General features: G+C 67.3%; 58 protein-coding genes (1 of these 58 cut by a window edge). 31 read left to right on the forward strand and 27 right to left on the reverse strand.

Annotated features, from left to right (window positions below):
• Nucleotides 1-1,060: 1,060 nt before the first annotated feature.
• Nucleotides 1,061-1,462, forward strand: coding sequence for a hypothetical protein (locus tag BM349_RS00010; RefSeq protein ID WP_091700660.1), 402 nt, complete (start codon nt 1,061-1,063; stop codon nt 1,460-1,462).
• Nucleotides 1,463-1,658: 196 nt separating this feature from the next.
• On the opposite strand, the gene BM349_RS00015 is transcribed toward BM349_RS00010, so the two are convergent.
• The 3 genes from BM349_RS00015 to BM349_RS18485 form a co-directional block, all read right to left on the reverse strand.
• Nucleotides 1,659-2,504, reverse strand: a complete 846-nt coding sequence (locus BM349_RS00015) for a hypothetical protein (RefSeq protein ID WP_091700663.1) — start codon at nt 2,502-2,504, stop codon at nt 1,659-1,661.
• A 578-nt stretch (nt 2,505-3,082) separates the two neighbouring features.
• Entirely contained in the window at nt 3,083-3,544 is a 462-nt protein-coding gene (locus BM349_RS19070) for a lysozyme (protein WP_091700666.1), read from the reverse strand.
• A gap of 117 nt (nt 3,545-3,661) precedes the next feature.
• Nucleotides 3,662-3,997, reverse strand: a complete 336-nt coding sequence (locus BM349_RS18485; protein ID WP_139230851.1) for a hypothetical protein — start codon at nt 3,995-3,997, stop codon at nt 3,662-3,664.
• A gap of 467 nt (nt 3,998-4,464) precedes the next feature.
• Here BM349_RS18485 and BM349_RS00025 point away from each other — a divergent pair, with 467 nt between their 5' ends.
• From BM349_RS00025 to BM349_RS00060, 9 genes are all read left to right on the forward strand, one after another.
• Nucleotides 4,465-5,163 carry a hypothetical protein gene (locus BM349_RS00025; RefSeq protein WP_139230852.1) on the forward strand — a complete coding sequence of 233 codons (699 nt, stop codon included), beginning with the start codon at nt 4,465-4,467 and terminating at the stop codon, nt 5,161-5,163.
• 354 nt (nt 5,164-5,517) lie between these two features.
• Nucleotides 5,518-5,679 carry a hypothetical protein gene (locus BM349_RS18670; protein ID WP_175525137.1) on the forward strand — a complete coding sequence of 54 codons (162 nt, stop codon included), beginning with the start codon at nt 5,518-5,520 and terminating at the stop codon, nt 5,677-5,679.
• A gap of 19 nt (nt 5,680-5,698) precedes the next feature.
• Entirely contained in the window at nt 5,699-6,697 is a 999-nt protein-coding gene (locus tag BM349_RS00030; RefSeq protein ID WP_139230853.1) for a ThiF family adenylyltransferase, read from the forward strand.
• Nucleotides 6,698-6,963: 266 nt separating this feature from the next.
• Nucleotides 6,964-7,293 (forward strand): NUDIX hydrolase, encoded by a 330-nt coding sequence (locus BM349_RS00035; protein ID WP_091700675.1) that lies wholly within the window; start codon nt 6,964-6,966, stop codon nt 7,291-7,293.
• A gap of 5 nt (nt 7,294-7,298) precedes the next feature.
• A complete protein-coding gene (locus BM349_RS00040) occupies nt 7,299-8,105 on the forward strand; it encodes an alpha/beta fold hydrolase (RefSeq protein ID WP_175525198.1) in 807 nt (268 codons plus the stop codon).
• A gap of 235 nt (nt 8,106-8,340) precedes the next feature.
• Nucleotides 8,341-9,729 carry a DUF1254 domain-containing protein gene (locus BM349_RS00045; protein ID WP_091700683.1) on the forward strand — a complete coding sequence of 463 codons (1,389 nt, stop codon included), beginning with the start codon at nt 8,341-8,343 and terminating at the stop codon, nt 9,727-9,729.
• Between the two features lie 397 nt (nt 9,730-10,126).
• Entirely contained in the window at nt 10,127-10,852 is a 726-nt protein-coding gene (locus tag BM349_RS00050; protein WP_091700688.1) for a calcium-binding protein, read from the forward strand.
• A gap of 230 nt (nt 10,853-11,082) precedes the next feature.
• Complete coding sequence (locus BM349_RS00055; RefSeq protein WP_091700691.1) at nt 11,083-11,625, forward strand: RNA polymerase sigma factor; 543 nt, start codon at nt 11,083-11,085, stop codon at nt 11,623-11,625.
• A gap of 203 nt (nt 11,626-11,828) precedes the next feature.
• Entirely contained in the window at nt 11,829-12,485 is a 657-nt protein-coding gene (locus tag BM349_RS00060; RefSeq protein ID WP_139230854.1) for a hypothetical protein, read from the forward strand.
• A 34-nt stretch (nt 12,486-12,519) separates the two neighbouring features.
• Here BM349_RS00060 and BM349_RS00065 read toward each other — a convergent pair whose 3' ends face one another.
• Nucleotides 12,520-13,146, reverse strand: coding sequence for a hypothetical protein (locus BM349_RS00065; protein ID WP_091700697.1), 627 nt, complete (start codon nt 13,144-13,146; stop codon nt 12,520-12,522).
• A gap of 263 nt (nt 13,147-13,409) precedes the next feature.
• On the opposite strand from BM349_RS00065, the gene BM349_RS00070 reads away from it, so the two are divergent.
• On the forward strand, nt 13,410-14,714 hold the full coding sequence (locus BM349_RS00070; RefSeq protein WP_091700700.1) for a nucleotide disphospho-sugar-binding domain-containing protein: 1,305 nt from the start codon (nt 13,410-13,412) through the stop codon (nt 14,712-14,714).
• 22 nt (nt 14,715-14,736) lie between these two features.
• Here BM349_RS00070 and BM349_RS00075 read toward each other — a convergent pair whose 3' ends face one another.
• On the reverse strand, nt 14,737-15,780 hold the full coding sequence (locus BM349_RS00075; RefSeq protein ID WP_091700705.1) for an NAD-dependent epimerase/dehydratase family protein: 1,044 nt from the start codon (nt 15,778-15,780) through the stop codon (nt 14,737-14,739).
• A 101-nt stretch (nt 15,781-15,881) separates the two neighbouring features.
• On the opposite strand from BM349_RS00075, the gene BM349_RS00080 reads away from it, so the two are divergent.
• The 3 genes from BM349_RS00080 (at nt 15,882) to BM349_RS00090 (ending at nt 18,484) form a co-directional block, all read left to right on the forward strand.
• Nucleotides 15,882-16,709, forward strand: a complete 828-nt coding sequence (locus tag BM349_RS00080; protein ID WP_091700709.1) for a helix-turn-helix domain-containing protein — start codon at nt 15,882-15,884, stop codon at nt 16,707-16,709.
• Nucleotides 16,710-16,941: 232 nt separating this feature from the next.
• Nucleotides 16,942-17,442: a nuclear transport factor 2 family protein gene (locus tag BM349_RS00085; RefSeq protein WP_254773660.1), complete on the forward strand. Its 501-nt coding sequence runs from the start codon at nt 16,942-16,944 to the stop codon at nt 17,440-17,442.
• A 115-nt stretch (nt 17,443-17,557) separates the two neighbouring features.
• A complete protein-coding gene (locus tag BM349_RS00090; RefSeq protein WP_091700713.1) occupies nt 17,558-18,484 on the forward strand; it encodes a hypothetical protein in 927 nt (308 codons plus the stop codon).
• 172 nt (nt 18,485-18,656) lie between these two features.
• On the opposite strand, the gene BM349_RS00095 is transcribed toward BM349_RS00090, so the two are convergent.
• On the reverse strand, nt 18,657-19,439 hold the full coding sequence (locus tag BM349_RS00095; RefSeq protein ID WP_254773661.1) for a CPBP family intramembrane glutamic endopeptidase: 783 nt from the start codon (nt 19,437-19,439) through the stop codon (nt 18,657-18,659).
• A gap of 325 nt (nt 19,440-19,764) precedes the next feature.
• Between BM349_RS00095 and BM349_RS00100 the strand changes: the two genes are divergently transcribed.
• Nucleotides 19,765-20,154, forward strand: a complete 390-nt coding sequence (locus BM349_RS00100; protein WP_091700716.1) for a DUF1801 domain-containing protein — start codon at nt 19,765-19,767, stop codon at nt 20,152-20,154.
• A gap of 129 nt (nt 20,155-20,283) precedes the next feature.
• Here BM349_RS00100 and BM349_RS00105 read toward each other — a convergent pair whose 3' ends face one another.
• Nucleotides 20,284-20,718 carry a hypothetical protein gene (locus BM349_RS00105; protein ID WP_091700720.1) on the reverse strand — a complete coding sequence of 145 codons (435 nt, stop codon included), beginning with the start codon at nt 20,716-20,718 and terminating at the stop codon, nt 20,284-20,286.
• A 152-nt stretch (nt 20,719-20,870) separates the two neighbouring features.
• Here BM349_RS00105 and BM349_RS00110 point away from each other — a divergent pair, with 152 nt between their 5' ends.
• Nucleotides 20,871-21,311: an SRPBCC domain-containing protein gene (locus tag BM349_RS00110; protein ID WP_091700723.1), complete on the forward strand. Its 441-nt coding sequence runs from the start codon at nt 20,871-20,873 to the stop codon at nt 21,309-21,311.
• A gap of 14 nt (nt 21,312-21,325) precedes the next feature.
• On the opposite strand, the gene BM349_RS00115 is transcribed toward BM349_RS00110, so the two are convergent.
• The 10 genes from BM349_RS00115 to BM349_RS00160 all read right to left on the reverse strand — a co-directional run bounded on the left by BM349_RS00115 (nt 21,326) and on the right by BM349_RS00160 (nt 31,671).
• Nucleotides 21,326-21,715 carry an MmcQ/YjbR family DNA-binding protein gene (locus tag BM349_RS00115; RefSeq protein ID WP_091700727.1) on the reverse strand — a complete coding sequence of 130 codons (390 nt, stop codon included), beginning with the start codon at nt 21,713-21,715 and terminating at the stop codon, nt 21,326-21,328.
• A 34-nt stretch (nt 21,716-21,749) separates the two neighbouring features.
• Nucleotides 21,750-23,237 (reverse strand): benzaldehyde dehydrogenase, encoded by a 1,488-nt coding sequence (locus tag BM349_RS00120; RefSeq protein ID WP_091700730.1) that lies wholly within the window; start codon nt 23,235-23,237, stop codon nt 21,750-21,752.
• A 47-nt stretch (nt 23,238-23,284) separates the two neighbouring features.
• Nucleotides 23,285-24,214 carry a sugar phosphate isomerase/epimerase family protein gene (locus BM349_RS00125; protein WP_091700734.1) on the reverse strand — a complete coding sequence of 310 codons (930 nt, stop codon included), beginning with the start codon at nt 24,212-24,214 and terminating at the stop codon, nt 23,285-23,287.
• A 19-nt stretch (nt 24,215-24,233) separates the two neighbouring features.
• Nucleotides 24,234-25,016, reverse strand: coding sequence for an SDR family NAD(P)-dependent oxidoreductase (locus BM349_RS00130; protein ID WP_091700737.1), 783 nt, complete (start codon nt 25,014-25,016; stop codon nt 24,234-24,236).
• Between the two features lie 90 nt (nt 25,017-25,106).
• Nucleotides 25,107-26,102: a sugar ABC transporter substrate-binding protein gene (locus tag BM349_RS00135; protein ID WP_139230855.1), complete on the reverse strand. Its 996-nt coding sequence runs from the start codon at nt 26,100-26,102 to the stop codon at nt 25,107-25,109.
• Nucleotides 26,103-26,189: 87 nt separating this feature from the next.
• Nucleotides 26,190-27,185: an ABC transporter permease gene (locus tag BM349_RS00140; protein WP_091700746.1), complete on the reverse strand. Its 996-nt coding sequence runs from the start codon at nt 27,183-27,185 to the stop codon at nt 26,190-26,192.
• Nucleotides 27,182-28,720 carry a sugar ABC transporter ATP-binding protein gene (locus tag BM349_RS00145; RefSeq protein ID WP_254773662.1) on the reverse strand — a complete coding sequence of 513 codons (1,539 nt, stop codon included), beginning with the start codon at nt 28,718-28,720 and terminating at the stop codon, nt 27,182-27,184. The genes BM349_RS00140 and BM349_RS00145 overlap by 4 nt, the downstream gene beginning before the upstream one ends.
• Nucleotides 28,717-29,787 carry a zinc-dependent alcohol dehydrogenase gene (locus BM349_RS00150; RefSeq protein ID WP_091700750.1) on the reverse strand — a complete coding sequence of 357 codons (1,071 nt, stop codon included), beginning with the start codon at nt 29,785-29,787 and terminating at the stop codon, nt 28,717-28,719. The genes BM349_RS00145 and BM349_RS00150 overlap by 4 nt, the downstream gene beginning before the upstream one ends.
• A gap of 40 nt (nt 29,788-29,827) precedes the next feature.
• A complete protein-coding gene (locus BM349_RS00155) occupies nt 29,828-30,793 on the reverse strand; it encodes a transketolase family protein (protein ID WP_091700754.1) in 966 nt (321 codons plus the stop codon).
• Complete coding sequence (locus BM349_RS00160) at nt 30,793-31,671, reverse strand: transketolase (RefSeq protein WP_091700757.1); 879 nt, start codon at nt 31,669-31,671, stop codon at nt 30,793-30,795. Before BM349_RS00160 ends, BM349_RS00155 begins: the two co-directional genes overlap by 1 nt.
• Before the next feature lie 210 nt (nt 31,672-31,881).
• On the opposite strand from BM349_RS00160, the gene BM349_RS00165 reads away from it, so the two are divergent.
• From BM349_RS00165 to BM349_RS00190, 6 genes are all read left to right on the forward strand, one after another.
• Complete coding sequence (locus BM349_RS00165; RefSeq protein WP_091700760.1) at nt 31,882-33,369, forward strand: aldehyde dehydrogenase family protein; 1,488 nt, start codon at nt 31,882-31,884, stop codon at nt 33,367-33,369.
• Between the two features lie 175 nt (nt 33,370-33,544).
• Complete coding sequence (locus BM349_RS00170; protein ID WP_139230856.1) at nt 33,545-34,063, forward strand: MarR family winged helix-turn-helix transcriptional regulator; 519 nt, start codon at nt 33,545-33,547, stop codon at nt 34,061-34,063.
• A 220-nt stretch (nt 34,064-34,283) separates the two neighbouring features.
• Nucleotides 34,284-35,117 carry a methylenetetrahydrofolate reductase gene (locus BM349_RS00175; RefSeq protein WP_139230893.1) on the forward strand — a complete coding sequence of 278 codons (834 nt, stop codon included), beginning with the start codon at nt 34,284-34,286 and terminating at the stop codon, nt 35,115-35,117.
• A gap of 12 nt (nt 35,118-35,129) precedes the next feature.
• Nucleotides 35,130-36,014, forward strand: a complete 885-nt coding sequence (gene purU / locus BM349_RS00180) for a formyltetrahydrofolate deformylase (RefSeq protein WP_091700772.1) — start codon at nt 35,130-35,132, stop codon at nt 36,012-36,014.
• Between the two features lie 50 nt (nt 36,015-36,064).
• Nucleotides 36,065-37,477, forward strand: a complete 1,413-nt coding sequence (locus BM349_RS00185) for a vanillate/3-O-methylgallate O-demethylase (RefSeq protein WP_091700775.1) — start codon at nt 36,065-36,067, stop codon at nt 37,475-37,477.
• A gap of 94 nt (nt 37,478-37,571) precedes the next feature.
• Nucleotides 37,572-38,162 (forward strand): PadR family transcriptional regulator, encoded by a 591-nt coding sequence (locus BM349_RS00190; RefSeq protein WP_091700778.1) that lies wholly within the window; start codon nt 37,572-37,574, stop codon nt 38,160-38,162.
• Nucleotides 38,163-38,246: 84 nt separating this feature from the next.
• Here the strand turns inward: BM349_RS00190 and BM349_RS00195 are convergent, their stop codons facing one another.
• Together BM349_RS00195 and BM349_RS00200 are read right to left on the reverse strand one after the other, a co-directional pair.
• Nucleotides 38,247-39,167, reverse strand: a complete 921-nt coding sequence (locus tag BM349_RS00195) for a serine hydrolase (RefSeq protein ID WP_254773663.1) — start codon at nt 39,165-39,167, stop codon at nt 38,247-38,249.
• A 133-nt stretch (nt 39,168-39,300) separates the two neighbouring features.
• Nucleotides 39,301-41,265, reverse strand: coding sequence for a M13 family metallopeptidase (locus tag BM349_RS00200; RefSeq protein WP_091700786.1), 1,965 nt, complete (start codon nt 41,263-41,265; stop codon nt 39,301-39,303).
• Between the two features lie 82 nt (nt 41,266-41,347).
• On the opposite strand from BM349_RS00200, the gene BM349_RS00205 reads away from it, so the two are divergent.
• Nucleotides 41,348-42,673, forward strand: coding sequence for an MATE family efflux transporter (locus BM349_RS00205; RefSeq protein ID WP_254773664.1), 1,326 nt, complete (start codon nt 41,348-41,350; stop codon nt 42,671-42,673).
• Nucleotides 42,674-42,801: 128 nt separating this feature from the next.
• On the opposite strand, the gene BM349_RS00210 is transcribed toward BM349_RS00205, so the two are convergent.
• On the reverse strand, nt 42,802-43,452 hold the full coding sequence (locus BM349_RS00210; RefSeq protein WP_091700793.1) for a TrmH family RNA methyltransferase: 651 nt from the start codon (nt 43,450-43,452) through the stop codon (nt 42,802-42,804).
• 175 nt (nt 43,453-43,627) lie between these two features.
• On the opposite strand from BM349_RS00210, the gene BM349_RS00215 reads away from it, so the two are divergent.
• Both BM349_RS00215 and BM349_RS00220 read left to right on the forward strand, forming a co-directional pair.
• Nucleotides 43,628-44,950 (forward strand): Nramp family divalent metal transporter, encoded by a 1,323-nt coding sequence (locus BM349_RS00215; RefSeq protein WP_175525200.1) that lies wholly within the window; start codon nt 43,628-43,630, stop codon nt 44,948-44,950.
• 31 nt (nt 44,951-44,981) lie between these two features.
• Nucleotides 44,982-45,617: a metal-dependent transcriptional regulator gene (locus BM349_RS00220; RefSeq protein ID WP_091700796.1), complete on the forward strand. Its 636-nt coding sequence runs from the start codon at nt 44,982-44,984 to the stop codon at nt 45,615-45,617.
• A gap of 51 nt (nt 45,618-45,668) precedes the next feature.
• Here the strand turns inward: BM349_RS00220 and BM349_RS00225 are convergent, their stop codons facing one another.
• Nucleotides 45,669-46,631 (reverse strand): SDR family NAD(P)-dependent oxidoreductase, encoded by a 963-nt coding sequence (locus BM349_RS00225; protein WP_091700800.1) that lies wholly within the window; start codon nt 46,629-46,631, stop codon nt 45,669-45,671.
• A 112-nt stretch (nt 46,632-46,743) separates the two neighbouring features.
• Between BM349_RS00225 and BM349_RS00230 the strand changes: the two genes are divergently transcribed.
• Together BM349_RS00230 and BM349_RS00235 are read left to right on the forward strand one after the other, a co-directional pair.
• Nucleotides 46,744-47,553 (forward strand): HAD-IIA family hydrolase, encoded by an 810-nt coding sequence (locus BM349_RS00230; protein WP_091700803.1) that lies wholly within the window; start codon nt 46,744-46,746, stop codon nt 47,551-47,553.
• Nucleotides 47,553-48,128 (forward strand): YdeI/OmpD-associated family protein, encoded by a 576-nt coding sequence (locus BM349_RS00235; RefSeq protein ID WP_091700807.1) that lies wholly within the window; start codon nt 47,553-47,555, stop codon nt 48,126-48,128. The genes BM349_RS00230 and BM349_RS00235 overlap by 1 nt, the downstream gene beginning before the upstream one ends.
• A gap of 112 nt (nt 48,129-48,240) precedes the next feature.
• On the opposite strand, the gene pyrE is transcribed toward BM349_RS00235, so the two are convergent.
• A complete protein-coding gene (pyrE, locus tag BM349_RS00240) occupies nt 48,241-48,819 on the reverse strand; it encodes an orotate phosphoribosyltransferase (protein ID WP_091700812.1) in 579 nt (192 codons plus the stop codon).
• Between the two features lie 49 nt (nt 48,820-48,868).
• Here pyrE and BM349_RS00245 point away from each other — a divergent pair, with 49 nt between their 5' ends.
• Nucleotides 48,869-49,621: a phosphotransferase gene (locus BM349_RS00245; protein WP_091700814.1), complete on the forward strand. Its 753-nt coding sequence runs from the start codon at nt 48,869-48,871 to the stop codon at nt 49,619-49,621.
• 85 nt (nt 49,622-49,706) lie between these two features.
• On the opposite strand, the gene BM349_RS00250 is transcribed toward BM349_RS00245, so the two are convergent.
• Nucleotides 49,707-50,516: a S1 family peptidase gene (locus BM349_RS00250; RefSeq protein ID WP_091700817.1), complete on the reverse strand. Its 810-nt coding sequence runs from the start codon at nt 50,514-50,516 to the stop codon at nt 49,707-49,709.
• Between the two features lie 125 nt (nt 50,517-50,641).
• Between BM349_RS00250 and BM349_RS00255 the strand changes: the two genes are divergently transcribed.
• Entirely contained in the window at nt 50,642-51,481 is an 840-nt protein-coding gene (locus BM349_RS00255; protein WP_091700819.1) for an exodeoxyribonuclease III, read from the forward strand.
• A 7-nt stretch (nt 51,482-51,488) separates the two neighbouring features.
• On the opposite strand, the gene BM349_RS00260 is transcribed toward BM349_RS00255, so the two are convergent.
• The 4 genes from BM349_RS00260 to BM349_RS00275 all read right to left on the reverse strand — a co-directional run bounded on the left by BM349_RS00260 (nt 51,489) and on the right by BM349_RS00275 (nt 54,614).
• Nucleotides 51,489-52,103, reverse strand: coding sequence for a dihydrofolate reductase family protein (locus BM349_RS00260; protein ID WP_091704558.1), 615 nt, complete (start codon nt 52,101-52,103; stop codon nt 51,489-51,491).
• 47 nt (nt 52,104-52,150) lie between these two features.
• The gene (locus BM349_RS00265; protein ID WP_091700823.1) at nt 52,151-52,855 is read right to left on the reverse strand and encodes a winged helix-turn-helix transcriptional regulator; all 705 of its coding nucleotides are present in this window, start codon (nt 52,853-52,855) and stop codon (nt 52,151-52,153) included.
• Between the two features lie 3 nt (nt 52,856-52,858).
• Nucleotides 52,859-53,296 carry a VOC family protein gene (locus tag BM349_RS00270; protein WP_091700827.1) on the reverse strand — a complete coding sequence of 146 codons (438 nt, stop codon included), beginning with the start codon at nt 53,294-53,296 and terminating at the stop codon, nt 52,859-52,861.
• Between the two features lie 109 nt (nt 53,297-53,405).
• A complete protein-coding gene (locus BM349_RS00275) occupies nt 53,406-54,614 on the reverse strand; it encodes a PIG-L family deacetylase (protein ID WP_091700832.1) in 1,209 nt (402 codons plus the stop codon).
• A gap of 140 nt (nt 54,615-54,754) precedes the next feature.
• Between BM349_RS00275 and BM349_RS00280 the strand changes: the two genes are divergently transcribed.
• Together BM349_RS00280 and BM349_RS00285 are read left to right on the forward strand one after the other, a co-directional pair.
• Nucleotides 54,755-56,029 (forward strand): sensor histidine kinase, encoded by a 1,275-nt coding sequence (locus BM349_RS00280; RefSeq protein WP_091700837.1) that lies wholly within the window; start codon nt 54,755-54,757, stop codon nt 56,027-56,029.
• Nucleotides 56,026-56,383, forward strand: partial view of a response regulator gene (locus tag BM349_RS00285; protein WP_091700841.1) — the 5' portion only. Its footprint extends 305 nt past the window's final position; only the first 358 of its 663 coding nucleotides appear in the window; the start codon lies at nt 56,026-56,028; the stop codon falls past the right edge of the window. The genes BM349_RS00280 and BM349_RS00285 overlap by 4 nt, the downstream gene beginning before the upstream one ends.

Here is a 56,383-nt window from a genome sequence, read left to right on the forward strand (position 1 = left end):
TGCATTCATCACCTGCCACCCGGTCGCGAGCAGCAGGATCAGCCAGACGATCCAGCCGACCCTCCCGGTACGTATCTGGGCGGTGGATCGGCGAGAAACGGCGGCACCGCCCAGGTGAGCACCAGCATCATCCGTCATGCGGACATCTCGGCGTTGGCGCGATCGTTCGCAGGCATCGCAGGCGCTGAGCCCTTTCGCTAGCGGACAGATAGTCTCAGCCAGACTTAGCAGATGACGTTCTCGAAATCCAGCAGCACACTCCCCCACGTCTGCTCACACAACGACCGGCTTTTGGGCCGCCGCGAACCGCCCAGCCACCCGCCCATCTAACGCAGCAAGGCACGAGCCCGTCGCTCCGTGCCGCACGCGATAAACAGCGCCACTGACGGACCAGCTTGCGGGCGGCGCCAAGACGCCGGTTCCCGATCGGTCGCCAATGTTCTGCCATGATGTCGGCCATGCCCTCCGCAAGAAGTTCAGCCGGAGGAAATTCGTCTCAATCCTCCTGGGGCTTCTCTTCACGCTCGGTCTGATCTCAGACTTCGGAGGCGCCTGGCAGACGGTTACTCACGTCGTCCAGTGGGCGACGGCGATCTATGAGACCGGAGAGGTACCGCGGGTGTCGGACATCCCATCCGACCTCTTACCTCCTCATGACCGTCGGCCTAGCTTCGGCGTACAGCGCTAGCGAGGGCCAGACGTGATTAGCCGCACGCTTCTCCAACCGGGCATCAATCGCGCCCTGAACGTGGCGCGATGACGAAGAGTCCGATGGGCGAGGGAAATGTCGCACGGCCTGGTGATCTTGTGAAGTTCACCACGGATCAATCCGGCAGTCTCATGCAGCCGCCAAAGGGGTACCGCGTAGTGGAAGTTGACAACCCCGTGTGCCGCCAATCTCCGGGACCTCGCCAGTTATCGACGGGACTTTCAGACTGCACAGCGATTCGCGGATTCCTATATTGGAGTCGCGGATCAGCGTGGCGATTATGCGAACCCCCCGGAGGATGCTCTCTGGATCGCAGCCGCTATCACGTATGCCCGAGCCTTCAGCACCGGAGTGCGTCGCGCGGAGCGGCCCTCGGTCGCCATCTACACGCCCGAGCAACGGGGTCAGCACCAGCGCATAGTAGATCTGCGCAATGCCCATCTTTCGCACGCTGTGAACGACTTCGAGCAGGTAACCGTGGTTGCCTACCTGACCGTATCCGGCTTTTCCGTTCCAAAGATCGCTAGCGTCACGCAGATGAGCACGGAGGTGCATGCCATGGACGCGCGCGATTGCGCAGCGATCAGCGCTCTTTGCACCGCGCAGATACGGGACCTTGAGGTTCGCATGAAGGCCACGCAGGCGAAGATTGGTCAAGAGTTGGTCGCCCTTGGTCGGGAAGAGATCGATGCCTTGCCTGACCTGGACGTAAGGACTGTCCATCTGGACACGCCCAAAAAACCGCGCCGATGATTGCGACTCTGCGGCAACCCCGCTCGGCCTCCGGCATTTCGCTCCTGAACGCGCGTTGAGGCACCGGCTTGGGGGCGCTTTGACGCTCGGTTGCGAGCCAGCAATTGCTGACGCGAAGTTGCCGAGGAATCCCACGGAGTTGAGTTACACACACCGCGCATCATCCGCCGGATCGTGGTGGCGGTCTATTTGTCGCTCACTCGCAGTACCCAAGGATCTCGGGCGACTGGCTCACTGTGATGCCGCGAACGAAATCTCCTCCATCGGTCAGCTCAACAATCAGAAACGAGTCACCGAAGGGCGCCACGAGACTTGTGCTTTCGCCATCACTCCGTGCCAGTTCCGGGTAGGTATGCATCAATTCTTCGGTGGTGCTACCTAGCGTGATGCCCTCGGCGGTGCGGGGCGTCGTTGCGGCAGTGGACGAGAGCGGATCGGACGTCCTGACAGTCACGTCGTGCACCACTTCGAATCCCGACGTGAACAGGACATTGGACGGGTCCGAAGCGATGGAACCGAAACTGGTGAGCTGCTGACAGGCAAATCCCGGGTCGTAGGCCGCTTGGATCGTTCCATCGATCGCTGCCACTGACGAGTCGAGAGTGACCGGTCCGATGCCATCTTCGGAGATGATCCACGTGCTGGGGTCTGCGATTTCCATCGGACATGGCTGGTCCGACTCGCCAGTCATCAGGTCGCTGGTCGCGACATTGCCGTTTTCGATCGTGAACCGTCCACTACGAGGAACACTGCTGTCGGCACCGAAATGACAGGGCTCACCGTTGGTTGTCCACGTCACCTCGAAGCTGTCCTCGAAGAGCGCGAGTGTCAGCACGTTGGAATGGTCCTGCTGATCCAGGTCCCACAGGTCGACGGAATCTATCCGCTGCAGGTTGGAATCGTAGAAGCCGATCACCTCGGGGAGCGCGACCCCGCCCGCGCTGCAACGGAACACCACAGCGACGATGCCCGACGAGTAGGCGGCTGTTGTTCCGGCGGCATACAGCACCTTGTCGTTTTGGTTCTCATCCTTCGCGAGCATCGTGAACCCGTCGGCGGACGGATTCCCGATCGGAAGTTCTCCACCAACCAGCGTTCCAGCATCTCGGCCGCACATCGCGGGAGCCTCAAGGGACTGCAATTCGTCCGCGGACACCTCGAACGGAGCCGAGGAGGTCGCCTCGGGACTCGGGGTGCTAGTAGGAGGCGCGGCGGGGGTCGAGCAACCAACGAGCAGAGTTACAGAAGCCGCCAACGCTACAAGCCCAGCGACACGCCTTCGCACGGAATCTCACTCTCCCCGAAACCCATTTGCAAAAGACGATCAAAAAAGGGTGAGCCCATCCTGGGGGTCCGGCCCGATTCGCACAACCGCTGCTCAAGAAGTCGCTCACATTCCCAACGCTCCGGTCGTGCGATCATGGACGCTGAGGGACCGGTTTGCGGGCGAATCTCGCACCCGTAGAGACGAGTCGGTGCCCTTTCCGCACTGGCGCGGCTCGGACGACCGAAGCCGCGTGTGATCCCGCCGCGAATTTGTCACATAGTTCGCGAACTTCATTCCTGAGCAACCGCTCGTCCCTCGGACGACGGAGGCCGATCGGGCGATCGGGTTGGCTCTCAATACTGTCCCGAGACATACAGAATGCCTTCGGCAGTCCGTCGCCTTACTAGACCCTCCAGTCCGCCGTCGGTCCACTGATTGAGCTCTGCGGGAACCTCACCATGACGTCCCTGATTCACGATTCGCAGGAGGGTCGAACTCTGAAAGGCGCTGGCGCCGATATTGAAAGTAAAGCTGACCAGCGCGTCGAACTTATGCTGTGTCATTGGCACCCTGACGCCAGCGTTAACCGCGCGAACCGCCGTTCCACTGTCGCCACGGAGGAGGGCGAGCCCGCGCGCAGGGCTGATACCAGTCCGAAATTCAGCCGGCTCGGACCCGGTGCACCGTCCTCTGTGCACTAGGTGGCCGTAGCCGATCGTGCAATGCCCGAGCGGATCGTTGTAGAGGGTGGGACTGAATCCCTCCCACCTGCCGATGAACGCGAGCCCGCGGACGCTCACGGTACCGTTCGCCACAGTCCCCCGTCCCGGAGCGTTCGGTCCGCGCGCAGTTCGGCCAGCGGTTGGGGCGCGCTCACACTCATGCTGGCCGAAACCTGGGGGGCCGCGGCTGAGCGCGAAGCGTGTTGGCCATCAAGAGGACGTCGGGGGCGGGTCGAACGCTATATGGACATGATCGGAATGGCCTCCGACGGGCGGGATCCGTTGGAAGTTGTCCCAGGCGCCAACCGGGTCGTAAAAGAGTTCTCGCACACCCTTCTTCTCGCGTGCGAGCGGCTCAAAGGCGCGAAAGAATCTGGCCATGGCTGCCGGCGCACCTGCGACATCGATAGCGCGATTCTTGCCATGGAACGAGTTTGGGTCATTCCTGTACTCGCTCGTGACGGTGAGGCCCATCTCGCCAGCCTTGCGGCGAATGAATTTGCGCTTCACTTCAAGCGTCGCGTTCAAAAACTGATCCCCAGCCACATCCCACCTCCGCGCGGCACTGATTGTCCGCACAGTAGCGCGTTCTCCTCCCAGCATCTAGTGCCTCTTAACTCCCCAATCAACTTCCGCCTGCATCGAGTGGTGAGGCTATACCTCGAGCGCTATGCCGGCGAGTACAGTTCTCACCCGATCGGTCTGTGATAAACCGGGAGGGCACAGCGGGTTCAGCGTTGGAGTCCCTACATTTGTCCGAGACTGTAGATTCCGCCGTTTGGAGATATGTTGGCGCCAGCGGCGCTGCGATTACAAGGAGTTCACGTGACAACCCATGACCTGTCGCTAGTCGAGCTGAATCCGGGCTCGCGGGTCTCGCGAGTCTTTCAAAGGACAACGAACCGCCTGGATGCCGCTTCGAAACGCCCGTTCCAATCCCGGCGGTCTGCTATCCGCATCTCCCGAACCGCGTCACATAGAACCACCACGAGGCGATCGTGTATCTAATAAAGTTGGCGAATGCGCTCGCGGTCACCGGTTTCGCCACCGTCGATCTGCGCACTGTGAAGACGACGCCATTCGTTCCACTCGACATCGCTTTGAACGCGGCCCGAACAACTTACAACGCGCTCTCTGTTCCCGCATGGGATCTCATCGCGACACACCTGATGTCCCTGAAGACGCTTGGGGTTAGTACGGTTGCCGTCCGTAGCGACAACACCACCCTGCGCATTGTTCTTTGCAGGCCATCCCCCGATGGGAATCTAGACATCTCTGAAGCAGTGAGCTTCCTTCACACGATCGATCAGTGGTCGGGTCGGTTTTCGCAGTTGCTGCCGCAGTTTCAGCTGTCTGCCGAGCGCGAGAAGTTGTTCGAGGCTGCAAGTTCATGGGTTGGCCGATACACCGGGCAGGACAGCGTCAAATGGGCTGCCTCGAAGCTCATGTACATGTTCGCCCGAGCAGCGGGAGCCGGCTCATGCATCGTGATGAATCCAGTGGGTTCAGCGAGTCAAGATTATTTGAGTAGATGGCAGGAAGCGGATTTGCAAAAGGAACACGTCATTACGGGCAGTATGCACACCGCCAGCTATCTCTGGGTGGTGAACGGGGATCGTGTAGTCCCCGGCAACGGGCCGACTGTCTCCTGGAACTACGAACCCGACCCACAAAAGCTACAGCAGGTGCTCACAAACTCGATCGACACGTAATTGCGAGGTCGCCCCAACTTGTCCGCGGACGAGGAGCGCCTGCTGCGGACGTTGGGCATGGAGCCCTAACGCCCGGACGTTATCTGACGCCCAAATGGTTGAGAATCTGCCGATGTCGGACAGTCTTTCTAACGGAGCTGTTGCCCCGCTCTTTGCGCCGCCTGCAATGTCGCGGCAGAAGGCAGGCGTTAATATCCACCGCTCGCGAAGTACGCGGCGAAGCCCTCAGCGGCCGCGACTTCGCGGATTTGGCCCGGGATAGCGCACACGAAAGACCCCTGGCAAGGACCATCCCGATAGGGCACAATCCAAGTGGGACCGAGTGCTCGGCCCGTACATCGAAGGAGGATCAAGATGGCAGATGTCAACGATGACAAGGCTGTAACCCTCAAGTTGACGGATGAACAGAAGAGGTCGCTAGCGGATGCGTTTGGAGACGAGTTCGCCAGTCAGGCGAAGAACGTCAGCGTGCAGAGAGCGGACGGCGCAATTCGGGTGAGCGTCCACAACAACTGACACGCCTACTGTCGCGTTGATGAGCATGGTTCACCTGCCGCCGCTTGTCACGAGCCTTGGCACTTTCCACCACGATACCGCCAGTCATCTGTTGAGGTCACGCGACGCGGGCGTTCCCGTTGCGCTTGTCCACCCCGGTCTGATCTTCGGTGAGGATCAGACCGGGGTGGACACTGTCATAGGGCCAAAAGGCGTCACCAAACTGGACGCGAAAGCTCGCCAGACTGACGGTTTGTGGAGCGCGATCGCGGCAGTCGGAGCACTCACGACAGGGACACCCAACGACCTACTATCGCTCTCGCGCTCGTTGCGACAGGCATCCACAAGCCGAACGACTTCATATCTTCTTGGACTGTGCACAAAGGCTCACCAAGTTGTGACGGGGTTGCGCCTTATCAGTGAAGCTTCGGTCACCGTTCTTGGCTGCGGAGGCATTGGTTCATTGCTCGCAATGCAACTTGCGGGCGCAGGTGTCGGTCATTTGAGACTTGTTGACGGTGACCGAGTCGAAGAGAGCAATCTGAATAGACAACTCTTTTACACACTGCGGGACGTCGGACGGCTGAAGATCGAAGTGCTGCAAGAAGCGCTCGTGGCAAGATTTCCGGATCTGCGAATCTCGACCTCTCCCACCTACGTACACCAGGACGATTACACCGAAGCACTTGGCTACTCCAGCTTCGTTGCTGTGACAGCCGACGATCCTGTCGGTCTAAGCGTCGATGTCGCGGCTGCGTTGTCGAGGACCGAGACGAAAGTCGTTGCGGCGGGCTACCGTTTCTCGTTGGGCGTTGTATCACTTATCGACGGTGATCGAGCGCGTGAATCACGAGACGTGGGCCTGACCTGGGGATTACTATCCGGCTCCGTGGTACCGAGCTTCGGGCCGCAGAATGGTCAGATCGCGTCGGTGCTTGCGTCGGTCATACTGCTGAGCGCGGCCGGACTTCAGGAGATCGGGACCACTCGAGAGTGGATGACGAACGGCGATCCAAGCGATTTCATGGGCGGCTTCTAAGGCATTGAGCAGCTGGCGCCGGCTGAACGATTCCGCGCTTACCAAATGCATCACGCATGCTATCCGCGGTTGCCGACGCTTGGCATATGTCCACGAAGCCTGACGACATCGTCCGAGAACTAGACGGGTGTCGATGAACCGTAGAGCGCCTAACGTTCTTGCGGTGAACGCGCCGACAGGCCCCGCATTTCATCGCGCGGAGCGCTATGCCAACGCGTTGCGCGCTGATCGACCGGCTTTCGGACGCGCTCGGTAGGTTCGAGTGCATGCCCATCTCCCCTTACATCGCCGAGCTTCGCACGCGAGTCGGGCACGACCTGTTACTGCTTCCGGCAGTCACCGCGGTGATCAGGAACGGTGGGCGCTTTCTGCTCGCACGCGAACTCACCCAGCGCGGGCAGGAACTGGAGCCCGTGCTCCGCGCGCTCGCCCAGTCGGACAGCCGCGCACCGCTGCCCGAGGACGGCGCGGCGGAACTGAGCGTCGACGCGCTCCTGTTCGCCCTGCGCGCCACCCGCAACCCCGGGGTCGATCACCGCAATCCGACGGTGACGACCACGCATCGAGAAATGGCGAGAAATGGAGAGAAGCAGTGAACGAGATGACACTTCGTGTGACGTCCGCCGACGGTACGAGGATCGCTTACGACCGGAAAGGCACAGGCCCGGCGGTGATCCTCGTCGGCGGCACCCTGGACGACGGCGCTGAGAACGCGCCACTGGCCCGGCTCCTTGCCAACCATTTCACGGTCTACAACTACGCGCGACGCGGCCGGGGCGCCAGCGGCAATACACCGCCGTACGCCTTGGCGCGGGAGGTGGAAGACCTCGACGCGCTGATTGCGACAGCCGGCGGCTCAGCTCACGTGTACGGCGCCTCATCTGGCGGCGCCCTCGCGCTGGAGGCAGCAGCGGCAGGTTCGACGATCGACAAGATCGCGGTGTGGGATGTGCCGTACGTGATCGGGGACGACCAGTGGCCGAGGTTCAACCAGTACCTCGCTGACACTCACGAGGCAGACAAAGCCGGCCGGGACGAGGAGCTCTTGGAACTGTTCATGAGGCTTACGGGCGGATCCGACGCGGACATTGCAGCTGGGAAACAGCATCCGATGTGGGCCTCGTCCGTCGCGCTCGCCCACACGCTCGTCAAGGACGCCGAGATCCTCAATGGCTACAAGATCCCCACGAACAGACTTGCCCGCATCAATCAGTCGGTCCTGGTTATCACCGAGGGTCCGACCACCGAGCCCCAATTCGCAGGCCTCCCGATCGACTTCTTCGACCGCGCCGCGAAAGCGATAACCGCTGCCATCCCCCGGACCGAACGACACACGCTCGACGGGCAGGGACACGTCGTCGCCCCCGAACTCATCGCCCCTGTGCTGAAAACGTTCTTCAACCAGTAACTCGTCGACTGATCAGGTCGCGACTGTGGGTCGCTTCGGAACGCAGGCCCATCGGCCACGTCAGCATCGGTCGGTGAGCGGCGACTCCTGAGTTCCGGAGTCTCGCCGACGAGACGAATTCATACCAGTCGCATAGCCGGTGCCCGTTGAGCGATCGTTGTTCGCTCGTCGACTTGCGCCACCTCGGGGCCGTATCGTCGGCGGTGGTGCACTGATCCGTGGCAAGGGAGCAGCCATGTTCGACGAGAACGCGTACGAGATCAAGGGCGGGTTTCCCACCGCCGAGACCGCTGCATTCGCCTTCGATGAGGCAGACCTTGTGCGGGCATTGCATGCGTACCGCTTCTTCTACCCGACCGTGTCGTTCGAAGCGACCTGGCGCGGGAATCTCACCGGCGGTGTCATCCCCAACAAGGTGTTCCCTGCGTTGAAGGGTACGCCGAAGCAGCTCGTCTTCACCCCGAACTCCGACACCCCCTATGGCGCTGTCGCGCTCGATCTCTCCGACGGCCCGATCGTGTTGGAGGTCCCGCCCGGGCCGATCATGGGCACCTTCAACGACCTCAACCAGCTCTGGGTGATGGACTACGGGCTCCCCGGCCCGGCGAAAGCAGCGGGCGGCAAACACGTCGTCCTCCCCCCGGGGTGGGACGGTGCGGTCCCCGACGGCATGTTCGTGGGCAGGTCCACGACCAATCGGGTGCTGGGCTTGATCCGTGCCATGCCCATCGGCGGTGATATGGACGCGGCGGACCGGCTCATGCAGTCCGTGAAGGTATACCCATTGGAGCCACGACAGGACTGGCCCGAGACCACCTGGGTGGACCTGTCCGTCCTCGACGGAGCGGACTTCACCCCGGTGCGGTGGGAAACCGGACTGGACTATTGGCGAGTGCTCCACGAGACCCTCCAGGAAGAGCCACCGAACCCCGCCTACCGGTACGAGTACGGCGAGCTGGCGCAGCTCGGGATCGCTCGCGGCCGCACGTTCGCCCCCGACACACGTCAGTCCGGGATCCTCGCGAAGGCGGCGGTGATCGGGCACGCGCACTTGCTGGCACAGTCGTTCGCCGACCGCAGCCCCATCAAGGAGGTGTGGCCCGGCACGCAGTGGGAATGGGCTGTTCTGCAGTCCGAGAACGGCACGTTCGACACAGCCGACTACACCGACCTGTATGCCCGCGAGAAATGGTTCTACCAAGCGCAGGTCGAATCACCCGCGATGTTCGCCCGGTCCCCAGGAGCAGGCTCGTTGTACTGGCTCGGCCTCCGCGACGGCAACGGCGACTACCTCTACGGCGAGAACACCTACACCCTGGATGTCCCGCTCCCCGTCCCCGCCACCCTGTTCTGGTCGATCACCGTCTACGACGCGGAAACACGCAGCGAGATCCTCTCTGACCAGAACTCAGCGGCGCTCCGCTCCATGTACGAGCTCGCCGACCTGGAGGGGCAGACCGTCAGACTCCACTTCTCGCCGGAGTCGCCCGCAGACGCGAACGGTGCGACCCGGTGGATCAAGACCAAGCCCGGCACCGGATGGTTCGTCTACTTCCGAATCTACGGACCTCAGCCCGCCGCCTTCGACGGCGCCTGGCAGTTACCCGACTTCACACGGGCGTAGCAACGGGACTCTCTACGCGACCGCCGCATTGTGCAAACCGGATGCAGTCGCACTCACACTGGCGTGCCGTGCGTCCGACTGTCCTTGAAGGCGCCCTCATCGAGACGATTGGCGACGGTTGTGTGAACGGCGCCCGCTGAGGGGTCCCTCACGGACCGCTGCAACCGCGTCCGCGTGCGCTCTCACGGAGTCGGTCAGCACCACCGCCGTCAACCCCGAGCCTGCGCTCCAGGGGGTGTTCGCTGCGCCCCGCGTACGCATGGACACGTTCGACGAGCTGTTCGCCTGACCCTGACAAGTCCCCGGACGGCCTTCCGTCGATAAATCGGCCCGGGGCACTTCATCCACATGGTCTCCGCTGTTACCGTGAACGTCAGGACGATCGGCGGGGGGACTCGTGAGAGCAGTGGTCGTATGGGCGCTTGTCACCGTGGCGGCCTTCGCCGGAGGCAGTGCGACGGCGGCACCTGGGGATCCGCCGCTGATCCTGCAGGTCGTCCCGTCGGAGGTGGCCCCCGGATCGACGGTGACTCTGAGGGTGGCGACGAATTGCCGGGACGGCGACACCATCGACTTCACGATCGACGGCGCGGGGTTCGACAGCGGGACGATAGGGTTCTGCGTCACCGGCGCGTACACCGGCCGGATCACCGCTCCGACAACGCCAGGAAATTACACGGCGCGAGCGGATCTCGGGTCGCCCCTGACGGCGCTGTTGACCGTCACGCCCACCTCGGGCGGCAGCGTCTGCGACCAGGCGATTGCCGAAGCCGGCACAGGCAGCGGAGCATTCGGGCACTACGAACTCGTCTTCGCCCCCCAGCAGGGCGGCTCGGGCAGTCAGGTCGTCGTCGGCACCGCCGGAAATGATCGCCTGCGCGGCGGCTCGGGCTCCGACGTCCTCTGCGGTGGCGAGGGCGACGACGACCTGATGGGCGGCTCTGGCGATGACGCGGTCTACGGCGAGAACGGCGCCGACCGACTCACCGGAGGCGCGGGCGATGATTCCCTCGATGGTGGGGGCGGAGATGACGCACTGTGGGGCGGCTCGGGTGACGACATCCTGATCAACGGCGAGGCAGTCGACGAGGGGTCCGGCGACGACTTCACCGTCGGCCGGTAGCGCCCGGCAGCGCACCATGTGGCCGGCTCGGTAGAAGACCGGCGGCTCGAGGCTCCGCTTCCTCGGACAACGTCGAGACCAAAAACCGGTTGGGGACGGCATTCACCGTTCAGGCCGCAGGCAGCTGGTAGCCGAAGGTCGCGCTGCGAGATCTTTCGTTATGTCGGTACGTGTGACCGATCACGTCACTGCGGACACTATGAAGTGTGAGGGAAGAATCTGACCAGGCCGTGTGGCAGCAACTGCTGGCAGGCAACGAGCGGGCCTACGGCCTGATCTGGGATCGGCACCGTGACCGGGTATTCCGGCATCTGGTCATGGGCGGCAACTCCGCAACCGACGCCGAAGACCTCACCGCCGCCGTCTTTCTCGAGCTCTGGCGTCGACGGTCCAGCATTCGGTTCGTCGACGAATCGGCGCTTCCTTGGCTGATCGTGACAGCACAGAACGTGACCAGGAACGCGACCCGGGCCCGCATCCGCCATCGACGGTTCCTGTCCCGCCTGCCTCCATCGCGCGATCAACCGGACCACGCAGAGTTGCACGCCGACCAGAATGACGAGACGGTCGCCCGGCTGCGCCTGGTGATCTCCGTAGCGCGGCCCGCTGATGCGCGACTGCTCGCGACGACCGCACTGGAGGGCTTCACCGTCTCGGAGGCAGCCGGTGCCATGGGTATCTCCGAGCCCGCCGCCAAGATGCGTCTATCACGACTGCGGTCACGATTGCGCGCGGATCTTCAACCCGACCTCTCTGCAGAAGGAGGTGTCTGATGCCTGAGTTCACCCCGGACCGCTCGGACGCGATCCGCGAAGGACTGATCCGACTTGCAGCCGCATCGCTACACGGCCGCGCCGCTGTGGGATCAACATCCGCGTCGGCGCCGGCAACCGTCCACGCCGACACTTCCACGCCTGGACCTGGCCGTCGGCCACATGGGATGCAGTGGGCGGCTGCGACGCTCGCGCTCATCCTCGTGGGCGGCGTCGTCGGCCTGACCGCCACCGCGGCACTCAACGCCGGATCACCGACGGCGAGCACGCCCGCACCGAGCGATTCGCCGTCGACGCAACCGACGACCACCCCAACCCGCAGTCCGTCCGCATCTGCGTCGCCGACGCCCGCTCCGTCGGAGCAGTCGACGATTGATCCTCTGCTGATCAGCGCAAAGGGTATCGGGCCGTACCTGCTGGGCGGCTCATTCGCCGACGCTCGCGAAATGCTGGGCCTGCCTGCACCTCATGAACTCGATCCCTCATTCGAGGACAGGTGCCCGTGGTTCGCTTCGGCCGGCGATCTGAATCCCCTGATGACCTACGTCATCGCCCAGACCGGCATCCGGGACGGCGTGACCACCGGCACCGACGTGATCGGCAGCGTCCAGGTGCAGGACGGCGGCACGGGTGAGGGCCCCCTGCCACACACAGAAGCAGGCGTCGGTCTGCGCTCGACCGAAAAGGACGTGCGCGCCGCCTACCCGAATGCCACGGAGGAGAAGACCCTGTTCTCGGACTCGGCGCTCCGGGTCACTGAGGGGGACACCTCGATCATCTTCGAGTTCAGGGACGGCCTTGCGTATATGGTCACCGTGCTGCCCGCGACCGAAGAGATCCCCCCGGAGTACTGCGCCTGATAGTCACTGCTGAGCCGCCAACTCGGCGATCGGCTTATCGAGCTCCATCTCGCCGTTCGGATGCCGCCACCGGGACACCGTCGTCGGGCTGCGCCTCGATCACCGGCCGGAACGGGATCGACGAGGCAATCGCGAGCAGGACGAGGAGCGAGAAGGCGAGCAGTGCGACCCAGACGCCACGCGGCTCGGTCACCGCAAGGCGTGGTCCTGCAATGCCGAACGTCGCGAGCGTCACGCCGACGATCAACAGGGCGCTGATCACACCGCACAAAATGCGCGCCCAGAGCCGGCCTCGCCCCGAGGTGGCAAATCCTCCGCCGATGGCGAGCAGAGCGACGGCCACGGCTCCTCCACCCAGACCCTGCGTGACAAACGCCACGATGGCATCGGGAAGGAGCATCGGTGCGATGGCGAACACTGCTGGCGCGGCACCGAGCCAACGCCAGCCGGGGCGTCCCCCGCGCAACCGAATCGTGTGCGCCCACCCCAGCAGGCCGCCGACGATCACTCCCGGAAGCAGAATGGCAGCGAACGTGTCGAGCCAGCTGACGGTCGACCCGTAGCCGGCGAACTCGCTCATCACCGCACGGAAGGACGCCGCCCAGGCGAGCCCACACAGGGCGCCGAGGGCCACGGTCGCCGTGACGCGGCGGCTGCTCATCGTCCCGCGGCTCTCTCGGGCGATCCCGAAGGCTTTCGAGCCCGCATCCAGCCCACCCCTCGTCGGCGTCTCTCGAACAGTGGGTTTGACGACTCTCCGGCTGGTGGAGCTTCTCAACACCGTGCGAGTTCAGCTGTTGGTGATTATGCCGCAGCGAGTTCGGAGATCGCGACCTCCTCTTGAGTCGCGTCAAGGAGCTTCATGGCGAGCGCGGCGAATCCACTCGGTCGCGGGATCGTGGTCCGCAGGGCATTGTGGGTCACATGGCCCGCTTCCTGCTCTCGGCAATGCCGTTCACGGGGCACATCAACCCCGTCCGCGCGGTTGCGGCTGCGCTTGTCGCCCGTGGACATGACGTGCGGGTCTACTCGGGCGCGGCGTTCCGCGGGCCTGTGGAGTCGTCGGGTGCCCGGCTCGTGCCGTGGCATCACGCTCCCGACTTCGATGAGAACAACCTCGCCGCGACGTTCCCACGGCTCCGGGGCAAGAAGGGTCTGGGTCAGCTGCTCATCAACGTCGAAGATGTCTTCATCAACACCTCTCCCGCGCAGGTGGAAGATCTTCGGGACGAATGGGACAGGGAACCGTGGGATGCGATCGCCGGCGACGACGTCTCGATCGGCGTTGCGCTGTACGCCGCGCAGAACGGCGGCCCATGGGCGACGATCTCGATCACCCCGCTCAATCTCGCCGGAACACAGGGTCCTCCCTCCGGAATGGGCTTGTGGCCCGGCACGAACCCGTTCACCAAGGGGAGGGATGCCGTCCTCCGCGCGATTGCGCCGCTCCTCGCCCGATCGCTGGCGACGGCGATCGCGAGATCCGAGAATTCCATCGGCCTCCAGCCGCGCGGGCTGAACATGGAGCAGATCACCTTCTCACGACAGCTCATTGTTGCGAGCGGATCGCCGCTGCTGGACTTCGAGCGCACCGACAGGCCCGACTTCCTCCACTTCGTGGGCGAGCTCCGGACGCCGCGGACGGCGTCGCCGGCGATGCCGGCGTGGTGGAAGAGCGACGTGGACGGTCGACGGGTCGTGCATGTCACGCAGGGGACGCAGAACGTCGATCCGACCGATCTCATTCTTCCCACGCTCGCGGCGTTGGCCGACCGCGACGATCTTCTCGTGGTGGTCACGACAGGTGTCCCCGGAGAGGATGAGCTGCCGTTCCCCATCCCTGCCAACACGCGCGTCGCAGGGATCCTGCCGTACGGCGAGCTCCTTCCACGGGTGGATGTCGCCGTGACGAATGGAGGGTGGGGTGGGACGCTCGCGATGCTCGCCCGCGGCATCCCCCTCGTGATCGCGGGAGGCGACCTCGACAAACCTGAGGTCGCCTCCCGCGTCGCATGGACCGGAGCAGCAGTCAACCTCAAAACCGGCACGCCCACCAAGGCTCAGGTCGCCGCCGGACTCGACACCGTCACGACAGACCCGTCATACCGGGACGCCGCAGAACGCGTCGGTGTACAACTGCAGGCGCTCGGCGGAGCCGCCCGGGCAGCCGAGCTGCTCGAGCAACTCGCTCAACCCGCGTACGGGTCAACCCGTGGACCCGGCGACTGACGCGGCCCGCGACGGGTGGGCGTCAGTGTGCGGCCGGCGGGACGACGCCGAGATCGAGCATGCTTACGGCGGCGTCGACCACGGTCTCGTCGAGCGGGCGGGATTGCCAGCCGAGAACTCGTCGGATCTTGGACGCGTCGATTCGCTTCACTATGTCGACGTCGTCGGCGAGTCCGCGCAGAGCCGGGTTCGATTCGGCTGCCGCGCGGATCGCAGCGCTCGGTGTCGTCTTCGTCGTGACATGGGATGCCCGGTCACCGAGATGCGCCCGCAGGATCGCCCCGATCTCTTCAAGCTTCAGGCCATCACCGCTCCCGACGATGAACCGCTGCCCTGCAGCATCCGCGGTCGTCATCGCGAGAACGTGCGCAACGGCGACGTCCCGCACGTCGACGATGGGGATCCACAGGTTCGGGTACGAATCCAGCTGCCCTGAGAGGATGCGGCGCACGATCGCATTGCCACCGGTGACCGACGACGAGACGACCGGACCGAGCACCGCGACCGGATTGAGCGCGACGAGTTCCATGCCTGATTCGCGGGCGAAGCTCCATGCGGCGCGCTCGGCGAGCACCTTGCTCCGTCCGTAGGCGTCCATGCCGGGACCATCGAGCGGCGACCAGTCCTCGTCGGTGAACGTGTGGTCGGTGCGGCCCCAGCCGAAGCCGATCGCGTGAAACGCAGACGTCAGCACCACTCTCTTCACTCCCGCGCCCTGCGCTGCGCGCAGGACCCGCAAGGTGCCTTCGCGCGCCGGTACGATCACATCGTCCTCGTTCTCGACGTGTCCGGGCATCACGGGCGACGCCACATGAACCACGTAGTCGGTGCCCTCGACGGCAGCCGCCCAACCCGCGTCGTCGAGCAGATCCGCCGCGAAGAGTTCGAGCCGGTCGCCGGGGTCGGCTCCGAGGCGTGCGAGCTGCTCGCGTACCTGCGGTTCACGATCGAGAGAGCGTGCTGTGGTTCGCACACGATGGCCGTGATCGATCAGGGCGGCGATGATGTGGCTCGCGATAAATCCGGCGCCGCCGGTGACGAGGACGGGAGGCTGTTCGTTGGTCATGCTCTCAGCCTGATCCCGTGACGCCGATGCATCCAGGTTCCCGTCGATCCTGGGGGCGGCGGGACCATGATGCCCGGAGACCGGGGGCTTACGCTGGCGGCATGACGGATGCGGCGGCGAACGAGCTCGGCGACTTCCTGCGTGCTCGCCGCGAGCTCGTCACCCCTGAGCAGCTCGGTATCCCGGTCGTCGGCGTGAGACGGGTACCGGGGCTGCGGCGTGAGGAAGTCGCGATGCTTTCGGGCATCAGCGCCGACTACTACCTGCGGCTCGAGCAGGGGCGCGACCGCAACCCGTCCAGCCAGGTGCTCGAGTCGATCGCGCGTGTGTTCCAGCTCGATCCCGACACGGCGACATACATGCTCGAGCTGGCGGCGCCGCGCACCCGGCGGACGGTCCGACGCCGTCGGGTGGAGACGGTTGCCCCGCACACCTTGCGGCTGATCGAACAACTGCCGTTTCCCGCATTCGTCGAAGGTCGCTATCTCGACGTGCTGGCGGCGAACACGCTGGCGACGGCCCTGTCGCCGCGTCTCGCGGTGGGCGGCAACCGACTGCGTGACTTCTTTCTCGATCCCGCTGAGCACGACCTGTTCGAGCCGTACTGGGAGCAGGCGGCGGCCGGGCTCGTCGCAGGATTCCGGCAGTCGGTGGGCACCGACACGGACGATCCGCGATTCATCGAGCTCGTCGGCGAGCTGTCACTCGCATCGCCACTGTTTCGGCAGCTGTGGGCACGGCACGAGATCCGTGTTCGACAGGGGGCCACCATGCACTTCGACCACCCGCAGCTCGGCAAACTCCAGGTCGACCGCGAAAAGCTCGCTATCTCCGGCAGCGACGGCATGATGCTCGTGATCTACCACGCCCTGCCTGGCTCCCCGAATGCCGACAAGCTCGCGCTCCTTGCGTCCACGCCCGTCTCTTGAGGCGAAGGGATACCAAGCAAGCGGCGGCCCGATCGGACATCGCCCTGCGTGAGCGTGCGAGGCCTCGATATGGGAGTCCGAGGACGGGCCTAACGCGGCAGCGGATTCGGTCCCGTGGCGGTGACCAATCTTTGCGGCACCCAGCCTTCGACGTGGAGGATGCCGTCGACCTGCCCGCCCTGCAGTGCAAGAGGCCTACGCTGTCCATACTCCCAGCAGAAGGAACGGCGTCATGAGCGGAAGCGAGCAGACTCCCCACGGGCACATTCCCGAGTCCGGCGAGTCGAGCATCCCCGAGCTGGAAGTCGACGAGAACATCGCGCCCCGCCCCGAGGAAGAGGTCGCCGACGTTGCGCGCGCGGAACCGAGCGATCCGTTGTGGGTCGGGCACGACGATCGATTCATGCGTTCGATCCCGCCACCCATCGCCGCCTTCATCGATGCCACGAACAGAGGCGACTCCGATGCCTTCGTCGCGGCGTTCACCGAGGACGGGACCCTTGACGACTGGGGGCGCGTGGCGCGCGGCCACGAAGGCATCCGCGAGTGGGATCGCACCGACAACATCGGCAAGGAGTCGCATTTCGCGCTCGTCGACATTGCAGAACAGGCCGGTTCTGACACCTACCTCGTACACCTCCAGGTCACGGGGAAGGGGTTCAACGGCACGAGCCCATTCCGCTTCACGTTGCGCGACGATCGGATCGCGAGCGTGCAGATCGTTCCCGACTGATCGCCCACGCGTGCGGCCGGCCCTGTCGACGTTGCCGCGGCATCCGGGGTTCCGCGCGCGATCCGATCCTGCGAGAATCCCCGCGTATGCGCGCACTGGTCCGAGCGGAGGAACGATGACACGCCCTTCGCTCAGCCTCGCGCCGGTGCTGCGCGCGACCGTGACGGTGGTCATTGCGGTGGCGGTCTTCCTCGGCATCCTCGTGGTCGAGCGCGCTGGTTCAGGCGGCGAGCCGATGGGTCGCGCTTTCGCAGTCTGGGCGATCGCGGCGACCGTCGGGCTGATGGCCTGGGCCTTCGTGTTCGTCGACGGCGTCGGTCGGCTGCGGCGACTCCCGTCGATGTGGACGCCGAGCGCCCGCTGGCTGATCGGCGCGATCGCGCTCTACGTCGTGCTCGCCGCCGCCGCGACGACGCTCCTGCTCGTCCTCACCGTCGAGATGGGCAGAAGCGTCGGCAGTCCCGGTGTGATCCTCATCGTGCGCGCGCTCACAGTGCTCGGCTGGGTCGCCGGCGCCCCGTGGCTCCTGCTGCTGTGGATCACCCATGAGCGGGTGCGCGCGCTGCGGGAGCAGCTGCGTGCGACGCCGGACCAAGGGTTCGGCATCCTGAAGGCGGTCAACGAGCTGGACGCCATCTGGCAGGCGCTCGAGCGATCGAGCCTCGCGCTCGGCCTGCTGCTGTCGACGCTGGTCATCAACACGGCGCTGATGCGCAACGCCGCGATCGAAGCCGGCGTGCCCGAAAGCGACTTCTCGGGGTGGCAGGTGATCGGCTACGGCATCTTCTTCATGATCATCCTCGCGGCGATCCTCGTTCCCGTGCTCGTCGGGTGGCGCGATACGAGCTTCGAGCTGGTGCGCCGCGCGGTGCCCGACGACCCGGCCGGCATCCCCGACAAGGAGAGCGCGGATGCCCGGGAGCGCCTCGTCGTGCGCATCGGCGTCGACCGGTCCTACGTCCGGCGCCCCATCGCGATCCTCGGCGTGCTCTCGCCGTTTCTGACCTCCTTCGCGACGGCGCTCATCTCGGCATTCGCGTGATCGACGCCTCGAGACGGTCAGGGTATTCATCGTCCGGTATGCGCCAGTCGATGACAGGGACCAACGTCCCGCCATCCTCCGGAATCGAACGCGGCCGACCACGACTCAGCAGGGGATGACATGCCCGATCGAGACGACAGGCGTTGTTTTCGGGCCTGTCGGCGTGCTTGGGCTACGCAGCGACAGGACGCCGCGCGTCGGCGGCGGGGATCTCGAGCTTCTCGTCGGTTCCCTTGATGACCCACCAGACGACGGCAACCGCGAGGAGTCCGATGAAGGGCGTGAGGAGGACGCCCCAGGCGACGCCGATGGGCGCGAACCCGACCGAGAACGCGGCGACGTCCCAGAGACCGTGGAGGGCCATCGCCCACACGAGAGACCCGGTGACGCGGCGGACTATGTAGAAACATGTTCCGGACATGGCCGCGATCCCGGCTTGCGACAGGGCCGACCCGAACGGGGATCCGAACGCTGCGTTGATCAGGTGCATCCCGCCGAACAGGAGGGACGTGAACAGCCATACCCAGACCTCCCGGAATCGTGACCGGAAGGCGGTCAACAGGAGGCCGCGCGACATGAGTTCTTCGCAGAACCCGACGCACAGGCCGAGCGCGATCAGGGAGAGGATGAACGACGCGTCGAACTTCGTCCAGTCCGTCGAGAACAGGTTCCAGAGTGCGACGACCGCCATGATCGCCGGGACGAAGATCGGCCACTTGTGATGGGACCGTTTCCGGTCGAAGAGGGCGGGCCTCCACCAGCCGAGGAGGGAGGTCGTGATCGCGAGGAGGACGGCGGCGACGGCGAGATCGAGGACCGCGCCCCGCCAGGTGAAGTCGGCGGACTTCCCGATGTCGGTGAACTGGACGCCGCTGAGTTTCGTCACAGTGAAGATGACGACGAGATATCCGAGGTAGATCGCGAGGCCGATCCAAACCCGAGGTGCAACGCGCATGATCTGCCCTTCCGCCGCCGTGTTTCGGTTCACAGTATCTCGGCAGGCGGCGATGACGGCGTCGGCGAAGCGTCGCGCACCGTAGCAGCGGACCTTCAGGACCCCATCCGGCGTACTGATCGCCACAATGCGAGTGCATCGAGTCCAGCGCTTCAGCGGGCTTCCCGCTCACGGTGGTTGGCCCAACGCTGACGTCGGCCAGCCGCCTGGCGGGCACCTCTTGCTGGTCGGGAGGGCGATTCGGCCCGCTCAGGGATGGGCCGCGACTGCCCCTTCGACCGACGTCGTCATTGATTTCGTCGCGACTTTTCGAGAGCATTCGCGCATGAGTGACAAGTCCGATACCGAGCAGATCGACGACATCATCGCGAACGAGAGTGGTTGGAAGCGGGATGTCCTGCTCGCGCTGCGACGTGCGATCAGAGCCGCCGATCCGGCTGCCATCGAGGCGGTCAAATACAAGAAGCCGTCCAAACCGGAAGGCGTCCCGTTCTGGACGCACGACGGAGACGTCTGCTTCGTCGAGGTGCTGAAGAGCGCAGTACGGCTGACGTTCGCGAAGGGCGCCCGCATGAGGAGCAGCGACCATTTCAACACCCGGCTGGACAGCAAGGTGGTCAGAGCGATCGACTACTCCGAGGGAAGCCGTGTGGACGAAGCGGCGGTCAAGGCGCTCGTCGCAGAGGCTGTGGAACTCAATACCTCGGCCAAGTAGGAACGTCCCGAAAAGTGTCCGCCAACCCGCCCTGCTCGGTCGGCTGGTGGCCGGCCTGTGGCCGGACGCGATCGACAATCCTCGACCCGCGCTGACTCGTCGCGTCCCGTCGATCGCTCCGGAGGACGATCAGCCGGCGGCCTTGCGGATGGCCGCCGCGATCTTCTTCTCCGTCTCCGGGGTCAGCGCGAGCACCGCGTACGAGGTCGCCCAGAGGTCGCCGTCATCGAGCTGCGCGGCATCCTCGAAGCCGAGCGTCGCGAAGCGAGTGGTGAACTTCGACGCCGCCTTGAAGAACACGACGACCTTTCCGTCGGCATTCGCGTACGCGGGGAAGCCATAGTAGGTCCTCGGGACGAGCTGCGGGGCGACCTCGGTCACGATCCGATCGATCCCCGCTGCCAGCGCGCGGTCGTCGTCCGGCAGCGCGGCGATCGCCTCGCGGACCGCCTCCTCACCGGCGGCGCGGGACTTCCCGGCCTTTTCCTGGGCGCGCAGCTCGGCAGCGCGCTGCTTGACGGCCTCGCGCTCCTCCTTGGAAAGCCCAGCGGTCTTCTCAGCCATGTGATGCTCCTCTGTCTTCGTCTGACGGCCGCTCCTCGGCCCATGAACACGCTACGACCAACCGCGCCCGCGTACTTCTCCGATCCTGACCGATCGAATCGTCGCTCGCGCAACCCGTTGCCACGCAGAGAAGTGCGGGCTAGACCGGACTCATGACAGGTCACATCGCAACTGCAGCCGTCGTGATCGACGCGAGCGCCCAGAAGGTCTGGCAGGCCATGACCGACCCGGCAGCCGTCAAGAAGTACTACTTCGGCACGGACCTGCGGACGGATTGGCAACCCGGGAGCCCCATCACGTGGAGCGGCGAATACGAGGGCAAGGCGTACGAGGACCACGGCGAGATCCTCGAAGTCGAGCCGCCACGGCTGCTGAAGCACACCCACTTCAGCCCGCTCGGCGGCCGGCCGGACGTGCCGGAGAACCACCACACCCTCACCTACACGCTCACTCCGCGCGGGGGCAGCACGGAGGTCCGGCTCGAGCAGGACAACAACCCCACCTCCGAGGCCGCGGAGCACGCTGCAGGGAATTGGCAGATGATGCTGGACGGCCTGAAGTCCGTGGTGGAGGGCGAGCCCGCCGCCGAGTGACCCGCGGGAACGCGCTACGCGTTCGCCTCATCGAACTCGCGCCGCAGATACTGCGGAGCCTGGATGCGCCACGCCTCGATCACCAGCTCGGCGAGGTGGTCCTGCTCGATGCCGGCCATGCGGAACGCGACCTTGGGCTCGCCCCAGCTCGTCGTGGCGCGCAGGAAGACCTCGGGCGCCATCTCCACCAGCGCCAGTCTGTCGAGCGGGTCGCCGACCTTGACGCCGAGCACGAGCTCGGTCGCGAGGATCTCGCGGACTTCGGCTGGGGTGCTCGGCCAGGGATGGCACTCCCACGCGTACAGCTTGTTGCGCACGAACCACGCCGCACCACCGGTCGTCGCGCGCTCCTCGCTGCCCGGCAGCGCTGCGGCGATGCGCCGCACATCGTCGAGGTCGGCCATGCTGCGAGCGTACGCCGGACCGCCGACCCGGCGGCTAGAGGGGGTACTGCCCCGGTTCGCGGCGCATTGTGATCCAGCGCGTCTCGGTGAACGCGTCGATGTTCGCCTGACCGCCGCCGTGCCGCGACCCCGTACCTGACGCGCCCATCCCGCCGAACGGCGTGTTCGCCTCGTCGTTGACGGTCTGGTCGTTGATGTGCACGATGCCGGTGGGGATGCGCCGTGCCATCTCCAGGCCGGCGAAGACATCAGCCGTCACGATCCCGAGCGACAGCCCGTAGTCGGTCTCGCCTGCCAGCGCGACCGCTTCAGCGTCGGTGGAGAACGAGACGACCGAGGCGACCGGACCGAAGACCTCGTCGCAGTATGCGGCCGCATCCCGCGGGGTGTGCGCGAGCACCGTCGGGCGGTAGAACAGCTGATCGTAGGTGCCCCCCGACCGAAGCTCGGCGCCCTGGGCGACGGCATCCTGAACCAGCGTGTGGACGCGGTCACGCTGCACCTCGTCGATCAGGGGACCGAGGTGCACCTGACCGGCTGCCGGATCCCCGACGTGCATCGAGTCGGCCTTGGCCGCGAGCTTGTCCACGTACTCGTCGAACAGCGACTCGTGCACGATGTGCCGGCCCACCGTCATGCAGATCTGCCCCTGATGCAGGAAACTGCCCCAGGTGGCGAGGTTCACGGCCTTGTCGACATCCGCATCCGCACGGATGACGTACGCGGAGTTGCCGCCCAGCTCGAGGTGCGCGCGGGTGAGGTGCCGCCCTGCGAGCTCGCCGACCGCGCGACCGGCGCGGGTGGAGCCGGTGAAGGCGATCACCCGCACGCGGGGATCGGCCACCATCGCCTCACCGACCTCGGCGCCTCCGGGCACGAGCTGCAGGAGTCCGGCGGGCAGTCCCGCCTCTTCGAAGATCCGCACCATCGACACGCCGCCGGTGATGACGGTGCGCGGGTCGGGCTTGAGCAGCACGGCGTTGCCGAGGGCCAGCGCCGGGGCGACGGCCCGGATGCCGAGGATGAGCGGCACGTTGAACGGTGAGATGACCCCCACCACCCCGACCGGCACCTGCTCGGCCAGCGACAGGCGAGGCTCTTCGCTCGAGAGGATCGATCCGAGCGGGGCGGACGGCAGCGCGGATGCCTCGTAGCACTCCGCCGCGGTCACGTGCAGCGCGAAACCCGCGAGCGGCGGGATCGCGCCGACCTCGCGGATGTTCCAGCCGCCGATCTCATCGGCGTGCTGCTCCCAGAGCTGTCCTGCCCTCCGCAGCACTGCCGCCCGCGCCGGGTGCGGCAGCGCCGCCCACTCCTTCTGCGCACGGACCGCACCCTCGGCTGCGCGAGCGACGTCGGCCGCGTCGGCGATGCCCACCATGGCGAGGGTCTCTCCTGTCGCGGGCTCGATCGACGGGATCTCCCCGCCGCCTCCGGCGACCCACTCGCCGTCGATGAAGATCCTGCCGGCGAACGCGGCGGGGTCGATGAGGGACTGCTCGGTGTCGGTCACGGTGCTCATGGGTCTTCTCTCTCGTCGTCGAATCGGAAGTCGGTGCTGAGGACGGGTCAGGCGGGGACGCCGCGTGAGAGGCGCTGTGCACGTCGACCGGCGATGCTGCCCGACCAGCCGCGCTGGATGACGCGCATCGCATCTGCGGCGAGCTCCGCTCCATCGTCGTACGGTGCGCGCCAGATCGCCAGCATGTCGGCGACCGGGGCGGAAAGCACCGAACGCGAGAACGCCTCGATCCCCCACCTGCCCTGGTAGCCGTCATCGAGCGCCGTGCGCACGATCTCGGGCAGGTCCAGCGCGCCCGTGCTCAGCATCCCGCGGCCGGACTGGCCGAGTTCGAGGTAGCCCAGCACGGGCATCGCGGTGCGGATCGCCTCGGAGACGTCGGCCTCCTCGACGGCCATGTGGAACGTGTCGAGGTGGATCCGCAGGTGATCGGACCCGCTCATCCCGACGTAGGCGACCGCCTCGGCGGCGGTGTTGACGAGCGAGGTCTCGTAGCGGTTGAGCACCTCGAAGGTCATCGTGATCCCGCGCTCGTGCGCGTAGTCGGCGACCACCCCGACCTCCCGGGCCGAGCGCTCCACCGCGGCGCGAGAAGTGGGCCCGGGCGGCGGCCCGAACGGGCCGTACGGCACGCCGTTCATCTGGTCGCCGCCGAGGTCTGCGGTCATGTCGACGATGCTCCGCAGCAGCGCAGCGCCCGCCGCGCGCTCACCAGGGTCTTCGGAGGACACGTCAGCTCCGCCCGATTGGCCGCCGGCGATCGTGATGGGCGCGATGCCGTGGTCGGCGAGCACACGGGCGAGCGCGTCGGTGTCGGTGGCCGCGGGGTCCAGCGGAGGCAGGACGATCCGCGAGTACCCGGCCTCCGCGAGCGGTCGCAGCGCCGCCGGCAGATCGGCGGGCGCGGCATCCGGAATGAGCACGTTGATGTGGCAGGCCACGTCGAGGTGGGTGCTGGCTGTCGAGTCGCGGGTCATTCGATGCTCCTGATGGCCGTCAGAAGGTCGGCAGGTCGAGACGCTTCTTGAACACCGAGTAGCCGTCGTCGACGTGCACGACGGTGCCGTTGATCACGTTGGACTCGTCGGAGGCGAGGAACGCCACGACATCCGCGATCTCTTCGGGCGCCGTCATCGTGCCGCGCAGCTGCTCGGACGCGAAGGTGGTCTTCAGCTCATCGCTGAACTGGTTGATGATCGCGGTTCCCACGCGCCCGGGCGTGATCGCCACCGCGCGCACGCCGTACTCGGCCAGCTCGTATGCGGCTGAGCGCGTGAAGGAGATGACCGCGGCCTTCGCGGCGCTGTAGGTGAAGGCGAGTTCGGCCGCCTGCTCGCCGTAGATGGAGGAGGTGCTGATGATCACACCGCCGGTGCCCTGGTCTCGGAACTGACGCCCCGCCGCGAGGATGCCGTAGTAGACGCCGTCCTGGTCGATGCGGATCATCGGCGCGTAGTCGACGTCGGGGTCGTGGTCGAGCAGCGCCTTGCCGCCGGCGATGCCCGCGTTGTTGAAGATGACGTCCAGGTGGCCGAACGCCTCGACCGCCCGCGCCACCGCGGCCGCGACATCCGCGTACACCGAGACATCGGTCTGCACGGCGGTGGCCGCTCCGGCGAAGCCGAGCGCCTCCACCTCGGCGACGACGCTCTCGGCCTGCGCCAGGTTCATGTCGGCGATCACGACCTGGGCGCCTTCGCGGACGAACTTCAGGACGGTCGCGCGGCCGATGCCGCTTGCGCCGCCGGTGATGACGGCGACTTTGCCTTTCAAACGCATGTGCAGACTCTCTACGAAGGGTGCGGGGATGGCCGGGCAGGTGGCGCCGTGGGGAGCGGTTGCGCGCTCCCCACGGCAAAGGGGACGGCTCTACTCGAGCTTGTCCGAGGGCGTGATCGACGACGCGTTGTCGATCGTGACCAGGGTGGTGCCGACGGCCTCGAAGTTCGAGTCGGGCATGGTGCCGTCCTCCTGGTAGGCCAGGACGTGCTCCAGCAGCGAGTCGAGTATCGAGGGCCACGGCTGCTCGACCGTCGCGAGGAAGGCGCCCTGCGCCTCGATGCCGGCGATCGCCTCGCTGGTGGCGTCGACGCCCGTGACCTTCGCATCCGCACCGGCCTCGGTGACGGCCTGCGCGGCACCCAGCGCCGCGTCGTCCCAGCCGACCCAGACGCCGTCGAGGCCGCCGGGGTTGGCGGTCAGGTAGTCGGCCACCAGCGCGAGCGCCTCGGTGCGGCCCGTCGCGGGTGAGACGACCTGCTGGATCTCACCTCCGGCGAGCGTCGCGCCCGCCGCCTCGAGGTCGGCGGCGGCCAGACCCGAGCGCATCCGGATACCGGCGTGCGGGTCGTGGCCGATGACCATGATCGTCTTGCCGTCGAGGCCGTCGAGGCTCTCGTCGAACGCTCCGAGGGTGCTGTCGACGATTCCCTGCTGGTCGGTCGTGATGTTGATCGCGAACGCGTCGGTCGGCTCGGTGCCGCTGTCCATCGCGAAGATCGGGATGCCGGCGTCCTTGGCCGCCGAGACGATCGAGCCGATCGAGGCGACGTCGGTGTAGCCGTCCAGGATCACGTCGGCGCCCTGGCCGATCGCGCTCTCGACGGCCGGGTTCATCTTCTGGAAGTCGAAGTCACCCTGGATCATCGTGAGGTCCCAGCCGAGCTCCTCCGCCTGGGCCTCGACCGCCTTGACCCACCAGGCGCCGATCGGCGTCTGGTTGCCGGACGTGAAGGCGATGACCTTGAACGGCTCGTCCGATCCGGCGGAGGCGTCGCCGCCCGCACCGCCGGAGCCGGAACATCCGGCCAGCATGAGTGTTGCCACTGCGGTCACCGCTGCGAGTGCTTTGAATTTCGTACGCACGTGTCTACTCCTTTGTTGTCATTGCGTTGCGTGCTGTGATGCTCGGGCGGAATCGGGCCGCCCGCCCCTTGGTGCGACCGGCCGCCGCTACCGCTCCCGGGTCTTGAGGGAAGAAAGGGTGACGGCGGCGATGATGATGAGCCCCGTGACGACCTGCTGGACGTATGCGTTCACTCCGAGGATGTTCAGGCCGTTGCTCATCACGCCGATGATCGCGACGCCGACCATGGTGCCGACCAGGTTCGCGGCGCCGGATCGCACGATCGTCATGCCGAGGAACACTGCCGCCACGGAGAACAGCAGATTGTCCTCGCCCTGCACCGCGCTGGCACTGCCGAGCCGGGCTGCGAGGAGGACGCCGCCGATCGCGGAGACGAAGCCGGCGACCGTGAACGCGAGAAGACGTGCGCGTCGCACGTTGACGCCCGAGAGCCGCGAGACTTCCACGTTGCCGCCGGTCGCATACCAGCGCCGACCGAGCGTCGTGAATCGCAGGACGAACCACAGGATCACCGAGATGCCGACGGCGATGAAGACGGGGAGCGGGATCTCGAGGAACTTGCCCTGGCCCAGGTTGTTGAACTCGGGAGGCAGGTTGAACAGCGTCGTGCCTTCCGTGACGATGAACGCGAGTCCGGTCACGGATGTCAACGTCGCCAATGTCGCAACGAACGCGGACAGGTTGACGTACGCGATCAGCAGACCGTTCGCCAAGCCGATCAGCAGGCCGACGACCAGCGCCGCGAAGATCGCGAGCGCGATCGGCCAGCCGCTGATCATGAGCGATGCGGCCACCGCGCCCGCGAGCGCGGAGGTCGCCGCGACGGACAGGTCGAAGTCGCCGACCACCATGACGATCGTCTGGGCGCCTGCGATGATCGCGAGGATCGCGACCTGGTACAGGATGTTCTTCACATTCGTGAAGCTCAGGAACACGTCCGGTCGCATCGCGAAGAAGAAGAGGATCAGCACGACGAGCGCGAGCACGGTGCCCGACGACAGGAGCTTCTGGCCGACCGATCGGCGTGGCACGGACCGCACGTCGGTGGCGTCCTCCACCCCCAGGTTGCGAGAGGTTGTCATGTCCGGTCCGCCTTTCCGTAGCAGTACGCCAGCAGGATCTCTTCGTCCGCCTCTGCGGCGGCGACCTCGCCCGAGATCCGTCCTTCGTGCATGATGAGGATCCGATCGCTCATCCCGATGAGCTCCGGCAGCTCGGAGCTGACGGTGATGACCGCGGTGCCGGCCTCGGCGAGCCGGCGGATCAGCCGGTAGATCTCCGCCTTGGTGCCCACGTCGATGCCGCGGGTGGGCTCGTCCATCAGCAGCACCTCGGGGCGACGGGCGAGCATCTTCGCCAGGACGACCTTCTGCTGATTGCCGCCGGAGAGCTCGCTCACGTGCTGACGCGGGCTCCGTGCCTTGATCTGGAGGTCCAGCATCCCGCGCTTCGTGATGTCGGTGATCCGGGCGCCCGAGACGACGCCCATCGTGCTGACCGCCGAGATGTTCGCGACTGCGATGTTGTCCTGGATCGATGCACCGAGGATCACCCCCTGCGCCCGCCGCTCCTCGGGGACCAGCGCGATGCCGGCGCCCAGCGCCCTCGGCACTCCGGGGGACTTCGGCAGCTTGGTCGCGCCGACGGTGATCTCTCCTGCGGTGTGCTTCTGGGCGCCCGAGAGGATGCGCAGCAGCTCGCTGCGCCCTGACCCGGCGAGTCCGCCGATTCCGAGGACCTCTCCGCGGTGGACGTCGAACGAGACGTCCCTGACACGCCGGCCGTCCAGATCCCGCACCGTGAGCGCCACGGTCGATGTCGCCGTTCCCCGGTCGGGGTACAGCTCGCCGGCCGATCGACCCACCATCGTCGAGATGACCTCGTCGATGTGGGAGTCGGCGACGGCCTTCGTGACGATCGTCTGCCCGTTGCGCATGATCGTGAGTCGGTCGCAGAGCTCGAAGACCTCCTCGAGGCGGTGCGAGACGTAGATGATGGCGACGCCGCGGTCGCGCAGCGAGCGCAGGACTGCGAACAGGTCGGTGATCTCCGTGTCGGTCAGCGACGCGGTGGGCTCATCGAGGATCAGCACGTTCGCATTCATCGCGAGCGCCCGCGCGAACGCGACCATGGTCTGCTGCACCGGCGACAGGTCGCCGGCCAGCATCCCGAGCGGGATCTTCTGATTGATGCTGTCCAGCTGGGCGCGGGCGCGGCGACGCAGGGTGCTCCACTGCACGACGCCGGCGCGGCTGGGGGTCTGATCGCCCAGCAGGATGTTCTCGGCGACGCTGATCGACGGGATGACGGAGAGCTCCTGATACAGCGCGACCACACCGGCGTGGTTGGCCACTCGAACGTTCGCGAATTCGACCACGTCGCCGTTGCGGAGCACGGTTCCCGAGTCGGGGGCGTAGATCCCGGTCAGGACCTTGATGAGGGTCGACTTGCCCGCGCCGTTCTCCCCGAGCAGCGCGTGGATCTCACCGGGCCGCACCGAGAGCCGCGCGTTCTCGAGGGCGTGGACGCCGTCGAACCGCTTGGTGATCTCACGCGCCTCGAGCGCGGGGACCGGCTCGAGCAGGGTCGTCTCGGGCGAATCGTCGATGATCGTCACGCGACTCCTCCTTCATCGGCGATGTCGTTGCAGCGGAGGACGACTTTGGGGTGGATGCCGCTCACGTGCACCGCGAACGCCTCGGCCGCGTCCTCGAGGTCGAAGACCGCCCGGGTCAGCTCGTCGAGGTCGAGGTACGGCAGAATCTGCAGGGCTCTGGGGAACGCGTACGGCGAGACGAAGACGCCCGTGAGGGTCAGTTCCTTCAGGTAGAGATAGTCGGAGAGGTTCAGCGGCATCTCGAAGTCGTGCGGGTACATCGCTCCGTAGATCACGGTCGCGCCCTTTGCGGCGAGGTCGAGCAGCCCGCGCACCGCGCGCGGCGATCCCGAGGCGTCGATCACGACGTCGAAGCCGCGGCCGCCGGTGAGCTCGTCGGCGCGCGCGTACTGGTCCTCTACGATCGGGTCGATGACGGCATCCGCGCCGTGCCGCAGCGCCATCTCGCGCCGCTCGGCGATCGGCTCGATGAGCGTCAGCGACGTGGCCCCGTTCATCTTCATCACCTGCAGGGCCAGCTGTCCGATCGGCCCGCCCCCGCAGATCGCGACGCGGTCGCCGACCTTGATGTGCGTCTTGTCGGCGATGCGAACCGCGACCGAGGTCGGCTCGAGCAGGCAGCCCTTGAGCAGCGACACGTCGTCGGGCAGCGTGTAGACCTGCGACTCGTGCCACGTGACGGTCTCGGCCATGCCCGGGCGGTTGTAGTCCTGGATGTGCTCGCAGAACTGCTGCTTCCCTGTTCGGCACGGCGTGCACGTGCCGCAGAACCGCAGGAAGTTTCCGGCCACCCGGTCGCCGATCCTCAGCCCGTTGCGGTGCGCCGCCGAGCCGAGCGCCTCCACGACGCCGGAGAGCTCGTGACCGAGCCCGATGGGGACGTCCGTGCCGAAGAAGCCCTCGGCCAGATGGGGGTCGGACCCGCAGATCGCCGAGTACGCGACGCGGATGCGCACGTCCTCGGGGCCGAGCTCGGGCTGCGGCATGTCGACGAGTCCGATCACGCCTCGGGTCGTCTCGTCGGGGTCGCGGAGGCTCCCGATGCGGGTGACTGCGACTGTTCTCATTCGTCTCTCCGTTGAGCGAGCTGGTGATCTTCGGCGAAGGTCAGTCGCCGGCGGCGATGGCCCGGCGGGTGGCCGCGATCGTGGCCGACAGGCCGTAGCCGTGCTTGTCTCGCAGCTGCTCGTCCTCGCCGAAGCCCGCGTACACCTGCGGGATGCCGAGACGCTCGAACGCACTGAGGTGGATGCCGCGATCGGCGATCACATCGGCCACGCGTGACGCGAGTCCGCCGTAGGCGAGGTGGTCCTCGAGGACGACGAACCGGCCGCCGGTCTCTGCCGCGCACTGCGCGATCAGCTCCTCATCGATCGGCTTGAGGGTGAACATGTCTACCACCCGGACGGAGAAGCCCTCGCGCTCGAGTTCCGTGGCGGCATCCAGCGCCTGGGCGACGACGGTGCCGTGCGTGAAGATCGTGGCGTCGGTGCCGGGGCGGGCGATGATGCCCTTGCCGATGCGGATCTCGTGCTGGCCGGGCTCGTAGAGCACCTTGTCCTTCTTGCCGACGGCGAGACGGATGTAGATCGGACCCTGCATCGCCATGGACTGCCGCAGGATCTCGCCGACCATCAGCGGGTCGCCGATCGAGGTCACCGTCATGTTCGTCAAGGCGCACATGAGGGCGAGGTCCTCGACCGCGTAGTGCGTCGATCCGCCGTTTCCGACGAGGCCGCCGTGGGTGCCGATGATCTTCACGGGCAGATTCGGATAGCAGACGTCGGAGCGGACCTGCTCGAGCGCCCGCATGGACAGGAACGGAAGCATGCCGGAGACCACCGGGATGTTCCCGTCGTATGCCAGGCCGGCGGCGATGCCGACGCTGACCTGCTCCGCCAGCCCGACGTCGAGGAAGCGATCGGGGTACTTGTCGCGGAACTCGACGAGCGTCGCGCCGATGTCGGGCGTGATGACCCAGAGGTTCGGGTGCTCCTCGCCGAGTTCGGCGAGGGTCGTTCCGATGACCGAACGGGCACCGAGGAACTCACCGAAGGTGAAGGTGACAGGCATCAGACGCTCTCCTTCGTGCGGGATGCTTCGAGCGCGGCCATCGCGCGCTCCAGGTCGGCGGCGCCGAGCGATCCGGCGTGCCACGCCAGGTTGTGCTCCATGAAGTCGACGCCCTTGCCCTTGACGGTTTCGCAGATGACGACGGTCGGCCGGTCGCTGCTCGTCTCGGGCAGCGCGTCGATCGCGTCGACGAGCTGGCCCATGTCGTGGCCGTCGACGTGCACCACGTTCCAGCCGAACGCCGCCCACTTGTCGGGGTACGGCTCGAACACGACCCGCTCCTCGGCGAAGCTGGTCATCAGTTGGCGGTTGCGGTCGACGAAGGCGACCAGGTTGCCGAGCTCGTTGCTGCGGGCGGCCATCGCGGCCTCCCACACCGACCCTTCACCGGTCTCGCCGTCACCGAGCAGGCAGACCACGCGGTGGGACTCACCACGGCCGCGGGCGCTCAGCGCCATGCCGACCGCGATCGGCAGACCGTGGCCGAGCGAGCCGGTGGAGCACTCCACGCCGGGCAGCTGCACCTTGCACGGGTGCATGCCGTACGCACTGTCGAGCTGGCCGTACGTGTCGACGATTCCCTCGTAGGAGAAGAACCCGCGGATCGACATCGCGATGTACATGCACACCGCGGCGTGGCCCTTGCTGAGCACGAACCGGTCGCGCGACGGGTTGCGCAGATCGGTCGGATCGACGTGGAGTCCGTACTCGAACAGAGCCGTGAGGATGTCAGCCGCCGACAGGTCCCCGCCGATGTGCACTGCGCCCTCGTAGGTTCCGCACAGGTGCAGCAGCTTCGAGCGGAGTTCGAATGCGAGATCTTCCAGCTCGGCCACGGTGTGCGGACTGCCGCCCGTCGAAAGGGACGTCTGACCCATCTCTGCCTCCTCGTCGATGCGCCGACGAAGGACCCGCTGGTGGTCTTCATCGACTTCGGCTGTGTGGTCGGATCCGTCTTCCGGACCTCGACGTGGCGACAGTAACACGATGTTGTTTACAAGTAAACAGGGATGTACATAAACTTGTTTAAGGGCACAGTTCGCTGCCCGGAAGTGAATCCGCAAGCCACAGAGAGGTGCTTGATCGTCATGACTGAAACTCTGGAGACCGTCCGAACGGGCCTGTACATCGGGGGTGTCGAGCGCCACACCGCCGACACCCTCGCCGTCGCGGATCCGGGCAAGCCCGGCGTCGTGGTCGGCCATGCGGCGTCCGCATCGAAGGAGGACGTCGCCGACGCGGTCGCCGCCGCGAAGGCCGCGTTCCCGGCCTGGTCGGCCCTGAGCGCGACCGAGCGCGCGGCGAAGATGGCCGACGCGATCGCCGGCATCGCCGATGACCGGGACGCGGATGCCGCGATCCTGTCGCAGGAGAACGGCAAGATCCGCTTCGAGAGCTGGATCGACGCGCTGGTGTTCGAGATCCGCTGGAACCTCGCGCTCATGATCGCCGACGAGGTCGACACCGGCAAGACGCTCCCCGTGGTACCCGGCATCCCGGTCGAGACTGTGGTCTCGTACCAGCCGCTCGGAGTGGTCACCGTGATCGTGCCGTTCAACTGGCCGATCGCGATCCTCGGCGCCGCCCTGCCGCACGCGCTGCTGGCGGGGAACACCGCGATCGTCAAGCCGCCGCCCTCCGCGCCGTTGGCGACGACCCGCGTCGTGCAGCGGATCGCCGAGAAGCTGCCGCCCGGGGTGCTGAACGTCGTCACCGGCAAGGACGAGAACATGGCCGGCCTCATCCAGAACACGGACGTCGCGAAGGTCTGCTTCACCGGCAGCGTGAACGGCGGAAAGCGGATGATGGAGATGGCCTCCTCGACCCTGACCCGCGTGACGCTCGAGCTGGGCGGCAACGACGCGGCGGTCTTCCTCGAGGACGCGATCCTGGACGACACCCACCTGGACCGCCTGTACGCGGCCATCTTCGACACGACCGGGCAGATCTGCATGAACGCGAAGCGCGTGTACGTGCACAACTCGCGCCTCGACGAGGTCGTCGCCGGTCTCAGCGCGCGCCTCGAGAAGGCCGTGATCGGCTACGGCCTCGACGAGGGCACCACGATGGGCCCGCTGCATTCGGCTGCGCAGAAGGCGTTCGTCGAGGACATCATCCAGGAGGCGAAGGATGCCGGAGCCGATGTGCGCGAGTTCGGCGAGCTGCCCGGTGGAGAGCTCTCGGGCGGCAACTTCCTGCGTCCGGCGATCGTGGTAGGCCCCGACTCGTCGCTGCGGGTCGTGACGCAGGAGCAGTTCGGCCCCGTGATCCCGGTGATCGGGTTCGACACCGAGGCCGACGCCGTCGCGCTCGCGAACGACACGTGGGGCGGGCTGTGCGGTTCGGTGTGGACGGCCGATCCCGCAGCAGCGAATCGCGTCGGCTCGCAGCTGGTCTGCGGCTACGTATGGGTCAACGACCACGGCGCCACCCGCCTCGACCTGCGTGCGCCGTTCGGCGGCATGAAGCAGTCCGGCATCGGCCGGGAGCAGGGCATCGAGGGCATCCGCGCCTTCCAGGACACCCGCTCGATCGCGACGATCGACGCCGCGGCGCTCGCCGCGCAGGCGCACTGATGACGGGCCGCGGCCGACATCCTCGGCTCACCTGGTCGAGGGTGCCGGTCGCGGCGCCCACTCCGTCGGGTCCGCTGTCGGCCAGAGGGCCGCTCGCTAGACTCGCTGCAGGGATCCCGACGTGATCCGGCGCTGGAATGGAGTGCGGTTGACAGGCGATCTGGACACAGATTCCGTGCCGCTGTTCGTCGGTGCGCCGGAGATCGTCACCACGCCTCTCGACGATGTGATCGACACCGACGCCTTCACCCCGCGCCTGCTCCACCTCATCTCCAACGCGCTCGTCTGGCGCGAATCGCGGATGCTGCGCAACGCGTTCAACCTCGGCACGAACGACTGGCGCGTGATCTCCGCTCTCTCGATCCGCCCGGGGGCGACCTCGACCGACATCTCGGAGTTCGTCGCAATGAACAAGGCGATCGTGTCCAAGAGCGTCAACACCCTCATCGCCCGCGAGCTCATCGTCCCGGCCGACGGAAAGCGCGGCTCGCGCCACCTCTACCTGACACGCGCCGGCGCAGACATGCACGATCGGATGAAGCCGCTGTCGCTGCAGGGCCAGGAGATCGTCCTCTCGGATCTCACCGACGCCGAGGTCGCGCAGCTCAACGCCCTCCTGCACCGCCTGCTGCAGAAGACTCCCGAGCTGGCCCGTCCGGGAGACGATCCGGAGAGCGGCTCCGCCGACGACTGATCGGGAGTACATCGTGGCCCCATCGCCGCGTTCGAGGGTGATCCTCACATCTCCAATTTACCTATAGACATTCCCTATGTATATAGGTAACGTGTCTGGCGGAAGCGCATCGCAGCGCTCATGCTGAAAGCGGAAGGGACCTCGATCAGTGTCGAAGACCACGCATGCCACGGCCAATCCTCAGGCGGCCCTCGAGCTGGTGAGCGGCTACTCGCTCGAGATGACGGGCAAGGACGTCCCCGGTCTCATGGAGGCGAAGGACAGCATCCCGGCCGGCACGAAGATCAATGTCACGTTCCTCGGCAATGAGGATCTCGAGATGCGGGTCGCGGCCGCGAAGGCCGTGCGCGACCTCGGCTTCCTCCCCGTTCCGCACATCTCCGCGCGCCGCCTGGCATCGCGCGGGCAGCTCGAGGAGTTCCTCTCCCGGCTGAAGGACGCCGGCGCCACCGAGAGCGTGTTCGTCGTCGGCGGCGATCCGACCACTCCCGAGGGTCCGTACGAGGACTCCTACGATGTCATCCGCACCGGACTCCTCCTGGACTACGGCGTGAAGGAGGTGTCGATCGCGGGCTACCCCGAAGGACACCCCGACATCTCGAACGACGTGCTCTGGCGCGCGCTCGAGGAGAAGTCGCTCTCCCTCTCGCAGCAGGGGCTGCAGGCCACGATCCTGACGCAGTTCGCGTTCGACACGGACCCGGTGATCGCCTGGATCGATCAGGTCCGCGCGCGCGGCATCAACAGCACGATCCGCATCGGGACCCCCGGGCCCGCGGGCATCAAGCGGCTCCTCGGGTTCGCGCGACGCTTCGGCATCGGCGCCAACGCGATGATCGTGAAGAAGTACGGCTTCTCGCTCACGAACCTCATGGGCACGGCCGGTCCCGACACCTTCGTCACCGATCTGTCGGCGCTGCTCGCAGCCGATGCGAAGGCGGGACCTGCGACCGAAGGCTCTGCCCATGGACCGGTGAAGCTGCATTTCTACACCTTCGGCGGCCTCCTCGCGACGGCCGACTGGGCACGTGAGTACACCCGCGCGCAGTCCTGACAGGCTTTACCCATGACCGTCCACAACGAATCCCTCCGCGACCATGCCTGCCTGATCGTGCACGGCCCTGACAGGCCGGGCATCGTCGCGGCCGTGAGTGCGCTGATCACCCGCAACAAGGGCAACATCGTCACACTCGACCAGTACTCCGACGACGCGTTCGGCGGGGAGTTCTTCCAGCGTGTCGTGTTCCACCGTCCCGACCTCACCGCGGCGATCGACGAGATCGAGGCCGACCTCGCCGAGACGGTCGGCGCGCTGGGGCTGGAGTGGACCCTCACCGACCAGTCCGTGCCCAAGCGGATGGCGATCCTCGCCTCCACCTCCGACCACTGCCTGCTCGAGCTGCTCTGGCGTCACCGCCGTGGCGAGCTGCCGGTCACGATCCCGATGGTGATCTCCAACCACACCAACACCGCCGAAGACGTCCGCTCGTTCGGCATCCCGTTCTTCCACGTCCCCTCGCAAGGGCCCGACAAGTCCGAAGCCGAAGCGCGCATCCTCGAACTGCTCAAGGGCAACGTCGACTTCATCGTGCTCGCCCGCTACATGCAGATCATCTCCGAGGGCTTCCTCGAGGAGGTCGGCGTGCCGGTCATCAACATCCACCACTCGTTCCTTCCCGCCTTCATCGGTGCCGCCCCGTACCGCAAAGCCAAAGAGCGCGGCGTGAAGCTCATCGGCGCCACCAGCCACTACGTCACCAAAGACCTCGACGAAGGCCCGATCATCGAACAGGACGTCGCCCGCGTGAACCACGCGATGGATGCCGCCGACCTGCAATCCCGCGGCGCCTACGTCGAACGTGCCGTGCTCTCCCGAGCTGTGCAATGGCACGCCCAGGACCGCGTCATCCGGCACGGCAACCAGACCATCGTCTTCACGGACCGACCGTGACAACCACCGACGCCTCCACCTGAGGCCCGACAGAACAGAGAGGTTCACCCATGGCACCGAAGAATCTGCAGGAAGTGATCGACGCAGCCGCGAGCCCCGTCGAGCTGCTGCGCAACTCGCAGATCGGCTCCTACATCTACCCGGTCGTCCCCGCGGACTTCCAGAACTGGATCAAGGAGCAGAAGGCCTGGCGCGACACGGCGGTCCTGTACGACCAGTCGCACCACATGGACAACCTCTTCCTGCGCGGATCCGACGCGATCCGGTTGATCTCGGACACCGCGATCAACTCCACCGCGCTGTTCCCGGTCGACAAGGCGAAGCAGTATGTGCCGACGACCGCATCCGGTCACGTCATCGGCGACGGAATCCTGTTCCGCGAAGCCGAGGACGAGTACGTCTACGTCGGCCGCGCACCCGCCGCGAACTGGCTGCTCTACCACGGCGAGACCGGCGGCTATCAGAACCTCGACATCGAGATCGACCGTCGTTCGCCCTCACGCCCCTACGGTCACGAGGTGACGCGCAAGTACTACCGCTTCCAGATCCAGGGGCCGAACGCGTGGTCGGTCATCGAGAAGCTCAACGGCGGGCCGCTCGAGCAGCTGAAGTTCTTCAACATGTCGACGATGACCATCGACGGCACCACCGTCCGCACGCTCCGCCACGGCATGGCCGGTGCGCCCGGGCTGGAGATCTGGGGCCCGTACGCCGACCACGACCGCATCTGGAACGCCATCGTGCAGGCCGGCGCCGAGTTCGGGCTGGTCCCGGTCGGGTCCCGGGCCTACCCCTCCAACACGCTCGAGTCGGGCTGGATCCCCTCGCCGCTGCCCGCGATCTACACCGGCGAGCAGGAGCGCGGGTACCGGGAATGGCTGCCTGCCGACGGCTACGAGGCGACCGGCACGCTGGCCGGGTCCTTCGTCTCGGACGACATCGAGGACTACTACCTCACGCCTTGGGAGCTCGGCTACGGCAACTTCGTCAAGTTCGACCACGACTTCATCGGTCGGGACGCGCTCGAGAAGATCGACCCCGCGTCGCAGCGCAAGAAGGTCACCCTCGCGTGGGATGCCGAGGACCTCGGCAAGGTCTGGACCTCGCTGCTGAACGTCGACGGACCCAACTACAAGTTCTTCGACCTTCCTCTGGCCAACTACGGCTCGGCGAACTACGACGCCGTGGTGGACGAGGACGGCACGGTCGTCGGCTACTCGATGTTCACCGGCTACAGCGCCAACGAGCGCCGCGGCCTGTCGCTCGCGACCGTCGATCCGAACGTGCCCGAAGGCACCGAGCTGAAGGTCGTCTGGGGCGAGCCGAACGGCGGCACCACGAAGGCGAGCGTCGAGCCGCACGAGCAGACCGACGTGCGGGTCGTGGTCAGCCCGGTGCCGTACTCGACCGTGGCCCGTGCGACGTATCAGGGCGGCTGGCGGACGCAGTACCAGCCTGCGTAGAGGCGCACCAATAAGCTCGAGGGGGTTCGGAGGCTTCGGCCGCCGGACCCCCTCGCACCATTTTCCGGGTCTGCGAGCCGAGGAAGGAGGCCCCGTGAGCCTGCGCTACGCCCTGCTCGCGCTGCTTCGTGTCGGGCCGTTGTCGGGGTACGACCTCCAGAAGCAGTTCTCGCTCTCGGTCGGTCACGTGTGGCATGCCCCCGATTCCCAGATCTATCCGGAGCTGCGCAAGATGGAGACCGAGGGTCTCATCGAGGGCGAGGATCAGCCGCGCGGGCAGCGCGGAACTCGGCGCGTGTATCACGTGACGGATGCCGGCGAGCGGGCGTACCTCGACTGGATGCGCTCACCGCTGGACTACCAGCGCGTACGGGATCCCGCGCACCTGCGCGCCGCCTACCTCGAGAACACGACGCCGGAGGCGGCACGCGCGTTCTTCCGCGGGCACATCGCCGAATGGGAGTCGGAGCTCGAGCAGTGGGAGCAGGAGCTGCGGCGCATCGACGCGCGCGACAACCCGATGCTCGTGCGACGGCTCGCCGTGACTCCCCCGGAGGATCACGAGCGGACGGTCGCCTACAAGCGGTTCGCCTACGAGGGCCTAGTGGAGCGCGCGAACGGCGAGATCGCCTGGGCGCGCCGCGGCCTCGAGCTCGTCGACCGCCTCGACGATCTCGGTCGTTGAGCGAGCGGAGCGAGTCGAAACGCTCGCCCCGGCCCGGGTTTCGATGCGGCGCTGGCGCGCCTCACTCAACCTTGCGTCGCCGACTCAAAACACATACTCCATGAGGTCCGTCCCGAGCGTCCGGAACGCCTCGTGCACCCGCAGGCGGTGCATGATCGACAGGTCGTCGAAGCACACGATCAGCGCATAGGACACGCCCGCGCGAGGTCCGGCGAGCACACCCGCCTCGACGCGGATCCCGGCATCCTGACCCGTCTTGTTGATGAAGAGCAGTCCGTGCTCGTCGTTCTCATGCTCGAACGGGTCGAGTCCCGTCGCCGAGGCGACCAGCGACAGATCGTGGTTGAGGCTCAGCCACTCCGCGACCTGCGCGCTCACCCCGGCCGAGACCGCCTGCGAGTTGACGAGCGCCGCGAAGACCTCGGCGAGCTCACGCGCCGATCCGAGCGCGAAGTGCGGTGCGTCGTCGGGTCCGCGCTCGTCGCGGAAGCGGTCCAGCAGCGCCGAGCGGGTCATCCCGAGCTGCTCGATGCGCGCGCGCACGGCCGGCAGCCCGACGCGATCGATCAGCGCGTTCGCGGCGAGCGCGTCGCCGGTCGCCGCGGTCAGCACCGCGAGGTCCGCCAGCGGCAGAGCCGGTGCCTTGAGGTGCTGCCACACCCCCGCGATGGTGACGGTCTCGAGCGAGGACTTCTCGATGATCTCGAGCGGATCCAGCGCGCCCGACTCGAAGCCGGCCGCGACCTCGATCAGCAGCGGCACGACGCCGAGCCCCGCGACCGGCAGGGTCACGAAGTCGTCGCCGGCGAGCACCGAGGTCCCCCGGTCCAGGTCGGTGATGCGCACCGAGATGCGCGCGCCGTGCTCGGCGAGGTCGTCGAGCGCCTTCAGCGTCGTCGTGAATGATCTACGGCCGACGGCTGCCCGCCTTGGCAGTCGTCTGTTGCTTCGTCGCGACCCCCGCAGCGACTCAGCGTCCCGTTTGGGCTCAGGGGCAATGCCCACCAGGGTTCCTTCCGGTGTCAGGGGGAGAGTGTGAATGCGCCTTTTTGCGCGCGGAAAGTACATCGGATGGCGCGTGTTCTGTTTTCGGGTGGTTCGGGAAGCCGCGCGCGGTCGGGTGACAGGCGCGGAGATGTCACCAGATGGTGACGCGTTTGTCGGTGTCGAGCCAGAGCTCGTCCGACTCCGCGACACCGAATGCATCGTAGAACGCATCGATGTTGCGGACGATCTGATTGCAGCGGAATTCGTTCGGCGAGTGCGGGTCGACGGTCAGCAGGCGGATGGTCTCGGCATCCCGGCCCTTCTGCTGCCAGATCTGCGCCCACGACAGCAGCAGGCGCTGGATGCCGGTGAACCCGTCGATCTCGGGTGCGTCAGCGCCATGGAGCGAAAGCTCGTACGCCTTGATCGCGATGCCGAGGCCGCCGAGGTCGCCGATGTTCTCGCCGATCGTGAGCGCGCCGTTGACCTTGTTCTCCTCGGCCAGGCCACGCGGGACGAGGGCGTTGAACTGCTCGATCAGCACGCTCGTGCGCTCTTCGAACGCGGTGCGGTCGGCATCCGTCCACCAGTCGCGAAGCGACCCGTCGCCGTCGAACCGGCTGCCCTGGTCGTCGAAGCCGTGGCCGATCTCGTGGCCGATCACGGCGCCGATGCCGCCGTAGTTTGCCGCCGCGTCGCGGTCGGCCTCGAAGAAGGGGTACTGCAGGATCGCCGCCGGGAACACGATCTCGTTCATGAGCGGGTTGTAGTACGCGTTGACGGTCTGCGGCGTCATGTACCACTCGTCACGGTCGACCGGTCCGCCGATGCGCCCGATCTGACGGTCGTGCTCGTGGATGTGCGCGCGGCGGACGTTGCCGACCAGATCGCCGGCGTCGATCTCGAGCGCCGAGTAGTCCCGCCACTTGACCGGGTAGCCGACCTTCGGGGTGAAGGCGTCGAGCTTGGCAAGCGCGCGCTCGCGCGTCTCGGGGCTCATCCACTCCAGCTCGGTGATGCTCTGGCGGTACGCCTCGATCAGGTTCGCGACGAGCTCGTCCATCGCGACCTTGGCCGCCGGCGGGAAGTGCCGCTCGACGTACACGCGGCCGATCGCCTCGCCCAGTGCGGCCTCGGCCAGGCCGACGCCGCGCTTCCACCGCTCCCGGTTGACCGGCACTCCGGTCAGCTGCGTGCCGTAGAACGCGAAGTTCTCGTCGACGAACGGGTCGGACAGGAACGCGGCCGCCCCGTGCACGATGCGGAAGCGCACCCACGCCTTCCAGTCCTCGAGGCGCTCGTCGGTCAACAGTGACCCGAGTCCCTCGAAGAAGCTCGGCTGGTACACGTTGGCTTCGGCGAACGCGTCCTCGCGGCCCGGCGCGGTGCCCTCGAGCCACGGGCGAAGGTCGACGCCGGCGAGCGCCGTCACTTCGTCCCACGTCTTGAGGTTGTAGGTCGCAACTGCGTCGCGACTGCGGACGTTGTCCCAATGGTGCGTGGCGACCTCGGTCTCGAGCGCGAAGATGCGATCGGCGGATGCCGCTGCATCGGGCACCTCGGCCAGTTCGAGGATCTTCTCGATGTGCGCGCGGTAGGCGGTGCGCACGGCCTCGAAGTTCTCGAGGCGGTAGTAGCTCTCGTCGGGCAGCGAGAGCCCGCCCTGCACCAGGAACGGGACGTAGCGCTGCGGGTTGCCGGGGTCGGGCTCGACGTAGAGGCCGATCAGGCCGCCGATGCCGTCGCGCTCGAGTTCGCCCAGGGTGCGCAGCAGCTCCGGGATCGAGGAGATCGCGTCGGTGCGCGCGAGCTGCTCGGCGAGCGGGGTCGCGCCCTGCTCGGCGATGCGATCGGTGTCCATGAAGCTCGAGTACAGGTCGCCGATCTTGCGGGACTCGGAGCCGGGCTCGGCATCCTGCGTCTCCTCGACGATCGCGCGCACGTCCTTCTCCGCCTGCTCGGCGATGAGGTGGAACGAGCCCCAGCGCGCCTTGTCGTCGGGGATGTCGGTGCGCTCCAGCCACGCGCCGTTGACGTGACGGAAGAGGTCGTCCTGCGGGCGGATCTCAGCACTGAGCTCGTCGAGCGCGAGACCTGATCGGGAGGCATCGGTCATCCGTCCAGGATATGCGTCCGGGGGTCCCGGAATGCACGTCCTGGGGAACTCCGCACGTGCGTCGGCCTCGTACCCTCGAAGGGTGACGGATCGCTCGAGGACGCTGAACCGCGACATCCTGCGGCTCGCCGTGCCCGCGCTGGGGTCGCTCGTCGCCGAGCCCCTGTTCCTGATCGTGGACTCCGCGCTCGTCGGCCACCTCGGCGTGACGCCGCTGGCGGGTCTGGGCATCGCCTCGGCCGTGCTGCAGACGATCGTGGGGCTGATGGTGTTCCTCGCGTACGCGACCACGCCCGCTGTCGCGCGACGGTTCGGCGCGGGCGATCCGACCCGGGCGGTCTCGGTCGGCATCGACGGGATGTGGCTCGCTCTGGGCATCGGGGCCCTGCTCTCGCTCGCGGGCTACCTCGCCACGCCGCTGCTCGTCGGGCTGTTCGGGGCATCGCCCGAGGTGACGCGGGAGGCCGGGATCTACCTCGGGATCTCGATGTGGGGCCTGCCCGCGATGCTCATCGTGTTCGCGGCGACCGGGCTGCTGCGCGGGATGCAGGACACCGTGACTCCGCTGTGGATCGCCGGACTCGGATTCGGGGCGAACGCTCTGCTGAACTGGCTCTTCATCTACGGGTTCGGCTGGGGCATCGGCGGGTCGGCGTTCGGAACGGTCGTGGCGCAATGGGGCATGGTCGCGGCCTACGTCGTCGTGATCGGCCGCCTCGCGCGCCGGCACGACGCATCGGTCCGCCCGCACCGGGAGGGCGTGCGCGGCTCGGCGCGCTCGGGAGGCTGGCTGTTCCTGCGCACCCTGTCGCTGCGCGCCGCGCTGCTGGCGACGGTGTTCGTGGCGACCCTGCTCGGCACGGACGAGCTGGCCGGCTGGCAGGTCGCCTTCACGATCTTCTCTACCGCCGCCTTCGCCCTCGATGCGCTCGCGATCGCCGCCCAGGCGCTGATCGGCAAGGGTCTCGGCGCCGGCGACACGGACGAGGTGCAGCGCACACTCGGGCGCACGGTCGCGTGGGGGGCGTGGTTCGGGGTCGTGGTCGGCGTGCTGATCGGTGCGCTCTCGAGTGTGATCGGTCTGCTCTTCACGGGGGATGCCGCCCTTGCGGCCCTGATCCAGCCCGCGCTCATCGTGCTCGCCGTCGCCCAGCCGGTCTGCGGCGTGGTGTTCGTGCTCGACGGGGTGCTGATCGGCGCGGGCGACGCGAAGTACCTGGCGCTGGCCGGCGTGCTCAACCTCGTGCCGTTCGTCCCCGCGCTCGTCGTGCTCGCGGTGCTGGGCGTGGGCGGCGCGGCCGGGCTCGCGTGGCTGTCGGTCGCGTTCTTCGGGGTCTACATGCTGGCCCGGCTCGCGACGCTCGGCTGGCGCGTGCGCGGAGCGTCCTGGATGACCGCCGGAGCCTAGCGCCCGGCATCCCTGCGGCCCTGCCGCCTCCGCCGAACCCACCCCTTCGCCGCGAACCCATGCGGAGATGTGCACCGGAACGCGTGGGTTCGCCGGGAGCGGATGGGTTCAGCGATCGCGCACGGCGGTCAGGCCCAGCGCCGGCACCACTCGTACATCACCACGGCCGCCGCGGCAGAGGCGTTGATCGAGCGCGTCGAGCCGTACTGGGTGATCTCGACAGTGCCGGATGCCGCCGCCAGCGCCTCGGCGGACAGCCCCGGTCCCTCCTGCCCGAAGAGCAGGACGCAGCGCTCGGGCAGATCTGCGCGGTCCACGGGCTCCGCACCCGGCAGGTTGTCGACCGCGATCACCGGGATCCCGGCATCCCGAGCCCACGCCGCGAACGTCGGGACGTCCTCGTGATGGCGCACGTGCTGGTACCGGTCCGTGACCATCGCGCCGCGCTTGTTCCACCGGCGCCGGCCGATGATGTGCACCTCCGCCGCGAGGAACGCGTTCGCGCTGCGCACGATCGAGCCGATGTTCATGTCGTGCTGCCAGTTCTCGATCGCGACGTGGAACGGATGCCGCTTCCCGTCGAGGTCGGCCACGATCGCATCCATCCGCCAGTACCGGTACTCATCGACGACGTTGCGGGTGTCGCCGTGGATCAGCAGCTCCGGATCGAGCCGCGGGTCGTCGGGCCACTCCCCCAGTCCGCCGGGCCACGGTCCGACACCGTGCGACAGCTCCGGCTCGCGATGAGCCTCGGGCTCGGCGGGCGTCTCGGCGGTCACCGGCTCAGGCTACCCGGGTCCTGAATCGCGGCATCCCCCGCCCGCAGCGGTCCGTGTCCCACATGGGCATGCGACACGCCGCGCCGGACATGCATGAGTGGGACATCGAAGAGGGGCCCGGGATATTTCGGTTGACCGAAAACAGCGCTAGAGTTTCGGTGTGCCGAAAGAAGTCCTGGACATCGATGTCGCCCCGCGCCGCGCGCCGCGCTCCACCGCGCGGGTGGCGTGGCTGATCGGTCCGGCGCTGGTGGCGGGTGTTGCATACCTGGATCCCGGCAACGTCGCCAGCAACATGACCGCGGGCGCCAAGTACGGCTACCTGCTCGTGTGGGTCGTCGTGCTCGGGAATGTGATGGCCTGGCTCATCCAGTACCTCTCGGCCAAGCTCGGCATCGTCACCGGCAAGAGCCTGCCCGAGACACTCGGCGAGCGGATCGGCAACCGCTGGGCGCGCCGCGCCTACTGGGTGCAGGCCGAGCTCGTCGCGATGGCCACCGACATCGCCGAGGTGATCGGGGGCGCGGTCGCGCTGAACCTGCTGTTCGGCATCCCGCTGCTGTGGGGTGGAGTCATCACCGGCACCGTTTCGATCGTCCTGCTCGTCGTGCAGTCGCGGCGCGGCCCGCGCACCTTCGAATTCGTCGTGATCGGCCTGGTCGCGATCATCGCGATCGGCTTCACGTTCGGGGTCTTCATCGCACCACCCGAGGCGGGCGCCGTGGCCGCGGGACTCGTCCCTCGCTTCGAAGGCACCGGCTCCGTGCTGCTGGCGGCATCCATCCTGGGCGCGACGATCATGCCGCATGCGATCTACGCGCACAGCGCCCTGGCCCGCGACCGCTTCGCGCCGATCGCCGCGGGACGCCCCGAGGTGTTCCAATCCACGGAGGAATCGGCCGAGCCCCGGGCGAACGGAGCACTGGAAGACCAGCGCGGGATCTCGACGGTGCGCCTGCTGCGGGCGACCAAGTGGGACGTGAGCATCGCGATGCTGATCGCGGGGACCGTGAACCTCTGCATCCTCCTCCTTGCCGCGGCGAACCTCGCCGGTGTCGAGGGCACTGACACGCTCGAAGGCGCCTACGCCGCCCTGGCCGACGGCATCGGCCCGATGGTCGCGACGCTCTTCGCGGTCGGCCTGCTCGCGAGCGGCCTGGCCTCCACATCTGTCGGCGCGTACGCCGGCGCCGAGATCATGCACGGTCTGCTCCATGTCCGCATCCCCCTCATCGCGCGGCGCCTCGTCACACTCATCCCGGCACTCCTGATCCTCGCGATCGGCGTCGACCCGACGCTGGCCCTCGTGCTGAGCCAGGTCGTGCTGTCGTTCGGCATCCCGTTCGCGCTCATCCCGCTCGTCGTGCTCACCGCGCAGCAGCGGACGCTCGGCAGGTTCCGCAACCGCGTCCTGACCACCGCGGCCGGGGTGGCGGCATCCGTCTTCCTCATCACGCTCAACGGCGTGCTGCTCTGGCTCGTGCTCACCGGCGCCTGAGCGCGCGGGCACCGGCCGGTACCCTGAACGCGTGGCCTCCCCCGCCGTCGATGACTACCTGAAGACGATCTACCACCACACCGAGTGGCAGACCGATCGCATCACGCCGTCGCAGCTGGCCGCCGAGCTCGGGCTCGCGCCGTCGAGCGTGACCGAGATGGTGCAGAAGCTCGCCGCGCAGGGGCTCGTCACGCACCGACCGTACGGACCGATCTCGCTGACGCCCGCGGGCGAGCGTCGCGCCGCGTCGATCATCCGCCGCCACCGGCTCATCGAGACCTGGCTCGTCAGCGAGTTCGGCTACGCGTGGGACGAAGTGCACGACGAGGCCGAGGTCCTCGAGCACGCCCTGAGCGATCGACTGCTCGAGGGCATCGACGTCCGGCTCGGACGGCCGCGCTTCGACCCGCACGGAGACGCGATCCCGGATGCCGCCGGCCACGTGCACCGCGAGCCGTTCGTGCTGCTCTCCCGGGCGACACCCGGCCACATCGGGCGTGTGCTGCGGGTGAGCGACCGCGATCCGGAGGTGCTGCGCGCCGTCGAGACGGCCGGGGTCGCGGTCGGGGCGGCGGTGACGGTGACGGATGCCGCGTCCCTCCGAGTGGGCGGGGTCGATGTGGCGCTCCCGGCGGCCGCGGCCGAAGCGGTCTGGCTGAGCGCCTGAACCCAGCGCCTGATCGCAGCGCCTGCCCGCAGCGCCTAAACCGCACTGGACTCAGCGCTTCGCGACCTTCGCCGCCTTCGCGAACGGCCAGCGCACTCCGGACGCGTCTTCGCAGACCGCCCACAGCCGCTCGGCGATCTCGGGATCGCGGGTGATCTTCGACGCCCGTCCGCGGTGCGGCTCGCCCCGCGCCACCAGCCGAGGCCCCCAGAACTCGCCACCGTCGACTTCCGGGTCCACGAGCGCGCGCACGAGCGTCCATGCGCCGTGCTCCTTGGACTGCGTGATCGCGAACTGAAGGTTGTCGGCGAACCGGGTGAGCCTGGTCGGACTGTTGACGCCCACGATCCCGGGCGTGCGACCGCTCGTCGAGTACCCCGGGTGCGCGACGACACTCGAGACGGCGACCCCCGCCGATCGGAGCCTGCGGTCGGCTTCCAGCCCCAGTGCCGCGGTGGCGACCTTGGACTGCACGTAGGCGCGCCACCCGGTGTAAGCGGAGACGAGCTGCGGGTCGACCGGGTCGTACTTCCACATCGACGTCGACATGCTGCCCAGCCAGACCATCCGCCCGGTCGCCTTCGCCAGAGAGGTCAGCAGGGCGCCCGCGAGCGCGAAATGGCCGAGCACGTTGGTCGCGAAGACGACCTCGTTGCCGTCGGCGGTCGACTCGCGCTCCTTGGGCGGGTGCACGATGCCGGCGTTCAGCAGCAGACCGTCGAGGGCTCCTCGGCCGCCGATCGTCGCGGCCGCCGCGCGCACCGAACCCAGGTTGCTGGTGTCCAGCAGCAGGGTCTCGACCCGGTCCGCAGCATCCGGGTTGCGTCGGCGCAGCGCGGCTCGCGCGGCCATCAGCCGGTTCGGACTGCGGCCGGTCATGTACACGCGCGCGCCCGCACCGACCAGCTGCTCGCTCGCGAAGTAGCCGAGGCCCGCGTTCGCGCCGGTCACCAGGTAGCTTCGACCGGTCAGATCGGGCAGGTGCTCGGGATTCCACGCCTGCTTTCGTGCCACGAGTTCGACACTAGGCCGCTTGCGGAGCGGAATCGCGACGGCACCCAGAAGTCATAGGCAGTTCGCACCCCTCCGCCGGTGGAGGACTGCACCCGCCGGATAGGCTGAGCCCATGCGGACTCGCGCCGACATCGAATGCTGGCTGACCGACATGGACGGCGTCCTCGTCCACGAGAACACCCCCATCCCAGGGGCGGCCGCGCTGCTTCAGCAGTGGCGCGACGAGGGAACCCCGTTCCTGGTGCTGACGAACAACTCGATCTTCACGCCGAGAGACCTCTCGGCGCGCCTCCGGTCCTCGGGGCTCGTCGTGCCCGAGGAGCGGATCTGGACCTCGGCGCTCGCGACCGCTGACTTCCTGCACAGCCAGGCGCCCGGTGCGAGTGCGTTCGTCATCGGCGAAGCCGGCCTGACGACCGCGCTGCACGAGGCCGGCTTCATCATGACCGAGACCGATCCGGACTACGTCGTGGTCGGCGAGACGCGCAACTACTCGTTCGAGGCGATCACGAAGGCGATCCGCTTCATCGCCGCCGGCGCGCGGTTCATCGCGACCAACCCGGATGCGACGGGCCCGTCGGTCGACGGCGTGCTGCCTGCGACCGGAGCGATCACCGCCCTCATCACGAAGGCGATCGGCAAGGAGCCCTACATCGTCGGCAAGCCGAACCCGATGATGTTCCGCTCGGCCCTGAACCGGATCGGCGCGCACTCCGAGAACACCGGCATGATCGGCGACCGCATGGACACCGACATCGTCGCGGGCATCGAGGCGGGGCTGCACACCGTGCTGGTCCTCACGGGCATCAGCGACGCCGCCGAGATCGAACGGTACCCCTTCCGGCCCGACGAAGTGCTCGAGTCGGTCGCCGACCTGCTGGCGACCGAGCCGATCGAGGCAGAAGAGGTGGACATCCTCTGATGGGCGCGCTCGATGACGGCGAGCGCGTGCTGGCGCCGGATGCCGAGACCTGGCGAGCCTGGCTCGAGGAGAATCACTCGAGCTCGACCGGCGCCTGGCTCGTGCGCGCCCGGCCCGGGTCGGATGTGGAGGTCATCGGCTACGAGGACGCGATCCTGCAGGCGCTGTGCTTCGGGTGGATCGACGGCCCGGTGCGCAGCTTCGACGAGCGGATCGGAGGGCTCTGGTTCGCGCCGCGGCGCCCGTCGAGCGGGTGGGCGGCGACGAACAAGGCCCGGCTGATCCTGCTTGAGGAGCGCGGGCTCATGGCGGAGGCCGGCATCCGCGCGGTCGAGGTCGCGAAGGCGAACGGCGCGTGGACCATGCTCGACAACGCCGAGGCGCTGCGCGAGCCCGACGACCTCGCCGCCGCGCTCGACGCCGACGCGGCCGCCCGGGCGGCCTGGGACGCATTCCCGCCCTCCGCGCGCAAGTTCGGCATCGCCGCGGTCGACGCTGCACGCCGCCTCGAGACGCGCGCCGCGCGCATCGCGAAGATCGTCACGGATGCCGCCGCCGGAAAGAGGCCCGCATGAACGAATTCGAGCAGAACCTGCTGTTCGCCGCGACCGGGATCGTGCTGGTGGGCACGCTCATCGTGTTCGTGTGGCAGTACATGCGCAACAACCGCCGCGACAAGGACTGAGGCTACTGCGGCTGAAGCCCCAGGTCGTCGAGGTCGATCGCGGCGAGCCACTCCAGTCCCTCCGCCTCGACCGCGGCCTGCGCGCCCGTCTTGCGGTCGACGATCACCGCGACGGCGACCGGGTTCGCGCCCTCACGGCGCAGCGCCTCGACGGCCTTGAGCGCGGACTGCCCGGTGGTCGATGTGTCTTCGAGCACGACGACGCGCTTGCCCGACACGTCCGCCCCTTCCACCTGCCGACCGCGGCCGTGATCCTTCGGCTCCTTGCGGACGACGAACGCATCAAGCGGTGCGTCCGTGCGCGAGGATTCGTGCATCACCGCGTTCGCGATCGGATCGGCGCCGAGCGTGAGCCCGCCGACCGCGACGATGCCGTCGACATCGCGGACGAGGTCGAGCATGATGCGCCCGATCGCCGGAGCGGCGCGGTGGTCGAGAGTGAGCTTGCGCATGTCGACGTAATAGGTCGCCTTCTTGCCGCTGGAGAGCGTGAAGTCGCCGTGGAAGACGGCCTCGTCCTTGATCAGGGCGATGAGGGCCTGGCGGTCGGCTTCGAGCTCGGGCGTGCTGGCGGCGGTCATGTCCTCGAGTTTACGGATGCCGCAGCCCGGCCCCGGATAGCCTCGAGCGATGGAGCATCTTCCTGGCGGGTCGGGGGGCGTCTGGCTCGGCGACGACCCGGCGCACGGCCCGACGGTGCACCGCCCGACGGGCCCCTGGAGCCCTGCGGTCCACGAGCTTCTGAACTTCCTCGCAGACGCCGGGCTCGACGGCATCCCCCGCGTGCTCGGCTTCGACGATGCCGGCCGAGAGGTGCTCACGTTCGTGCCCGGCCGCACGGTCGCCGTGGACTCGGAGGCACCGGCGGACGCGACGCTGACGGATGCCGCGCGGTGGCTGCGGCGATTCCACGATGCGGTGGCCGCCTATGACCCGGGGCCGCGCACGTGGCGTCAGAGCTCGGCCGGTCTCGAGCCCGGACAGCTGATCTGTCACAACGACACAGGGGCGTACAACTGGATCGTCGAGGCCGATCGCTTCGTGGGCATGATCGATTGGGATCAGGCCGGCCCGGGGCTGCCGCTGGACGATCTCGCGTTCCTGTGCTGGAGCGGCATCCCGCTGTTCCGCGAGATCCCCACGACGGATGCCGCGCACCGTGTGCAGATCGCGGCGGAGGCGTACGGCGGCGTCGAACCGCGCGCCCTGCTGGACGCGGTCGCAGATCGCATGCAGCGGGCATCCGACCGGATCGCGGCCGGCATCGAGCGGGGCGATCCCGGCATGATGGCGCTGCGCGCGGTCGGCGAGCCCGAGCGCACTCGGCGCCGCGTCGACGCGTTCTCGGCCCGACTGCCGGCGCTCCGCGCGGCGCTCAGCTGATGGCGCCCACGCGCTGACTTGCCCTGAATGCAGGAACCGACGGCGTGTCGGCCTGCATTCAGGGCAAGTGGATCGAGGACGCAGATCAGGGAAGCTGGTCGCCGAACTCCCCGTAGAGCCAGTCGAGGTCGTCCGCACGGTCGACGCGGTACACGCCACCGGTACCGGCGCAGGTGCTGTTCTTGCCGAAGGACGTGACGCCCGCGATCACCGTCGAGGTGCCGATGAAGTTCGGGCCGCCCGAGTCGCCCGAGCATGTGCCGCCCGTGTGCGCGTTGTTCGACAGGATCAGCGAGCCGTCGCCGGTGTAGCCCGTGTTGATCGAGTTGAGCTTCGGAGTAGACACCATCCGGGTGCGCAGCGCCTCGGTCTTCCACGATGCCGCATCGGGGAAGCTCTTCTGCAGGCCGTAGCCGACCGCGGTGAAGGTCGCGTCCTTCTTGCCGCTCTTGGTGAAGGCGTCGAGCTGATCGAGCGCCGGGAGCGTGCCGTAGGTGGGCAGGATGACGGGCGTGTCGAGGACGACGACACCGAGGTCATGGAGATAGAACGCCGCGTCGTCGTACTCCGGGTGCACGTACGGAGTGCCGCCGACCTGGCCCGTGAAGGGGTAGCCGTATGCCGCCGGCGTCGGCTCGAGGTCGCTCTGGAACCAGATCTCCGCATGATCGGCATCGAACGTGCAGTGACCGGCGGTGAGGAAGATCGTCGGCGAGATCAGCGTGCCGCTGCAGCGCCACATCGGGTTGCCTTCGTCGTCCTGCGCGACCATGAGGCCGACGTACGGGTGGTTCTCGCCGTCGGGTACGCCGTCCGTGATGGCTGATGCGGGTGATGCGGCCAGGACGACCAGGGCGAGTGCCGCAACGGTCGCGGCGAGCGCTTTGTGGCGCATGTGGGGACCCCTTTCTTTGGGTTAACAGAGACTCACACAACTGCCGGATCCGGACAAGGGTCTGCGCGCGATCTCATGCAACCGATGCACGGGAGAGCGTCGGCGGGCCGCCGTAGGCTTGGTGCATGCGGCTTGCCACGTGGAACGTCAACTCCGTCCGAGCCCGGGTCGACCGGATCGTCGACTTCGCGGTGCGCGAGTCGATCGACGTCCTGGCGATGCAGGAGATCAAGTGCAAGGCCGAGCAGTTCCCGTTCGAGCAGTTCGAGGAGGCCGGCTACCACGTCGAGGCGCACGGGTTCTCGCAGTGGAACGGCGTCGCGATCGCGAGCAGGGATCCGCTCACGGACGTGGCATATGCCTTCCCCGGAATGCCCGGCTTCGCGAAGGACGGAGCCGCGGCCGACGCCCCGCAGGAGGCCCGCGCGATCGGGGCGACGGTGGGCGGCATCCGTGTCTGGAGCCTGTACGTGCCCAACGGCAGGGCCCTCGGCGATCCGCACTTCTTCTACAAGCTGGACTGGCTGAGCGCGCTGCAGCAGTACACGACCGATGCCCTCGAGACCGACCCAGACATGGCGCTTGCGCTCGTCGGCGATTTCAACATCGCACCGACGGATGCCGACAACGGTGATCCCGCTGTCGTACCGGGGTTCTCCACGCACGTCTCACCGCCCGAGCGCGAGGCCTTCGCCGCGCTCGAGTCGGCCGGCCTGACCGATGTCGTGCGTCCGCTCGTCCCCACGGGCTACACCTACTGGGACTACAAGCGACTGCGCTTCCCCAAGAACGAGGGGATGCGGATCGACTTCATCCTCGGCTCGCACGCGTTCGCCGACGCGGTCACCGGCGCCACGATCCACCGGAACGAGCGCAAGGGCGAGGCGCCCAGCGATCACGTCCCGGTGGTGGTCGACCTCGACCTCGAGGGCCCCGACGACGACGATCGCCCGATGATCTTCTGACGAGCGCTCAGTCCTGAAGGGACATGTCCCCCGTGGTCGGCAGACCGGCCGGACCGTAGCGCAGCTGCACGGCGGTTCCGCCGGTGATCGGCGGCTCGAGCAGGCGGAGGTTCGCCGGCGCCGCGCCATCGGGGAAGACCTTCTTGCCCTGCCCGAGGACGACCGGGTACACCCACAGGTTCAGCTCGTCATAGGCCTCCGCCGCGAGAAGCGAGTGCACGAAGTCGATGCTCCCGATCACGTGGATGTCCTCGTGCGCTTCGCGCAGCGCCGCGACGGATGCCGCCGCATCCGGTCCGAGCTGTCGTGCGCCCTGCCACTCGAGGGCGGGAGTGCCACGGGAGGCGACGTACTTCGGGATCTCGGCGAAGCGACGCCCGATCGGGTTGTCCACATGCAGCGGCCAGTACGCGGCGAAGATGTCGTACGTCCGGCGGCCCAGGACGAGTGCGTCCATGCCGGCGATGCCCGCGCCGATCTGCTCGCCGATCACGGGGTCGGGCAGCGGTGCCTGCCAGCCGCCGTAGGGGAATCCGCCAGAGGTGTCCTCCTCGGGTCCTCCCGGCGCCTGAGCCACGCCGTCCAGTGTCATGAACAGATCGATCTTGATGCGACCGGTCATGCTGTCCTCCTCTTCTCGGTGGTGTGCGACGCGCGTCGCATCACCGCTCATGCGGCGAGCGCCGCGCTGCCTGCCTTGTCGATGTGGAACGTGTCGGCGAATCGCTCCAGGAGCGTCGCCTCGCCCGCGAGCACGTGGACGACTCCGGCGTCGATCGCCTCCGCGGGGGTGAGCTCGCCCGAGATCACCAGACGGATGCCGGGGCCCGCGGCGAAGACCACCTCGGGTTCGCCGTCCGGCAACCGCCCACCTACCGGCGGCGCAGCAGGGGCGATCTGCGCGATCTGCAGCGCATCGCCTTCGACCCGCACCCGGAGTGCAACGTCGCCGACGTGCACTTCGTAATCGGCGGCGGGCAGCGATGACGCGGCATCCGGTCGGAACGCCGTCCGCAGTGCCATCGTGAGCGAGTCGGCCGTCACGATGTCGTCGGGTCCGGGTTCGCCCATCTGCTGGAAGCCCCACCGCCCGAGCGCGAGCACGATCGGCTCGAGTGCGCGACCGTACTCGGTGAGCTCATATACGAGCCCGGTGCGATAGAGCGGTGCGCGACGCACGACGCCGCCCTCCTGCAGCTCCTTGAGCCGCGCGGAGAGGATGTTGGTGGGGATCCTGGGCAATCCCACCTTGAGATCGGTGTACCGGCGCGGGCCGACCATCAGATCTCGCAGGATGAGCAATGCCCACCGCTCGCCGATCAGCTCGACGGCGGTCGTGATTCCGCAGTACTGCCCGTAGCTGCGTGCGGCCACGTGCTAGGCCTGGGCGTGCTCGGCCATGTAGGCCTCGGGTCCCTGCTCGGCGGCCTTCGGGTCCATGTAGAGGAATCCGAGGATGTTGCCGTCCGGGTCTTCCAGGTCACGGCTGTACATGAAGCCGTAGTCCTGTGCCGGCTTGGGCTCGCTGCCACCGTTGGCCAGACCCGCGGCCATGATCGCGTCGACCTCGTCACGGGAATCGCGGCTGAGTCCGATGCTCGTCTGAGCCTGGGTCTTCGTGTCGATGATCTGCTTGTCGGTGAACGTTGCGAAGTACTCCTTGGTGAGCACCATGAAGAACACGTTCTCGTCCCACACGATGCAGGCCGCGTTCTCATCGGTGAACAGCGGATTGATGCCGGCGCCGAGCGCCGTGTAGAACGCCTTCGACCGCTCCAGGTCGGTGGTGGGCACGTTCACGAAGATGCTGGTCATGACTGTCTCCTTCTCGGTCGAAGGCTCACGCGCCGAGGTCCGGTCGATGAGCTCACGTCCGATAGTTGCAAAAAACAAGCTTGCTTGTCAATAGCAAGTGACCTCGAGTTCAATCGCTGACGCGGACAAGATCGTTGTGCGCGACCAGGTACTGCCGCTGCAGCCAGGCGCCGAAGTTGCGTACCCGCAGGCAGCCGCCGGAGTCGCCGCAATGGATGACCGGATCGTGCGAGGCGTAGATCGCGAACACATTCAGTTTGCGGGCCAGAGGATCTCCGGAGAGATTCACGGGGAGTCCCGCGACCGGGTAGCCGGTCGCGTACTGCACGATGTCGGCGTTGATCAGGCCCGCATCCACCGGGGCAGCCACGATCCGGCCTCCCGACCGATGATCGGGATGGTCTCCGTCCGCGCCCTCTGCGAACCCGGGCAATGACGCGAACACCCGGGCAGCGAGGTAGCCGTTCACGAGCTCCACGACCGTGTTGTGCAGCTGGTCGAGCGTGACCTCCTGACCGGTGTCGACCGTGTGGATCACCGGCTCCTCACCCGTGACGAGTTGAGGCAGGCTCTCGTACCCGGTGCGCGGATACCCGCCGCCGTTCAGGCCGCCGTCGGGCAGGCGCAGGAACAGGAGGGAAATCCGGTCGTCGCCTTCGGGGCGGGTGAGCGTCACGGTGAGGCCGCTGCGCAGGAGCACCGATCGGTCGACCCAGTTGCTCGATTCACCGCGGAGCGCGTCATACGCCGCGCGGATGCCGACCTCGCGGTTGGAGGCGTAGACCGAGTCCCCCTCCCCCGCGTCCGAGATCGTGAAGTAGAACGTGCGCAGGCACTGCCCGCTGTCGAACGCGTCCTGCAGCGCAGGATTGGCGAAGATGAGGTCGTCGTCGTAGTGCGCCCAGAACGAGACCACCGTCCCACCGGGGCACGCAGGCTCGATCAGCTGCAGCGGCGATGCGAACACCGTCCCGTCCGGATCCGTGCGGGCGGCGTCACGCGCCACGACAGCCGGAATCTCACCGCACTGCGCCGTGGACGCGAAGAACATCATCGCATCGGCCGCCCACTGCGACAGATCCCGAAGCGGCAATCCCGGTGCGGCTGCGGGGTCCACGGTCGTCAGTCCCCCGCACGTCCCGGCGACGGAGATGATTTCGTCCGAGGTGAGATCGTTGCGCGACGGGGTTTCAGTGCCGTCGGGCGTCGGGGCGGGCGTGGCGGTGCCCGGAGGGCTGGATGTCGATGCGCCCGGAGTCTCAGGACCGGCGCACCCGCCGAGGGTCAGCGCGAGCGCGACGACGGAAGCGCACAGCATCCCCCTTGCGAGACCTCTTCGACGCACGACGTCCCCCCAGACGCAGGACCATCCCCGAAGGACACTATCAAGATCGCGACCGCGCACGGCTCCGTCACGCGGGGGATGCCGTCGCCCGCCCTCCGCCGTAGCGTGGAGCCGTGACCTCCGCCGATCTGCTCCTGACCCGGCCTTCACCCACCCCGCGCGAGCTGCGGGGTGACCTCTACCTCGCGGCCGTGATCCTCGTGGGCGCGATCCTGAGCGCCGCCCTCAGCGCGATCTCGGGCATCTACGGCGACGAGCAGGCGCCGTTCGCGCTCGCGCTCGTGTACGCCGTTGCGCTGGCCGTGCCCCTCGCCGTGCGCCGACGCTGGCCGGCCACGGTCGCGGTGATCGTCTCTGTCGCGTACTTCGCCGCCGTCACACTGCGCATCCCGGAGGTGTACGTCGGCAACATCGCGATGTTCATCGCGCTGTACACCGTCGGTGCGTGGTCGGCCGACCGGCGACGAGCACTGATCGTCCGGGTCGCGATCATCGTCGGCATGTTCGCCTGGCTCATCGTGGTCATGTACCGCGACGCCATCACGCACGCCGATGACGCCGACGTCATGGCCGGTGCGTTCTCGCCGTTCGTCGCGCAGGTGCTGCTCGGCATCCTCGTGAACGCGCTGTACTTCGGCGGGGCCTACTACTTCGGCGAGCGCGCCTGGAGTTCGGCTGTCCAGCGCGCAACCCTCGAGCAGCGCACCGCCGAACTCGAGCGGGAACGGGAGGTCACCGCTGCGCAGGCGGTCGCCCTCGATCGGGTGAGGATCGCGCGGGAGCTGCACGACGTGGTCGCCCATCACGTGTCCGTCATGGGCGTCCAGGCAGGAGCCGCCCGCGTCGTCCTGGACAGCGACCCGGAGGCGTCCCGGCGCATGCTCGCGGGCATCGAGATGTCTGCCCGCGAGGCGATCGACGAGCTGCACCGGCTGCTCGACACGCTGCGCACTCCGGGCGCCGGCGACGACGCGCCCGCCTCGACGATCGGCCTCGATTCCCTGCCGGCGCTGGCAGCCGCCTCCGATGCCGCCGGGCTGCCCACCACGTTCACTGTCGTGGGTGCGCCCGTCGCCGTTCCGCAGGTGACCCAGGTGAACCTGTACCGCATCGCTCAGGAGGCCCTGACGAACGCGCGCCGTCATGGCGGAACGGGGGCGAACGCCGAAGTCCGGCTGCGGTACACCGATGACCGTCTGGTCGAGCTCGAGGTCGTGAACTCCGGTCGCCCCGTGCGGGAGCCGCGTCCGGGGCTCGGGCAGCTCGGAATGCGGGAGCGCGCCGCGGCGTCGGGCGGCGCGATCGAGATCGGGGCGCGCGACCGGGGCGGATTCCGCGTGCGCGTGGCAGTGCCGCTGGATGCCGTCGCACTGGGTACCGCCCGATGATCCGCGTCCTCCTGGTCGACGATCACGCGGTGATGCGCGCCGGCTTCCGCACGATCCTGGAGGCCACCGGAGATGTCAGCGTGGTCGGCGAGGCCGCGAACGGCTCCGAGGCGGTGGCTGCGGCATCCGCTCTGCACCCCGACGTGATCTGCATGGACGTCCAGATGCCCGGCATGGATGGACTCGAGGCGACTCGGCTGATCGTGGCCGATCCCGGCGTCGATGCCGCCGTGATCGTGGTGACGACCTTCGACCGGGACGATTACCTGTTCGCGGCGCTGGATGCCGGTGCAAGCGGGTTCCTGCTCAAGAATGCCGGTGCCGACGAGCTCATCGCGGCCGTCCGCGTGGTCG

Source organism: Microbacterium sp. cf046, assembly GCF_900114345.1.
Classification (GTDB): Bacteria; Actinomycetota; Actinomycetes; order Actinomycetales; family Microbacteriaceae; genus Microbacterium.

Excerpts from the sequence above, each read along its gene's own strand:
- BM349_RS00015 (WP_091700663.1), bottom strand. The coding sequence starts at position 2,504 with ATGCTCGCGAAGGATGAGAACCAAAACGACAAGGTGCTGTATGCCGCC.
- BM349_RS18670 (WP_175525137.1), top strand. The coding sequence starts at position 5,518 with ATGGCAGATGTCAACGATGACAAGGCTGTAACCCTCAAGTTGACGGAT.
- BM349_RS00030 (WP_139230853.1), top strand. The coding sequence starts at position 5,699 with ATGAGCATGGTTCACCTGCCGCCGCTTGTCACGAGCCTTGGCACTTTC.
- BM349_RS00035 (WP_091700675.1), top strand. The coding sequence starts at position 6,964 with ATGCCCATCTCCCCTTACATCGCCGAGCTTCGCACGCGAGTCGGGCAC.
- BM349_RS00040 (WP_175525198.1), top strand. The coding sequence starts at position 7,299 with ATGACACTTCGTGTGACGTCCGCCGACGGTACGAGGATCGCTTACGAC.
- BM349_RS00045 (WP_091700683.1), top strand. The coding sequence starts at position 8,341 with ATGTTCGACGAGAACGCGTACGAGATCAAGGGCGGGTTTCCCACCGCC.
- BM349_RS00065 (WP_091700697.1), bottom strand. The coding sequence starts at position 13,146 with ATGAGCAGCCGCCGCGTCACGGCGACCGTGGCCCTCGGCGCCCTGTGT.
- BM349_RS00070 (WP_091700700.1), top strand. The coding sequence starts at position 13,410 with ATGGCCCGCTTCCTGCTCTCGGCAATGCCGTTCACGGGGCACATCAAC.
- BM349_RS00075 (WP_091700705.1), bottom strand. The coding sequence starts at position 15,780 with ATGACCAACGAACAGCCTCCCGTCCTCGTCACCGGCGGCGCCGGATTT.
- BM349_RS00080 (WP_091700709.1), top strand. The coding sequence starts at position 15,882 with ATGACGGATGCGGCGGCGAACGAGCTCGGCGACTTCCTGCGTGCTCGC.
- BM349_RS00085 (WP_254773660.1), top strand. The coding sequence starts at position 16,942 with ATGAGCGGAAGCGAGCAGACTCCCCACGGGCACATTCCCGAGTCCGGC.
- BM349_RS00090 (WP_091700713.1), top strand. The coding sequence starts at position 17,558 with ATGACACGCCCTTCGCTCAGCCTCGCGCCGGTGCTGCGCGCGACCGTG.
- BM349_RS00095 (WP_254773661.1), bottom strand. The coding sequence starts at position 19,439 with ATGCGCGTTGCACCTCGGGTTTGGATCGGCCTCGCGATCTACCTCGGA.
- BM349_RS00100 (WP_091700716.1), top strand. The coding sequence starts at position 19,765 with ATGAGTGACAAGTCCGATACCGAGCAGATCGACGACATCATCGCGAAC.
- BM349_RS00105 (WP_091700720.1), bottom strand. The coding sequence starts at position 20,718 with ATGGCTGAGAAGACCGCTGGGCTTTCCAAGGAGGAGCGCGAGGCCGTC.
- BM349_RS00110 (WP_091700723.1), top strand. The coding sequence starts at position 20,871 with ATGACAGGTCACATCGCAACTGCAGCCGTCGTGATCGACGCGAGCGCC.
- BM349_RS00115 (WP_091700727.1), bottom strand. The coding sequence starts at position 21,715 with ATGGCCGACCTCGACGATGTGCGGCGCATCGCCGCAGCGCTGCCGGGC.
- BM349_RS00120 (WP_091700730.1), bottom strand. The coding sequence starts at position 23,237 with ATGAGCACCGTGACCGACACCGAGCAGTCCCTCATCGACCCCGCCGCG.
- BM349_RS00125 (WP_091700734.1), bottom strand. The coding sequence starts at position 24,214 with ATGACCCGCGACTCGACAGCCAGCACCCACCTCGACGTGGCCTGCCAC.
- BM349_RS00130 (WP_091700737.1), bottom strand. The coding sequence starts at position 25,016 with ATGCGTTTGAAAGGCAAAGTCGCCGTCATCACCGGCGGCGCAAGCGGC.
- BM349_RS00140 (WP_091700746.1), bottom strand. The coding sequence starts at position 27,185 with ATGACAACCTCTCGCAACCTGGGGGTGGAGGACGCCACCGACGTGCGG.
- BM349_RS00150 (WP_091700750.1), bottom strand. The coding sequence starts at position 29,787 with ATGAGAACAGTCGCAGTCACCCGCATCGGGAGCCTCCGCGACCCCGAC.
- BM349_RS00155 (WP_091700754.1), bottom strand. The coding sequence starts at position 30,793 with ATGCCTGTCACCTTCACCTTCGGTGAGTTCCTCGGTGCCCGTTCGGTC.
- BM349_RS00160 (WP_091700757.1), bottom strand. The coding sequence starts at position 31,671 with ATGGGTCAGACGTCCCTTTCGACGGGCGGCAGTCCGCACACCGTGGCC.
- BM349_RS00165 (WP_091700760.1), top strand. The coding sequence starts at position 31,882 with ATGACTGAAACTCTGGAGACCGTCCGAACGGGCCTGTACATCGGGGGT.
- BM349_RS00175 (WP_139230893.1), top strand. The coding sequence starts at position 34,284 with ATGACGGGCAAGGACGTCCCCGGTCTCATGGAGGCGAAGGACAGCATC.
- purU (WP_091700772.1), top strand. The coding sequence starts at position 35,130 with ATGACCGTCCACAACGAATCCCTCCGCGACCATGCCTGCCTGATCGTG.
- BM349_RS00185 (WP_091700775.1), top strand. The coding sequence starts at position 36,065 with ATGGCACCGAAGAATCTGCAGGAAGTGATCGACGCAGCCGCGAGCCCC.
- BM349_RS00200 (WP_091700786.1), bottom strand. The coding sequence starts at position 41,265 with ATGACCGATGCCTCCCGATCAGGTCTCGCGCTCGACGAGCTCAGTGCT.
- BM349_RS00230 (WP_091700803.1), top strand. The coding sequence starts at position 46,744 with ATGCGGACTCGCGCCGACATCGAATGCTGGCTGACCGACATGGACGGC.
- BM349_RS00235 (WP_091700807.1), top strand. The coding sequence starts at position 47,553 with ATGGGCGCGCTCGATGACGGCGAGCGCGTGCTGGCGCCGGATGCCGAG.
- pyrE (WP_091700812.1), bottom strand. The coding sequence starts at position 48,819 with ATGACCGCCGCCAGCACGCCCGAGCTCGAAGCCGACCGCCAGGCCCTC.
- BM349_RS00245 (WP_091700814.1), top strand. The coding sequence starts at position 48,869 with ATGGAGCATCTTCCTGGCGGGTCGGGGGGCGTCTGGCTCGGCGACGAC.
- BM349_RS00250 (WP_091700817.1), bottom strand. The coding sequence starts at position 50,516 with ATGCGCCACAAAGCGCTCGCCGCGACCGTTGCGGCACTCGCCCTGGTC.
- BM349_RS00255 (WP_091700819.1), top strand. The coding sequence starts at position 50,642 with ATGCGGCTTGCCACGTGGAACGTCAACTCCGTCCGAGCCCGGGTCGAC.
- BM349_RS00260 (WP_091704558.1), bottom strand. The coding sequence starts at position 52,103 with ATGACCGGTCGCATCAAGATCGATCTGTTCATGACACTGGACGGCGTG.
- BM349_RS00270 (WP_091700827.1), bottom strand. The coding sequence starts at position 53,296 with ATGACCAGCATCTTCGTGAACGTGCCCACCACCGACCTGGAGCGGTCG.
- BM349_RS00275 (WP_091700832.1), bottom strand. The coding sequence starts at position 54,614 with ATGCTGTGCGCTTCCGTCGTCGCGCTCGCGCTGACCCTCGGCGGGTGC.